The sequence below is a fragment of the Lentzea sp. NPDC051208 genome (assembly GCF_040682435.1).
In the GTDB taxonomy this organism is placed as follows: Bacteria; Actinomycetota; Actinomycetes; order Mycobacteriales; family Pseudonocardiaceae; genus Lentzea; species Lentzea kristufekii.
In genome coordinates, this window is sequence record NZ_JBFBAW010000034.1 from 1 (window position 1) to 56,120 (window position 56,120).

The 56,120-nt window shown below is 69.1% G+C and carries 57 protein-coding genes (1 of these 57 running past the window's edge); 32 read left to right on the forward strand and 25 right to left on the reverse strand.

The genetic code is table 11. The annotated features are described in order from the left end of the window. Positions 1–189 precede the first annotated feature (189 nt). Both AB0M48_RS43455 and AB0M48_RS43460 read right to left on the reverse strand, forming a co-directional pair. Complete coding sequence (locus tag AB0M48_RS43455) at positions 190–1,416, reverse strand: hypothetical protein (protein ID WP_363854568.1); 1,227 nt, start codon at positions 1,414–1,416, stop codon at positions 190–192. Then, positions 1,407–1,895, reverse strand: coding sequence for a SigE family RNA polymerase sigma factor (locus AB0M48_RS43460; protein WP_363854571.1), 489 nt, complete (start codon positions 1,893–1,895; stop codon positions 1,407–1,409). Before AB0M48_RS43460 ends, AB0M48_RS43455 begins: the two co-directional genes overlap by 10 nt. A 106-nt stretch (positions 1,896–2,001) precedes the next feature. Between AB0M48_RS43460 and AB0M48_RS43465 the strand changes: the two genes are divergently transcribed. Beyond that, positions 2,002–2,367: a F0F1 ATP synthase subunit epsilon gene (locus tag AB0M48_RS43465; protein WP_089921576.1), complete on the forward strand. Its 366-nt coding sequence runs from the start codon at positions 2,002–2,004 to the stop codon at positions 2,365–2,367. 22 nt (positions 2,368–2,389) lie between these two features. Next, the gene (locus AB0M48_RS43470; RefSeq protein WP_319987408.1) at positions 2,390–2,821 is read left to right on the forward strand and encodes a DUF2550 domain-containing protein; all 432 of its coding nucleotides are present in this window, start codon (positions 2,390–2,392) and stop codon (positions 2,819–2,821) included. A gap of 138 nt (positions 2,822–2,959) precedes the next feature. On the opposite strand, the gene AB0M48_RS43475 is transcribed toward AB0M48_RS43470, so the two are convergent. Further along, positions 2,960–3,532, reverse strand: a complete 573-nt coding sequence (locus tag AB0M48_RS43475; protein WP_266038104.1) for a cob(I)yrinic acid a,c-diamide adenosyltransferase — start codon at positions 3,530–3,532, stop codon at positions 2,960–2,962. Positions 3,533–3,567: 35 nt separating this feature from the next. Between AB0M48_RS43475 and murA the strand changes: the two genes are divergently transcribed. After that, entirely contained in the window at positions 3,568–4,833 is a 1,266-nt protein-coding gene (gene murA, locus AB0M48_RS43480; protein WP_363854575.1) for a UDP-N-acetylglucosamine 1-carboxyvinyltransferase, read from the forward strand. Here the strand turns inward: murA and AB0M48_RS43485 are convergent. Then, positions 4,823–5,110 carry a hypothetical protein gene (locus AB0M48_RS43485; RefSeq protein ID WP_363854578.1) on the reverse strand — a complete coding sequence of 96 codons (288 nt, stop codon included), beginning with the start codon at positions 5,108–5,110 and terminating at the stop codon, positions 4,823–4,825. The genes murA and AB0M48_RS43485 overlap by 11 nt on opposite strands. Before the next feature lie 103 nt (positions 5,111–5,213). Here AB0M48_RS43485 and AB0M48_RS43490 point away from each other — a divergent pair, with 103 nt between their 5' ends. Both AB0M48_RS43490 and AB0M48_RS43495 read left to right on the forward strand, forming a co-directional pair. Next, positions 5,214–7,208 (forward strand): protein meaA, encoded by a 1,995-nt coding sequence (locus AB0M48_RS43490; RefSeq protein WP_363854580.1) that lies wholly within the window; start codon positions 5,214–5,216, stop codon positions 7,206–7,208. Between the two features lie 17 nt (positions 7,209–7,225). Beyond that, on the forward strand, positions 7,226–7,984 hold the full coding sequence (locus AB0M48_RS43495; RefSeq protein WP_266038097.1) for an enoyl-CoA hydratase-related protein: 759 nt from the start codon (positions 7,226–7,228) through the stop codon (positions 7,982–7,984). Here AB0M48_RS43495 and AB0M48_RS43500 read toward each other — a convergent pair. Beyond that, the gene (locus AB0M48_RS43500; RefSeq protein ID WP_363854583.1) at positions 7,899–8,753 is read right to left on the reverse strand and encodes a helix-turn-helix transcriptional regulator; all 855 of its coding nucleotides are present in this window, start codon (positions 8,751–8,753) and stop codon (positions 7,899–7,901) included. The two genes, AB0M48_RS43495 and AB0M48_RS43500, sit on opposite strands and share 86 nt — an antisense overlap. 102 nt (positions 8,754–8,855) lie before the next feature. Here AB0M48_RS43500 and AB0M48_RS43505 point away from each other — a divergent pair, with 102 nt between their 5' ends. Beyond that, a complete protein-coding gene (locus tag AB0M48_RS43505) occupies positions 8,856–9,557 on the forward strand; it encodes an SDR family oxidoreductase (protein ID WP_363854585.1) in 702 nt (233 codons plus the stop codon). Here the strand turns inward: AB0M48_RS43505 and AB0M48_RS43510 are convergent. Next, positions 9,554–9,961 carry a hypothetical protein gene (locus tag AB0M48_RS43510; protein WP_363854588.1) on the reverse strand — a complete coding sequence of 136 codons (408 nt, stop codon included), beginning with the start codon at positions 9,959–9,961 and terminating at the stop codon, positions 9,554–9,556. The two genes, AB0M48_RS43505 and AB0M48_RS43510, sit on opposite strands and share 4 nt — an antisense overlap. Then, positions 9,958–10,536 (reverse strand): DJ-1/PfpI family protein, encoded by a 579-nt coding sequence (locus tag AB0M48_RS43515; protein ID WP_363854590.1) that lies wholly within the window; start codon positions 10,534–10,536, stop codon positions 9,958–9,960. The genes AB0M48_RS43510 and AB0M48_RS43515 overlap by 4 nt, the downstream gene beginning before the upstream one ends. Positions 10,537–10,642: 106 nt before the next feature. Here AB0M48_RS43515 and AB0M48_RS43520 point away from each other — a divergent pair, with 106 nt between their 5' ends. After that, positions 10,643–11,569, forward strand: coding sequence for a helix-turn-helix domain-containing protein (locus AB0M48_RS43520; RefSeq protein ID WP_363854593.1), 927 nt, complete (start codon positions 10,643–10,645; stop codon positions 11,567–11,569). Here the strand turns inward: AB0M48_RS43520 and AB0M48_RS43525 are convergent. Next, positions 11,566–12,102, reverse strand: a complete 537-nt coding sequence (locus tag AB0M48_RS43525; RefSeq protein ID WP_363854596.1) for an NUDIX hydrolase — start codon at positions 12,100–12,102, stop codon at positions 11,566–11,568. The genes AB0M48_RS43520 and AB0M48_RS43525 overlap by 4 nt on opposite strands. A 54-nt stretch (positions 12,103–12,156) precedes the next feature. Here AB0M48_RS43525 and nucS point away from each other — a divergent pair, with 54 nt between their 5' ends. The 5 genes from nucS to AB0M48_RS43550 all read left to right on the forward strand — a co-directional run bounded on the left by nucS (position 12,157) and on the right by AB0M48_RS43550 (position 17,805). Beyond that, positions 12,157–12,816 carry an endonuclease NucS gene (nucS, locus tag AB0M48_RS43530; RefSeq protein ID WP_363854599.1) on the forward strand — a complete coding sequence of 220 codons (660 nt, stop codon included), beginning with the start codon at positions 12,157–12,159 and terminating at the stop codon, positions 12,814–12,816. Positions 12,817–13,031: 215 nt separating this feature from the next. Further along, a complete protein-coding gene (locus tag AB0M48_RS43535; protein ID WP_363854727.1) occupies positions 13,032–14,723 on the forward strand; it encodes a sodium:solute symporter family protein in 1,692 nt (563 codons plus the stop codon). A gap of 11 nt (positions 14,724–14,734) precedes the next feature. Next, positions 14,735–14,971: a hypothetical protein gene (locus tag AB0M48_RS43540; protein WP_363854602.1), complete on the forward strand. Its 237-nt coding sequence runs from the start codon at positions 14,735–14,737 to the stop codon at positions 14,969–14,971. A 227-nt stretch (positions 14,972–15,198) separates the two neighbouring features. After that, complete coding sequence (locus AB0M48_RS43545; protein WP_363854605.1) at positions 15,199–16,212, forward strand: hypothetical protein; 1,014 nt, start codon at positions 15,199–15,201, stop codon at positions 16,210–16,212. Positions 16,213–16,299: 87 nt separating this feature from the next. Beyond that, positions 16,300–17,805, forward strand: coding sequence for an aldehyde dehydrogenase family protein (locus AB0M48_RS43550; protein WP_363854608.1), 1,506 nt, complete (start codon positions 16,300–16,302; stop codon positions 17,803–17,805). Between the two features lie 27 nt (positions 17,806–17,832). Here AB0M48_RS43550 and AB0M48_RS43555 read toward each other — a convergent pair whose 3' ends face one another. After that, positions 17,833–18,825, reverse strand: coding sequence for an iron-siderophore ABC transporter substrate-binding protein (locus AB0M48_RS43555; RefSeq protein WP_363854611.1), 993 nt, complete (start codon positions 18,823–18,825; stop codon positions 17,833–17,835). Positions 18,826–18,969: 144 nt separating this feature from the next. On the opposite strand from AB0M48_RS43555, the gene dhaK reads away from it, so the two are divergent. The 5 genes from dhaK to AB0M48_RS43580 all read left to right on the forward strand — a co-directional run bounded on the left by dhaK (position 18,970) and on the right by AB0M48_RS43580 (position 24,618). Beyond that, entirely contained in the window at positions 18,970–19,962 is a 993-nt protein-coding gene (gene dhaK, locus AB0M48_RS43560; RefSeq protein WP_363854614.1) for a dihydroxyacetone kinase subunit DhaK, read from the forward strand. A 1-nt stretch (position 19,963) separates the two neighbouring features. Further along, on the forward strand, positions 19,964–20,590 hold the full coding sequence (gene dhaL / locus AB0M48_RS43565) for a dihydroxyacetone kinase subunit DhaL (protein ID WP_363854618.1): 627 nt from the start codon (positions 19,964–19,966) through the stop codon (positions 20,588–20,590). Continuing rightward, entirely contained in the window at positions 20,587–21,294 is a 708-nt protein-coding gene (dhaM, locus tag AB0M48_RS43570; RefSeq protein WP_363854622.1) for a dihydroxyacetone kinase phosphoryl donor subunit DhaM, read from the forward strand. Before dhaL ends, dhaM begins: the two co-directional genes overlap by 4 nt. 910 nt (positions 21,295–22,204) lie before the next feature. Further along, entirely contained in the window at positions 22,205–23,980 is a 1,776-nt protein-coding gene (locus AB0M48_RS43575; protein ID WP_363854625.1) for a 3-hydroxybutyryl-CoA dehydrogenase, read from the forward strand. 44 nt (positions 23,981–24,024) lie between these two features. After that, a complete protein-coding gene (locus AB0M48_RS43580) occupies positions 24,025–24,618 on the forward strand; it encodes a DUF3558 family protein (protein ID WP_363854628.1) in 594 nt (197 codons plus the stop codon). On the opposite strand, the gene sigJ is transcribed toward AB0M48_RS43580, so the two are convergent. Next, positions 24,615–25,511 (reverse strand): RNA polymerase sigma factor SigJ, encoded by an 897-nt coding sequence (gene sigJ, locus AB0M48_RS43585; protein WP_363854631.1) that lies wholly within the window; start codon positions 25,509–25,511, stop codon positions 24,615–24,617. The two genes, AB0M48_RS43580 and sigJ, sit on opposite strands and share 4 nt — an antisense overlap. A 21-nt stretch (positions 25,512–25,532) precedes the next feature. Here sigJ and AB0M48_RS43590 point away from each other — a divergent pair, with 21 nt between their 5' ends. After that, positions 25,533–25,925: a hypothetical protein gene (locus AB0M48_RS43590; protein WP_363854633.1), complete on the forward strand. Its 393-nt coding sequence runs from the start codon at positions 25,533–25,535 to the stop codon at positions 25,923–25,925. Here the strand turns inward: AB0M48_RS43590 and AB0M48_RS43595 are convergent. Next, a complete protein-coding gene (locus AB0M48_RS43595; protein WP_363854636.1) occupies positions 25,922–26,128 on the reverse strand; it encodes a zinc ribbon domain-containing protein in 207 nt (68 codons plus the stop codon). The two genes, AB0M48_RS43590 and AB0M48_RS43595, sit on opposite strands and share 4 nt — an antisense overlap. A 32-nt stretch (positions 26,129–26,160) precedes the next feature. On the opposite strand from AB0M48_RS43595, the gene AB0M48_RS43600 reads away from it, so the two are divergent. Continuing rightward, positions 26,161–26,454, forward strand: a complete 294-nt coding sequence (locus AB0M48_RS43600) for a hypothetical protein (RefSeq protein WP_319987432.1) — start codon at positions 26,161–26,163, stop codon at positions 26,452–26,454. Positions 26,455–26,457: 3 nt separating this feature from the next. Here AB0M48_RS43600 and AB0M48_RS43605 read toward each other — a convergent pair whose 3' ends face one another. Together AB0M48_RS43605 and AB0M48_RS43610 are read right to left on the reverse strand one after the other, a co-directional pair. Next, a complete protein-coding gene (locus AB0M48_RS43605; protein ID WP_363854639.1) occupies positions 26,458–27,150 on the reverse strand; it encodes an alpha/beta fold hydrolase in 693 nt (230 codons plus the stop codon). Next, a complete protein-coding gene (locus AB0M48_RS43610) occupies positions 27,150–27,695 on the reverse strand; it encodes a GNAT family protein (RefSeq protein ID WP_363854642.1) in 546 nt (181 codons plus the stop codon). The genes AB0M48_RS43605 and AB0M48_RS43610 overlap by 1 nt, the downstream gene beginning before the upstream one ends. 24 nt (positions 27,696–27,719) lie before the next feature. On the opposite strand from AB0M48_RS43610, the gene AB0M48_RS43615 reads away from it, so the two are divergent. After that, positions 27,720–28,247, forward strand: a complete 528-nt coding sequence (locus AB0M48_RS43615; RefSeq protein ID WP_363854644.1) for a histidine phosphatase family protein — start codon at positions 27,720–27,722, stop codon at positions 28,245–28,247. Positions 28,248–28,700: 453 nt separating this feature from the next. Here AB0M48_RS43615 and AB0M48_RS43620 read toward each other — a convergent pair whose 3' ends face one another. Both AB0M48_RS43620 and ccrA read right to left on the reverse strand, forming a co-directional pair. Then, positions 28,701–30,080 carry a chromosome segregation protein gene (locus AB0M48_RS43620; RefSeq protein WP_363854647.1) on the reverse strand — a complete coding sequence of 460 codons (1,380 nt, stop codon included), beginning with the start codon at positions 30,078–30,080 and terminating at the stop codon, positions 28,701–28,703. Between the two features lie 36 nt (positions 30,081–30,116). Continuing rightward, complete coding sequence (ccrA, locus tag AB0M48_RS43625; RefSeq protein ID WP_266038074.1) at positions 30,117–31,430, reverse strand: crotonyl-CoA carboxylase/reductase; 1,314 nt, start codon at positions 31,428–31,430, stop codon at positions 30,117–30,119. A 165-nt stretch (positions 31,431–31,595) separates the two neighbouring features. On the opposite strand from ccrA, the gene AB0M48_RS43630 reads away from it, so the two are divergent. Both AB0M48_RS43630 and AB0M48_RS43635 read left to right on the forward strand, forming a co-directional pair. After that, positions 31,596–31,955: an SPW repeat protein gene (locus tag AB0M48_RS43630; RefSeq protein WP_363854730.1), complete on the forward strand. Its 360-nt coding sequence runs from the start codon at positions 31,596–31,598 to the stop codon at positions 31,953–31,955. A 48-nt stretch (positions 31,956–32,003) separates the two neighbouring features. Beyond that, positions 32,004–32,576: a helix-turn-helix domain-containing protein gene (locus AB0M48_RS43635; RefSeq protein ID WP_363854652.1), complete on the forward strand. Its 573-nt coding sequence runs from the start codon at positions 32,004–32,006 to the stop codon at positions 32,574–32,576. On the opposite strand, the gene mce is transcribed toward AB0M48_RS43635, so the two are convergent. After that, entirely contained in the window at positions 32,545–32,985 is a 441-nt protein-coding gene (mce, locus tag AB0M48_RS43640) for a methylmalonyl-CoA epimerase (RefSeq protein WP_363854655.1), read from the reverse strand. The genes AB0M48_RS43635 and mce overlap by 32 nt on opposite strands. Before the next feature lie 125 nt (positions 32,986–33,110). On the opposite strand from mce, the gene AB0M48_RS43645 reads away from it, so the two are divergent. From AB0M48_RS43645 to AB0M48_RS43665, 5 genes are all read left to right on the forward strand, one after another. After that, positions 33,111–34,301, forward strand: a complete 1,191-nt coding sequence (locus AB0M48_RS43645; protein WP_363854733.1) for an acetyl-CoA C-acetyltransferase — start codon at positions 33,111–33,113, stop codon at positions 34,299–34,301. 10 nt (positions 34,302–34,311) lie between these two features. Further along, positions 34,312–35,262, forward strand: coding sequence for a methylmalonyl Co-A mutase-associated GTPase MeaB (meaB, locus tag AB0M48_RS43650; RefSeq protein ID WP_363854658.1), 951 nt, complete (start codon positions 34,312–34,314; stop codon positions 35,260–35,262). Then, on the forward strand, positions 35,259–35,867 hold the full coding sequence (locus AB0M48_RS43655) for a hypothetical protein (protein ID WP_363854660.1): 609 nt from the start codon (positions 35,259–35,261) through the stop codon (positions 35,865–35,867). The genes meaB and AB0M48_RS43655 overlap by 4 nt, the downstream gene beginning before the upstream one ends. Positions 35,868–36,071: 204 nt before the next feature. Beyond that, on the forward strand, positions 36,072–37,577 hold the full coding sequence (locus AB0M48_RS43660; protein ID WP_363854663.1) for a GAF domain-containing protein: 1,506 nt from the start codon (positions 36,072–36,074) through the stop codon (positions 37,575–37,577). Then, entirely contained in the window at positions 37,574–38,227 is a 654-nt protein-coding gene (locus tag AB0M48_RS43665; protein WP_363854666.1) for a response regulator transcription factor, read from the forward strand. Before AB0M48_RS43660 ends, AB0M48_RS43665 begins: the two co-directional genes overlap by 4 nt. Here the strand turns inward: AB0M48_RS43665 and AB0M48_RS43670 are convergent. Next, positions 38,224–39,546 (reverse strand): glycosyltransferase family 2 protein, encoded by a 1,323-nt coding sequence (locus AB0M48_RS43670; RefSeq protein WP_363854669.1) that lies wholly within the window; start codon positions 39,544–39,546, stop codon positions 38,224–38,226. The genes AB0M48_RS43665 and AB0M48_RS43670 overlap by 4 nt on opposite strands. A gap of 342 nt (positions 39,547–39,888) precedes the next feature. Between AB0M48_RS43670 and wecB the strand changes: the two genes are divergently transcribed. Genes wecB through AB0M48_RS43685 form a run of 3 tightly spaced genes read left to right on the forward strand, consistent with a single transcriptional unit; the run spans position 39,889 to position 43,549 of the window. Next, the gene (wecB, locus tag AB0M48_RS43675; protein WP_363854672.1) at positions 39,889–41,145 is read left to right on the forward strand and encodes a UDP-N-acetylglucosamine 2-epimerase (non-hydrolyzing); all 1,257 of its coding nucleotides are present in this window, start codon (positions 39,889–39,891) and stop codon (positions 41,143–41,145) included. Beyond that, on the forward strand, positions 41,142–42,923 hold the full coding sequence (locus tag AB0M48_RS43680) for a polysaccharide deacetylase family protein (RefSeq protein ID WP_363854675.1): 1,782 nt from the start codon (positions 41,142–41,144) through the stop codon (positions 42,921–42,923). Before wecB ends, AB0M48_RS43680 begins: the two co-directional genes overlap by 4 nt. Before the next feature lie 11 nt (positions 42,924–42,934). After that, positions 42,935–43,549: a hypothetical protein gene (locus tag AB0M48_RS43685; RefSeq protein ID WP_363854678.1), complete on the forward strand. Its 615-nt coding sequence runs from the start codon at positions 42,935–42,937 to the stop codon at positions 43,547–43,549. On the opposite strand, the gene AB0M48_RS43690 is transcribed toward AB0M48_RS43685, so the two are convergent. The 7 genes from AB0M48_RS43690 to AB0M48_RS43720 all read right to left on the reverse strand — a co-directional run bounded on the left by AB0M48_RS43690 (position 43,534) and on the right by AB0M48_RS43720 (position 51,577). Continuing rightward, positions 43,534–45,051 (reverse strand): alpha/beta hydrolase, encoded by a 1,518-nt coding sequence (locus AB0M48_RS43690; protein WP_363854681.1) that lies wholly within the window; start codon positions 45,049–45,051, stop codon positions 43,534–43,536. The genes AB0M48_RS43685 and AB0M48_RS43690 overlap by 16 nt on opposite strands. Positions 45,052–45,064: 13 nt before the next feature. Further along, a complete protein-coding gene (locus AB0M48_RS43695) occupies positions 45,065–46,555 on the reverse strand; it encodes an alpha/beta hydrolase (protein ID WP_363854684.1) in 1,491 nt (496 codons plus the stop codon). Between the two features lie 222 nt (positions 46,556–46,777). Further along, complete coding sequence (locus AB0M48_RS43700) at positions 46,778–47,752, reverse strand: ABC transporter substrate-binding protein (RefSeq protein WP_363854687.1); 975 nt, start codon at positions 47,750–47,752, stop codon at positions 46,778–46,780. Between the two features lie 15 nt (positions 47,753–47,767). Beyond that, the gene (locus tag AB0M48_RS43705) at positions 47,768–48,805 is read right to left on the reverse strand and encodes an ABC transporter permease (protein ID WP_363854690.1); all 1,038 of its coding nucleotides are present in this window, start codon (positions 48,803–48,805) and stop codon (positions 47,768–47,770) included. Further along, positions 48,805–49,569 carry an ATP-binding cassette domain-containing protein gene (locus AB0M48_RS43710; protein ID WP_363854693.1) on the reverse strand — a complete coding sequence of 255 codons (765 nt, stop codon included), beginning with the start codon at positions 49,567–49,569 and terminating at the stop codon, positions 48,805–48,807. The genes AB0M48_RS43705 and AB0M48_RS43710 overlap by 1 nt, the downstream gene beginning before the upstream one ends. Further along, positions 49,566–50,564, reverse strand: coding sequence for a mannose-6-phosphate isomerase (locus AB0M48_RS43715; protein ID WP_363854696.1), 999 nt, complete (start codon positions 50,562–50,564; stop codon positions 49,566–49,568). The genes AB0M48_RS43710 and AB0M48_RS43715 overlap by 4 nt, the downstream gene beginning before the upstream one ends. A gap of 29 nt (positions 50,565–50,593) precedes the next feature. After that, positions 50,594–51,577: a LacI family DNA-binding transcriptional regulator gene (locus AB0M48_RS43720; RefSeq protein WP_319987454.1), complete on the reverse strand. Its 984-nt coding sequence runs from the start codon at positions 51,575–51,577 to the stop codon at positions 50,594–50,596. Between the two features lie 372 nt (positions 51,578–51,949). Here AB0M48_RS43720 and AB0M48_RS43725 point away from each other — a divergent pair, with 372 nt between their 5' ends. Then, positions 51,950–54,157 carry a GH92 family glycosyl hydrolase gene (locus AB0M48_RS43725; RefSeq protein ID WP_363854700.1) on the forward strand — a complete coding sequence of 736 codons (2,208 nt, stop codon included), beginning with the start codon at positions 51,950–51,952 and terminating at the stop codon, positions 54,155–54,157. Positions 54,158–54,322: 165 nt separating this feature from the next. Here AB0M48_RS43725 and AB0M48_RS43730 read toward each other — a convergent pair whose 3' ends face one another. Then, complete coding sequence (locus AB0M48_RS43730) at positions 54,323–54,745, reverse strand: AAA family ATPase (protein WP_363854703.1); 423 nt, start codon at positions 54,743–54,745, stop codon at positions 54,323–54,325. A 3-nt stretch (positions 54,746–54,748) separates the two neighbouring features. Here AB0M48_RS43730 and AB0M48_RS43735 point away from each other — a divergent pair, with 3 nt between their 5' ends. Next, on the forward strand, positions 54,749–56,120 hold the 5' portion of the coding sequence (locus tag AB0M48_RS43735; RefSeq protein ID WP_363854706.1) for a LuxR C-terminal-related transcriptional regulator. 215 nt of this gene lie beyond the right edge of the window; the window shows 1,372 of its 1,587 coding nt (coding positions 1–1,372); it begins with the start codon at positions 54,749–54,751; the stop codon falls past the right edge of the window.

Below are 56,120 nucleotides of genomic sequence, written 5' to 3' on the forward strand. Positions count from 1 at the left end.
CCATCACCAGCACCAACAAACAAAAACCCCAGCACGGCAACAAGAAGAAGTCCACCAACCCGAGACCCCGCCGAACAGGTTAAAACTCAAGCTAGGGCGTGTCCCGTAAGTCCGTTCGATGAGAGTCACGGTCGAGAGTTCCGGGGCCCTCGGCCGCGACTATCGCGGACGAGACTTACGGGACACGCCCTAGGGGAGCTGAACCACCTTGGGAACTCCGCGCTGCACCACGGTGACCTCCTTGGTGCCGGCGGGCGCCAGCCAGGCGTGGTCGCGCTCCTCAGGGCCGATGGTGGCGTTGAAGTCGGCGACGATCGTGCCCTGGCCGTCCGGCAACGCCAGCACCGCCGGCTCGCCCTTGACCGCCCTGCCACCGAGCACGGGAGCGCTGAACGTGCCGTCCGGCTGGTAAAGCGCGCCGTACAGGTCGCCGTACGCCTCGAACATCAACGCGTAACGGCCGTCCGGCAGCCACGCGCAGACGCTCCAATCGCCGGTCGCGTCCCAGCCGACCAGGTAGTCGAGCAGTGCCCGCTTCTGCAGCTCGCGCTGCGGGTGCTCCCTCTTCATGTCCGGCCACGCCCGCCTCTCCTCGGGCGCGGCCGTCGCACAGTTCTGCCCGCTCCAGCCCAGACCGGGATGGGGCACGAACGCGCGGTCCGGGTGGTAGTCGTACCTGCTGAGGACCGGCGGCTGGGTGAAGTCGTCGGGCTTCGGCACGGAGTCGCCGCGCACGAACACGGGCCGGTCGGACAGCGGAGCCACCGTGAACACGACGCCGTCCTCGTCGTGCGGGGCAGACGCCCAGACGCGGGTGAGACGGTTGTCCGGACCGCGCACCGGTTTCATCGACCAGGAGACCGTCTTGCCCAGCGTGAGCACCACGTAGTGGTCACCGAGAGGGCCGAAGCGGTACAGCCCTACCTCATGGTCTCTGGATTCCGCTTGCACGACCTCGCGGCCCGCCACCGCGCCGTCGGCGACCAGGCCCACCAGGGCCGCGGGCTTCTCGGAGTCGCGCACACGGACCTCCTGCGCGACCAGGGCGACCGGGCCCGACGGGGTCTGTCCCGTCCAGAACACGTTCGCCCGCTTTGAGACTTCCGTCACGGGCTCGTGCAGCTTCCACGGCTGCTTCTGCGCGTCGTTCCACAGGTGCAGCGCGGTCTCGATGAGTTCGGAGTCGCCTGCGAGCGGACCGGTCGTCGCCGCAGTGAGCCGTGGGTCCGCCGGCGGCTCGGGCGAGCGCGTCAGCACCACCCCGGTCGTCACGCCTGCCAGCAGTGCCACCACCGCGGTCACCGCCACCAGCTTGCGCGTGTGCCTGCGCCGTCCCCCGGCCATCACGTCCCCCACGAATCCCGGCCGCACGTCGAGTTCGGCCGTCGCGGCCTCCATCGCCTGCTTCAACTCCACGTCAGCACCTGCTCACCCATCAGTTCCCGCATGCGGGCGAGGCCGCGCGAGGTCTGGCTCTTCACCGTGCCGACGCCGCAACCGAGTGCGCGTGCGGTCTCGGACTCGCTGAGGTCGTCGAAGAACCGCAGCACCAGAACGGCGCGCATCTTCTTCGGCAGTTGTGCCAGTGCACGCACCACGCTGTCCGCGTCCACGACCTGCTGCTCGTGCCCGTGCGCCGTAGGTACCGCCCCCAGTTCCAGCGGTGCCTCCGGCTTGCGGGAACGCCGTCGCCAGCGGTTCGCGGCCGCGTTGGCCAGCGCGGCGCGTGCGTAGGCCTCCGGAGAGGTCCTGATCCGGCGCCACTTGCCGTACATGCTCATGAGAACGTCCTGCAGAATGTCCTCAGCGGCGCCGATGTCGCCGCCGCACAGCAGGTAGGCGGTGCGCAACAGTGCCTGCGAGCGCAACGCCACGAAGTCTTCGAAGTCCTGCATGTCCCCCCTCCGGCGGTCGTCGAACGTACTGACACCGGGCGGGGCGGCAAGGTTGTCAGGCGACCGTTTAGACTCAGTTCGACTCCAGACGACGAGGGAGATACGCGTGGCCGAGATGACCGTTGAACTGGTCGCCGTTGAACGCCGTTTGTGGTCCGGTAAGGCCACCTCTGTTTCGGCGCAGACCACCGAGGGCGAGATCGGCATCCTGCCCGGTCACGAGCCCGTGCTCGGCCAGCTGGTCGAGGGTGGCGTGGTGCGCGTGCGCACGACTGACGGTGGCCTTGTCACCGCCGCCGTGCACGGTGGCTTCCTGTCCGTGACCGGCACCGGCGTATCGATTCTCGCCGAGGACGCCGAACTGGCGGGCGAGATCGACGTGGACGCGGCGCGCACAGCGCTGCAGGACGCGGACGACGCAGAGCGCGCACGTGCGGCAGCGCGCGTGCGGGCCGTGGAACAGTCGGCCTGAGACCGGGCACGAGGCCGCAGCCGTGGGGATCACCGAGATTGCCGGCCTGATCCTTCTTGGGGTGGCGATCGTCATCACCTGCTTCGCCTGGCGCCGCATCCGGCTGCTGCGTGAGGGTGGCGTGCACGTCGCCCTGCGCAGCAAGTTCGATGATCGCGGGCGTGGCTGGCACCTGGGCGTGGGGCACTACCGGGGCGACTCGTTCGCCTGGTTCCGGGTGCTGTCGCTCGGATCAGGGCCGAACGAGCTGATCTCGCGGGACGGGCTCGAGATCGACGCCCGGCGGGAGCCGACCGGGCCCGAGGCCTACGCCATGCCCGTGGGGGCGACCGTGCTGCGATGCCGGTCCGCCTCGGGTGAGGTCGAGATCGCCATGGGGCCGGATGCTCTGACCGGGTTCTTGTCCTGGTTGGAGTCTTCGCCGCCCGGGCGGTCCATTCCCTGGGCTTCTTGAGGTCGTGCGAACGACCCGCCGGGTTCCCGGCGGGTCGTTTCGCGTGCGGGGCCGTTTGCGTGCGAGGGCGAGCGGTGGCAGGTCCCTGTTCCAGCTGAGGAGTTGCGTGCGGCGCCTCGCGCGGGTGGTCGGCGTGCGTCAGGCGTTCTCGCCCGGCTGCCACAGGACGTCGCCGTCCGGGTTCGCCACGCGGGCCAGGATGAACAGCAGGTCCGAGAGCCGGTTCAGGTACTTGGCCGTCAGGACGTTCGTGTGCTCGGCGTCCTCTTCGATCAGCGACCACGTGCGCCGTTCCGCGCGGCGGGCGATGGTGCGTGCCTGGTGCAGCAGGGCCGCTCCGGGGGTGCCTCCGTTCAGGATGAACGAGTCGAGCTTGCCCAGGCGTTCGTTGAACGTGTCGCAGTAGCCCTCCAGGCGGTCCACGTAGGCCTGGGTCACGCGCAGGGGCGGGTACTTCGGGTCCGGTGTGATCGGGGTGCAGAGGTCCGCTCCGACGTCGAAGAGGTCGTTCTGCACCTTGCGCACCACCTCGAAGACGTCCGGGGCCAGCTGGCCCAGCGCCAGGGCCACGCCGAGGGACGCGTTGGTTTCGTCCACGTCCGCGTAGGCCTCGATGCGTGCCGAGGTCTTGGGGACGCGTGAGAAGTCGCCGAGTCCGGTCGTGCCGTCGTCGCCGACTCGTGTGTAGATCTTGGTGAGATGCACCGCCATGGCTGGCACTTTAGAGCCGTACGTAGGATTGCCGCGTGAGCGAGCATTTCCGGGTACACGGTGGCGCAAGGCTCGTCGGCGACGTTGACGTCGTCGGCGCCAAGAACAGCGTGCTGAAGCTGATGGCCGCGGCCCTGCTGGCCGAGGGCACCACGACCATCACCAACTGCCCGGACATCCTCGACGTGCCGCTGATGGCGGACGCGCTGCGGAGTCTCGGGTGCGAGGTCGAGCTCGAAGGCGACGTGGCGAGGATCACGACGCCCGCCGAGCTGAGCCATCGGGCCGACTCCGAGGCCATGGGCAAGCTGCGCGCGAGCATCTGCGTGCTCGGGCCGCTGGTCGGGCGGTGCAAGCGCGCGGTCGTGGCGTTGCCCGGCGGTGACGCGATCGGCTCGCGGCCGTTGGACATGCACCAGAGCGGGCTCGAGAAGCTCGGTGCGAGGACGTGGATCGAGCACGGCTGCATCGTCGCCGAGGCCGAGGGGCTGCAGGGCACGCAGATCTGGCTCGACTTCCCCAGCATGGGCGCCACCGAGAACATCCTGATGGCGGCCGTGCTCGCCACCGGGACGACGGTCATCGACAACGCCGCTCGTGAGCCCGAGATCGTCGACCTCTGCCTGATGCTCAACCAGATGGGCGCGAAGGTCGAGGGCGCCGGCACGTCCACCCTCACCGTCCACGGCGTCACCGAGCTCAAGCCGACCGAGCACCGCGTCATCGGTGACCGGATCGTAGGTGCCACCTGGGGCTTCGCCGCCGTCATGACGCGCGGCGACGTGCGGGTGCGCGGCGTGAACCCGCACCACCTCGACCTGGTGCTGGAGAAGCTGCGCATGGCGGGCGCCGAGGTCACCGTCTACGAGGGCGAGGACGAGGGGTTCCGCGTCGTCATGGAGGGGCGGCCCAAGGCCGTCGACTTCGTGACGCTGCCGTATCCCGGGTTCGCCACGGACAACCAGCCGTTCGCGATCGCGCTGTCCACGGTCTCCGAGGGCACCGCGATGATCACCGAGAACCTGTTCGAGTCACGGTTCCGGTTCATCGACGAGATGATCAGGCTCGGAGCCGACGCGCGCACGGACGGCCACCACGCCGTGATCCGCGGGATCGAGAAGCTGTCCAGCGCGCCGGTGTGGGCGTCGGACATCCGCGCTGGGGCGGGGCTCGTTCTCGCCGGCCTGTGCGCAGACGGGGCCACCGAGGTCTACGAGATCTTCCACATCGAGCGCGGTTACCCCGGTTTCGTGGAGAACCTCCGCAAGCTGGGTGCGAACGTGGAGCGCGTTAGCTCCTGAGCACCAGCCGCGCGTTCGGGACGTCTGCCGGGAACACCATCACCTGGTAAGGCGCGTGTCGCGAGCGCGTGGCACGCACCCCGTTCTGCTTCAGCTTCTGCACCAGGACGTTCGCGGCTTCCTCGGTCGGGACGACCGCGACCTCGCTCAGCAACCCGAAGTCCGTGCCGTCCAGATCCGGCACGGGCCGTCTGTCGTTCCCCGCGAAGTACCTCAGCACCAGAGCCAGCAAGCCGAGGACCGCGAAGACGATCCCGGTCTGGTAGAAGCCCGTCACCTCTCCATCATGCTCCCAGCGGTCACGATTCAGTGAGCAATCGCACGCGCGGCGACTGTTACCGGCCAGTACGCTCCGGTCAACGACGATGTGGGAGGTTGCTGTGCCGTACCCAGCTGACCGTGAGCGCGACCGGCCCTGGGTGATGCGCACGTACGCGGGTCACTCGTCGGCCACCGCCTCCAACGCGCTCTACCGCCGCAACCTGTCGAAGGGCCAGACCGGGCTGTCGGTGGCGTTCGACCTGCCGACGCAGACCGGCTACGACCCCGACGACGAACTCGCGAAGGGCGAGGTCGGCAAGGTCGGCGTGCCCATCAGCCACATCGGCGACATGCGGCAGCTCTTCGACCAGATCCCGCTCGCCGGCGCCAACACGTCGATGACGATCAACGCGACGGCCATGTGGCTGCTCGCCCTGTACGTCACCGTGGCCGAGGAACAGGGCGCGGACCCGTCGGCGCTCGCCGGCACGACGCAGAACGACATCATCAAGGAGTACCTGTCCCGCGGCACCTACGTGTTCCCGCCCGGGCCGTCGCTGCGGCTGATCACCGACATGGTCGCGTGGACCGTGTCGAACGTGCCGAAGTGGAACCCGATCAACATCTGCAGCTACCACCTCCAGGAGGTCGGCGCGACGCCGGCGCAGGAGGTCGCGTACGCGATGTGCACGGCGATCGCCGTCCTCGACTCGGTGCGCGACTCCGGCCAGGTGCCGCAGGAGAAGTTCGGTGAGGTCGTCGCCCGCATCTCCTTCTTCGTGAACGCCGGTGTGCGGTTCATCGAGGAAATGTGCAAGATGCGCGCGTTCGCCCAGCTGTGGGACGAGATCACGCTGGAGCGCTACGGCGTCGAGAACCCGAAGCACCGCCGGTTTCGCTACGGCGTGCAGGTCAACTCCCTCGGTCTCACCGAGGCGCAGCCGGAGAACAACGTCCAGCGCATCGTGCTGGAGATGCTCGCGGTCTCGTTGTCCCGCAACGCCCGTGCGCGCGCCATCCAGCTCCCCGCGTGGAACGAGGCACTTGGTCTGCCGCGCCCGTGGGACCAGCAGTGGGCGTTGCGCATGCAGCAGGTGCTCGCCTACGAGACGGACCTGCTGGAGTACGAGGACATCTTCGACGGCTCGCCGGTCGTCGAGGCGAAGGTCAACGACATCCTGGCCGGTGCCCGCGAGGAGATCGACCGCGTGCAGGCGATGGGCGGCGCCGTCGCGGCCGTCGAGTCCGGCTACATGAAGTCGAACCTGGTGTCCTCGCTGGCGGATCGCCGCCGCCGCGTCGAGGCGGGCGAGGACGTCGTGGTGGGCGTCAACAAGTTCGACACCACCGAGCCGTCGCCGCTGCAGGCCGAGGGCGCGAACTCGATCGAGACCATCGACCCGGTCGTCGAGGCGCAGGCCGTCGAGGCGATCAGGCAGTGGCGCGCCAACCGCGACAACGCTGCTGTGGAAGCATCTTTGGACGCCTTGCGCGAGGCCGCGAAGACCGATCAGAACCTCGTCGAGGTGACGCTGGCGTGCGCGCGTGCCGGCGTGACGACCGGTGAGTGGTCGCAGGCGCTGCGGGAGACGTTCGGCGAATACCGTGCGCCCACGGGCGTTTCCGGTGCGTCGGCTTCCGGCGAGGCGGGCTCCGAGATCGCGCGTGTGCGCGAGCGGGTGCGGTCGACCGGCGAGGAGATGGGTGAACGCCTGCGCATGCTCGTCGGCAAGCCGGGCCTCGACGGCCACTCCAACGGCGCCGAGCAGGTCGCCGTGCGTGCCCGCGACGTCGGTTTCGAGGTCGTCTACCAGGGCATCCGCCTCACGCCGTCGCAGATCGTCTCGGCCGCCGTGCAGGAGGACGTGCACGTCGTAGGTCTCTCGATCCTCTCCGGCTCACACCTGGAGGTCGTGCCCGCGGTCGTCGACGGCCTGCGCGAGGCGGGCGCCGGGGACATCCCGGTGATCGTCGGCGGCATCATCCCGCCGGACGACGCCGCCAAGCTGCGCGAGCGCGGTGTGGCGCGGGTGTTCACGCCCAAGGACTACGAGCTGACCGAGATCATGGACGAGATCGTCACCGTGATCCGAGAGGTGCGCTCCCTCTCGTAGGGCCTTACTGTCGCGGAATGGTTGACGTTTCGCGGGACGGGTCGGTCGTCCGGATCACGATGAACCGCGCGGCCAAGCGCAACGCGCTGTCCGCCGAGCACCTCACGGAGCTGCTGGACGCGTTCCGCGAGGCACGCACGTCGGACGCGGCCGGGATCGTGCTGGCCGCCGAAGGGCCCGTCTTCTCCGCCGGGCACGACTTCGCGGACGTGCACGCCCGTGACGAGGAAGGCGTGCGGCTGCTGCTGGAGCTGTGCACCGTGCTGATGAAGACGATCCAGTCCGCGCCGCAGGTCGTGATCGCGCGCGTGCAGGGGCTGGCGACGGCGGCGGGGTGCCAGCTCGTGGCTTCGTGCGACCTCGCGGTGGCGGCGGACACGGCCGGGTTCTCGTTGCCGGGCGGCAAGGCCGGGTGGTTCTGCCACACGCCCGCGGTGCCGGTGGCGCGGTCGATCGGGCGCAAGCGGTTGATGGAGCTCGTGCTCACCGGCGACGTGATCGACGCGGCGACGGCGGTGGAGTGGGGACTGATCAACCGCGCGGTGCCGGCGGACGAGCTGGACGCCGCCACGGACGACCTGCTGGCGCGTGCCACGCGGGGGAGCCGGGCGTCGAAGGCGATCGGCAAGCGGACGATCTACGCGCAGCTGGACCGGCCCGAGATCGACGGGTACGAGATCGCCTTGTCCGTCATGGCCGAGACTTCGCAGTCCCCGTCAGCCAAAGAGGGACGGGCGTCGTTCCTGGAGAAGCGGCCTCCCGTGTGGCCCGACTAGTCGCGAGGAGCCGCAGCGCGTCGGCGTTCGGGCCCGGTTCCGCCTGGTAGATCACCAGGAACTGGCCGGGCGCCTCGCGGACGTCGAACGAGTGGTAGTTCAGCTTCAGCGCGCCGACCGCCGGGTGCACGAACTCCTTGGCGTCCTGGGTCTTCCCGCGCACCTCGTGCTGCTCCCAGAGCCCGCGGAACGCCGAACTCTCGCTGAGCGCCTCCACCATCTGCCGCAGGCGCGGGGACTTCGGGTCGGCGGTCTGCCGCAGGTGCCCGACGGTGCTCTGCGCGACCCAGTTCCAGCGCGGGTAGAAACTCGCGGCGGCGGGGTCGAGGAACGTCATCCTGGCCGCGTTGTCGGCGGGTGTGAACGGCTCGTAGAGGGCCTCTGCCAGCGGGTTCACCGCGAGGATGTCGAGCAGCGAGTTCATCACGAACGCGGGCATGTCGTGCATGCCGCCGATGAGCCGCATCAGTTCCGGGCTGACCTTGTCGGTCGAATGACCTTCGTCCGCGACGACCCCGGCCAGGCGGTGCAGGTGCGCCCGCGCGTCGGTGTCGAGCTGGAGCGCGCGGCTCAGCGCGTCGAGGACCTGCGCGGACGGGTTGGTCTCGCGGCCCTGTTCGAGGCGGGCGTAGTAGTCCGCGCTCACCCCGGCGAGCACCGCGACCTCCTCCCTGCGCAGGCCCTTGACCTTGCGCTGGGTGTGGCTCGGCAGGCCCGCGTCCCGGGGGTCGACGCGGGCGCGGTGGGCTTTCAGGAACTCTCCGAGCACGGTGCCGAGGTTATTACCCGGCTGGGACTTCTGCCTGGGTGTGCCACACCTAGGCAGAAGGTGTCCTGGTAGAGGTCGCGCCACGCGCCGATCGTTGGTGCCATGAGCGAAAAAGTTGTGGTGATCAGCGGAGCCTCCAGCGGCATCGGCGAGGCGACGGCCCGAGTCCTCGCCAAGGCCGGGCACAAGGTGTTCCTCGGGGCCCGGCGGGAGGACCGGCTGGCGGCGCTGGCCGACGAGATCGGTGGTGCGTACGCGCCGCTGGACGTGACCTCCCGCGAGTCCTTCCAGTCCTTTGTGGATGCCGCCGTGGAGCGGTACGGGCGGGTCGACGTGCTGGTGAACAACGCGGGCGTGATGCCGTTGTCCCTCATGGACTCGCTGAAGGTCGACGAGTGGGACCGCATGGTGGACGTCAACATCAAGGGCGTGCTGAACGGCATCGCCGCCGTGCTGCCGCGCTTCACGGGCGGCGGGCACGTCGTGAACGTCGCCTCGATCGGCGCGCACATGGTCATGCCGACCGCCGCCGTGTACTGCGCGACGAAGTACGCGGTGTGGGCGTTGTCCGAGGGGTTGCGGCAGGAACGTGACGACCTGCGCGTCACCGTGATCTCGCCCGGTGTCACGGAGTCCGAGCTGGCGGACACCATCACCGAGGACTTCGCGGCGTCGCTGATGGAGGACTTCCGCAAGCTCGCGCTGCCGGCGTCCGCCATCGGTGACGCCATCGCGTACGCGATCTCGCAGCCCGCGGAGGTCGACGTCAACGAGATCGTCGTGCGGCCGGTGTCGCAGCGCTAGGCACCCGTCGTCGAGCCCGGCCGGAGGATCATCAGCACGGTCACGGTCGCCCACAGCAGGTTGAAGATCCCCGTGTACATGGCCAGGTGCTTGACGTCCTTGGTCTTGAGGGCCTTCTCCTGGCCGGGCAGGATCTTCAGGGCGAGCACGAACGCGGCGGCGGTGGTGAGCGCGATCGACACGATCACCCAGGGGTGGCCGGTCACGCCCATCACGCCCGCCGTCGCGAACCCGAAGACCGGTACCGAGATGCCGACGAGCGCGTAGACGCGGCAGATCCGGTGCAGGAGTTCGGGATTGCCGGCCGTGGCCACGGCCTTCGGGAACATGCTGGCGGCCACGGTGACCGGGCCGATCGCGACGATGGCGGCCAGGACGTGCAGCGAGAGGAAGAACTTGCTCACGCCGCGCTCCACACCGTGCCGCGGCGTTCGTGGGCGAACAGCGTCTCGACCTCGAGGGCCTGCTGGGCGCCGACCTCGCGTTCGAGGAGGTAGAGACCCAGGTCGACGCCGGAGGTGACACCGGCGGCGGAGACCAGGTCGCCGTCGTCGACGATGCGGGCGCGGACGGCGTTCACCCCCATCGACTCCAGCGCGTGCAGGCCGAGGTGGTTCGTGGTGGCGTTCCGGCCCTTGATCAGGCCGGCGATGGCCAGCACGAGCGATCCTCCGCAGACGGTGGCGATGATGGCCTTCGAGTCCGCGAGCACGGGCCCGAGTGTGGCGGCTGCCGCGCTGAGCAGGGCGAACACCTCCTCGTCCTGCATCGACGCCGCACCGGGTACGACGATGATGCCGGTACCGGGGTCGAGCCGGGCGGTGGCGTCGAGGGACAGCAGGTTCATCCCGCCGGGGACCCGGCGTGGTCCCTCCGCCGTCACCAGTTCGGTCCGGATTCCGCCCGCCATCAGCGTCTCGTACGGGCCGATCACGTCCAACGGGTCGAAGCCGTCGAACAACACCACTTGAGCTCTCACTGCGTCTCCTCACGTCGGTGATCAAAACCGTAGGAGCGGACGCGGCTGCGCAGAACTGGCTGGAATGCCATGTTCCAACGGATTCTCGCCAGCTACGGTGGTGGACGTGCACGAGGTGGCGGTGGTGGCGATGGACAGCGTTGTGCCGTTCGACTTCGCGACGCCGGTCGACGCGTTCAACTGGGTCGGGCGGTACCGCGTACGGGTCTGCGGTCCGAAGAGGACTGTCGACGCGGGCTGTTTCGAGATGAAAGTTCCGCACGGCCTGGAGTTGCTGTCCGAAGTGGACACGATCGTTCTTCCAGGCCACGATCCGGCCATGGTCGTCCCGAAGCCGTTGATCGACGCGCTGCGGCAGGCGGCGGCGAGGGGTGCGCGGATCGCGTCGATCTGCACGGGCGCGTTCGTGTTCGCGGCGACCGGTCTGCTCGACGGGTTGAGGGTGACCACGCACTGGCTGGGAGCCGAGGAGCTGGCGGCGCGGTTCCCGGCGCTGGAAGTCGATCCGGACGTGCTCTACGTCGACAACGGCCAGTTCCTCACGTCCGCGGGCGCCGCGGCGGGGCTGGACCTGTGCCTGCACATGATCCGGCGCGATCACGGCTCGGCGGTGGCGGCCGATGCGGCGCGGTTCGCCGTGATGCCCCTTGAGAGAGAAGGCGGGCAGGCGCAGTTCATCGTGACACCGCCCGTGACGCCTCAGGGCGCCGAGCTGGAACCGGTGCTGCGGTGGATGGAGGCCAACGCGGCGCTCGAGCTGACGCTGGAGGACGTGGCGAAGCAGGCGGGCATGAGCACGCGAACGTTGAACCGGCGCTTTCGCGAGCAGACGGGCACGACGCCGCTCCAGTGGCTGCACCGCGCGCGGGTCCGCCAGGCGCAGCACCTGCTGGAGACGACCAGGGACCCGGTGGAGCTGATCGCGAGCCGCGTGGGCTTCGGATCGGCCACGGCGTTCCGCGACAGGTTCAAGCGGATCGCCGGAACCTCACCGCAGAGCTACCGGGCGGCGTTCCAGGGCTGCCGGAACTAGGGCTGGGCGTGTTCGTGCAGCAGGAGGAGCGTGTAAGCGGCGATCGACTGGGCGTCGGTGATCTCGCCCTTGGAGATCATCGACTCGAAGTCGGCGCGCGGGAACCACGCCGACCGCATGTCCTGCTCCTCGTGCTCCCGCTCGTGGAAGCCCTCGGAGAGGTCGGTCGCGAGGAACACGCGGCCGCGCTGCGACGACATGCCGGGCGCGACGTCGAGCACGCCGAGTTCGATCATCCGGCCGGCGCGCAGCCCCGTCTCCTCGCGGAGCTCGCGGCGGGCGAGTTCCAGCGGGTCGGAGTCGGCGCGGTCCGGCGCGGTGCCCTGGGGGAACTCCCAGCGGCGCAGACCGATCGGGTACCGGAACTGCTCGACGAGCCGCACGCGTTCGCCGTCGAGCGGGATGATCAGCGCGAAGTCGGGCTTGTCGACCACGCCGTAGATGCCACTCGAGCCGTCCGCGCGTTTGATCTCGTCCTCGCGAACGGTCATCCACGGGTTTGCGTACACCTCACGGGTGCCGAGGCTTTCCACGGCACGGACCGTACCTAACGCCCGGTTGCCGGACGCACCCCGTAGCCTGTCGCGGTGCGTCTCGTCATCGCTCGCTGCAAGGTCGACTACGTAGGCCGGCTCACCGCCCATCTGCCCATGGCTCAGCGACTACTGCTGATCAAGGCCGACGGCTCGGTGTCGATCCACTCCGACGACCGCGCGTACAAGCCGTTGAACTGGATGAGCCCGCCCTGCTGGCTGATCGAGGACCCGGACATCTGGACGGTGCAGAACAAGGCGGGGGAGAAGCTGATCATCACCCTCGAAGAGGTCCTGCACGACTCCAAGCACGAGCTCGGCCCGGAGCCCGGCCTGCAGAAGGACGGCGTCGAAGCCGACCTGCAGAAGCTCCTCGCCGAGCACGTCACAACGCTGGGCGACGGCTGGTCCTTGGTGCGGCGCGAGTTCCCGACCCCGATCGGCCCGGTCGACCTGATGTGCCGCGACTCCGGTGGCAAGTCGGTGGCCGTGGAGATCAAGCGGCGCGGTGACATCGACGGCGTCGAGCAGCTGACCAGGTACCTGGAGCTGCTCAACCGCGATCCGCTGCTGGCGCCGGTCAAGGGCGTGTTCGCGGCGCAGCAGATCAAGCCGCAGGCGCGGGTGCTGGCCGAGGACCGCGGGATCCGGTGCGTGGTGCTGGACTACGACGCGTTGCGCGGGATCGAGCCGGACGAGTTCCGGCTGTTCTGAGCAGTCAGCTCACGAGCCTGGCACCCGCGCGGTGCCAGGCTCGTCGTGCTTCGTCCCGTCCGGTCCACCAGCCGCCCAGCTTCAGCGAGCGACTCCGGCCACCTCGTGGTTTGGTGATCATCCACACGGGGTAGGAACTCGCTCACCTGGAGTACTGTCCTCTCCTGGTCGTTTCTGTTCGACTTTGTTGAAAGGCTTGGAGGTGGGCAGTGTCGATGTCGGTGCTGGCCGAGGCGGACCTGCGGCTTGACGCGGGACCGATCGACTACGCGTTGCTCCTCATCTACTTCGTGGTGGTTCTCGGCATCGGCGTGATGGCACGACGATCCGTCTCCTCCAGCCTCGACTTCCTGCTGTCCGGGCGGTCGCTGCCGGCGTGGGTCACCGGGCTCGCGTTCATCTCCGCGAACCTCGGCGCGCTCGAGCTCATGGGCATGACGGCGAACGGCGCGCAGTACGGCATGGCGACCGTGCACTACTACTGGATCGGCGCCATCCCCGCGATGGTGTTCCTCGGTCTGGTGATGATGCCGTTCTACTACGGCTCGAAAGTGCGCAGCGTCCCCGAGTTCATGCGCCGCCGGTTCGGCAAGCCGGCCCACCTGGTCAACGCCATCAGCTTCGCCGTCGCGCAGATCCTGATCGCGGGCATCAACCTGTTCGCGCTCGCGGTGATCATCGACGCGCTGCTCGGGTGGCCGCTGCCGGTGTCCATCTGCGTCGCGGCGCTGGTGGTGCTCGCGTACACGACGCTCGGCGGTCTGAGCGCGGCCATCTACAACGAGGTGCTGCAGTTCTTCGTCATCGTGGCCGCGCTGGCGCCGTTGACGATCGTCGGCCTGATCAAGGTCGGCGGCTGGCAGGGCATCGTCGAGAAGGTCACGGACCAGGAGCAGCTGTCCGCCTGGCCCGCGACAGAACTCACCGGCATCAACAGCCCGGTGTGGAGTGTCGTCGGTTTGGTGTTCGGTCTCGGCTTCGTGCTGTCGTTCGGTTACTGGACGACGAACTTCGCCGAGGTGCAGCGCGCGATGAGCGCGAAGTCGATGTCCGCGGCCAAGCGCACGCCGATCATCGGCGCGTACCCGAAGGCGTTGATCCCGGCGATCATCATCATCCCCGGCATCATCGCCGCGGTGATCGTGCCGGAGATGGCCCAGCTCAAGGCCGGTGACACGAGCGGTGGCGTGGCCTACAACGACGTGCTGCCGCTGCTGATGCGCGACCTGCTGCCCAACGGCATCCTCGGCATCGCGATCACGGGTCTGCTGGCGAGCTTCATGGCCGGTGTGGCGGCGAACGTCAGCTCGTTCAACACCGTCTTCACGTACGACCTGTGGCAGGACTACATCAAGAAGGACAAGCCGGACGAGTACTACCTGCGCATCGGCCGTCTCGCCACGGTCGGCGCGTGCGTCCTGGCGATCGGCACGGCGTTCATCGCGGCGGCGCTCGGCGGGTCCAACATCATGGACTACATCCAGGCGCTGTTCTCGTTCTTCAACGCGCCGCTGTTCGCGACGTTCATCCTCGGCATGTTCTGGAAGCGGATGACGCCGACCGCGGGGTGGGTCGGTCTGCTCGCGGGCACGTTCACCGCGATCTTCATCTACGCGATCTCGGAGCCGTCGTTCGGCATCAACCTGCTGGAACTGCCCGGTCAGGGCGCGAGCTTCCTCGGTGCCGGTCTCGCGTTCGTGGTCGACATCGTCGTGAGCGCCGCGGTCACCATGGTCACGAGGCCCAAGCCGGACAGCGAGCTCGTCGGGCTGGTCTACAGCCTCACGCCCAAGGCGGACAGGGCGCACTCCACCACCGGTGAGGACGCGGGCTGGTACCGCTCGCCCGCCCTGCTGGGCGGCGGAGTGCTGGCCCTGACCACCGTTCTCTACTTCATCTTCGGCTGAGGGAGGCTGTCATGAGGTTGTTCGACCTGCGACTGATCATCGCTTTCCTCTTCGGCCTGTACGGCGTTGTACTGGTCGTCATCGGGTTCGGGTTCACGACCGACGAGGACCTGAAGAAGGCCGAAGGGGTCAACATCAACCTGTGGGCCGGCATCGCGATGGTGGTGCTGTCGGCGGTGTTCGCCGTGTGGGCGATGCTGCGCCCTCAGTTCGCGGACACGGACAAGCAGCCGCTCAAGGAGCTATGACTGGGGACGACCGGGGTAAACAGGGTTGAAGGCCTCGATCGTCCACGCGTCGAGCCAGTTGAATGCGCGGCGGATTCGGTTGCGCACGTCTCTCCTTCTGTCGGGGTCTTCACCTGGTACAGCGCGTTGATGTTCTGAATCGTTCCCGTAGCTGAGGGTGACATGTGCCACGGCGTAACTCGGGGTACCGCCCACGAAGGCGCGCGAAGGTCGCTACCGTGCACGTCGTGCCTCGTTTTCGTGCCACCGCTGTGGTCGCCGCCGCCGCGTTGCTGATGGCCGGTTGTGCGACCGGGCCGGGTCTTGCCAAGACCAACTCGCCGCGCCGCACCGTGCAGGCGGGTGCGGACACGTCGACGTCGACCGACCCGTCGGTCAAGCAGTCCGCGCAGCCGGGCAAACCGGTCGATCCGGCGTTCGCGCCCGAGCGCCTGCGCCTGATCAACCCGTGCGCGTTGATCGAGAAGGAACTGCTGCAGACGGTCGGCACGCCGTCGAAGTACTCGAGCAGCTCCTACACGCGCTGCTCGAACTACATGAAGGACAAGGCCGGCAAGACGCTCAACTTCACGCTGGACATCGGCTACTCGCTGACGTCCAGCGAGCTGAAGAAGGCGACCAAGCAGATCGCGGGCCTCAAGAGCGGTGAGCAGAAGCTCAACAGCACGTCGTGCTTCATCTCGGCCGTGACGCAGGAGAACCCGGCGCAGGCCGTGCGCCTGCAGGTCAACACCGGCACCGACGGCGGCGAGGCGTGCGAGCCGGGGCGCAAGGTGCTCGAAGGTGCCGTGCGCAAGCTCAAGGGCAACCCGCAGAAGTACAGCCCGCCGAAGGGCTCACCGGTCGAGGTCGACCCGTGCGCGATCGTGGAGAAGTCGACACTCGCGCCTGTGCTCGGTGCGTCGCCGCGGGCGCTGCCGTACGGTCTGCACCAGTGCTCGTGGACGGGGCAGAGCGCGCAGATGCAGATCGAGTTCAAGACGGCGCGCATCCCGAAGGACGGCAAGTTCGACTCCAAGTCCGTCGAGACCGACCTCGGTGGCGGGCTGAAGGGCTACCAGTCGTTCAGGGACGGGGCTTTCCCGACGTGCGAGCTGGTGCTGATCCGGACGAGGGACCAGGCCGACGCGGGTGAGATCGTGGAGTTCATCGTCGCGGCCTCGAAGGAGAAGGAGCTGGATCGCTGCCAGGCGGCGCAGACGTTCGCCAAGGCGGTTCTTCCTTCACTGCCCCAGGCCTGACCGCTCCGCGCGGGACCAGGCGGGGGCTGAAAGTTCCCCGAGTACGCGTTAGTGTCGAGGTTACTGGCGAGTACCAGAGGAGCTCTCATGACGCAGACCGCTTCGGACAGCGCGCTGTCGGCCGATGGCGAGCAGCGGCGGTTCGCATCACTGGACCCGCGCACGGGTGAGGTCGTCGCACACCACCCGATTCACACGGCCGCCGAGGTCGAGGACGCCGTGTCCTCGGCGCGCGAGGCCGCAGCGTGGTGGGCGGGCCTCGGCTTCGAGGGCCGCAAGACCAAGCTCGACGCGTGGCGCAAGATCCTCTCGCAGCGCTCGGACGAGCTCATCGCGTTGATCAGCTCGGAGACGGGCAAGCCCGCGGACGACTCCCGCGTCGAGGTCGCGCTGGTGATGGACCACCTGCACTGGGCCTCGCGGCACGCCGGTCGCGTGCTGGGCAAGCGCCGGGTGTCGGCGGGCATGCTGATGTTCAACCACGGCGCGACGCTGGAGTACCGCCCGTTGGGCGTCATCGGCGTCATCGGGCCGTGGAACTACCCGGCGCACACTCCGATGGGGTCGATCTCGTACGCGCTCTCCGCGGGCAACGCCGTGGTGTTCAAGCCGTCGGAGTTCACGCCGGGCGTCGGCACGTTCCTCGCGTCGACGTTCACCGAGGCGGTACCGGAGTACCCGGTGTTCCAGGTGGTCACGGGCTTCGGCGAGACGGGTGCGGCGCTGGTCGCCTCGGGTGTCGACAAGATCGCGTTCACGGGTTCCACCCGGACCGGCAAGAAGGTCATGGCCGCCGCCGCGACGTCGCTGACGCCGGTGCTGGTCGAGTGCGGTGGCAAGGACGCGCTGATCGTCGACTCGGACGCCGACCTGGCCGCTGCCGCCGAGGCCGCGATCTGGGGCGCGGTGTCCAACGCCGGCCAGACGTGCGCGGGCGTGGAACGGATCTACGTGGCCGAGGCCGTCGCCGACGAGTTCACCGAGATCGTGGTGAAGCGGGCGAAGAAGCTCAAGCCGGGCGGCGAGCCGAACGCGAACCTGGGGCCGATCACGATGCCGTCGCAGGTGGAGATCATCCGCGAGCACGTGCAGGACGCGCTGGACCGCGGTGGCAAGGCCCTGGTGGGCGGGCCGGACTCGATCAGGCCGCCGTACGTCGAGCCGGTGGTGCTCGTGGACGTGCCGGAGGACTCGCTGGCGGTCACGGAGGAGACCTTCGGGCCGACCGTGGTGATCAACCGGGTGCCGAACGCGCTGGAGGGCGTGCGGCTCGCGAACCAGTCGAAGTACGGGCTGGGTGCCGCCGTGTTCTCGAAGTCGCGTGGCGAGGAGCTGGCCGCCGAGCTGCGGGTCGGAATGGTCTCGGTCAACTCCGTGCTGACCTACGCGGCGATTCCCGGGCTGCCCTTCGGCGGTGTCGGCGACTCCGGGTTCGGGCGCATCCACGGTGAGGACGGGCTGCGCGAGTTCGCCTACGCCAAGGCCGTGACGAAGCTGAAGTTCAAGTCGCTGATCGACATGGCGACGTTCGACAGGCCGTCCATGGCGGGCAAGCAGATGCTGCGCCTCGCGCGGATGCTCTTCGGTCGCTGAGCCGCCGAAGAGCATCCGCGTCAGGTCTCAGACGCCGAGCTGCTTCTTCATGTCGTCCAGGACGACGTCCGCGGCGAGCACGCCGAGACCGAGGAAGTAGGTCTCGTCGAGGACCGGCTTGGCCTTGCCCGCCTTGACGGCGTTCAGGCCGCTCCACAGCGGGCCGCCGACGACGGCGCCCGTCGCGGTCTTGGCCGGGTCGCCGTAGGTGGAGTAGAGGATGAAGTCGCCGTCGGCCTTGCTGATCTGCTCCGCGCTGACCTCGGCGGCCAGGTCGTCCACCTGGGACGAGGTCGGCTGGCCGATCTTGGCGTCGATCAGGATCGTGCCGATGAACGACTTCTTGGCGTAGAGGCGGATGCGGCCGGGCATGAAGCGCAGGGCCGTCACCGTCGGGCGCACGCCGAGCTTCTTCTCGATGGCGTTGCCGGTCTCGGTGGCCTTGTTCGTGTAGTCCTCGAGCATCTTCGCGGCGTCGGCCTGGCGGTCGAGCGCGGCGGCGTTGAGCAGGAAGTTCTCCTTCCACACGTAGCCGGGGCGCACGCTGAACACCGTCGGTGCGATCGCCGAGAGCTTCGGGTAGAGGGCCTCCGCGCGCAGCTGCGAGCCCAGGATGAGGTCCGGGTTCAGCTTGGTGATCGCTTCGAGGTTGAGGTTGTTGGTCGTGCCGACGTTCTCCGGCGTGCCGCCCTTGTCGCCGATGTAGGACGGCATGGTCGGCGAGCCGTCGGTGTAGGCGATGCCGACCGGCTTGATGCCGAGCGCCACGACGTTGTCGAGTTCGCCGGTGTCGAGCACGATCACCCGTTCGGGTTTCTTCTCGAGCTTGGTCTCACCCATCGCGTGCTTGATCGTGCGGGGGAACTCGCCGGGCTTCTGCGTCGTGCCGAAACCGTTGCTCAGTTCGTACGCCTTGCCGAAGTCCTCGCCGCCTTGGGCGACGGTGGGCTTGTCCGGCGTGCTGGAGCAGGCGGTCAGGGTCAGGGCGACTGCTACGAGCAGCGCTGCTCTCTTCGACACGACGTTGTTCCTCCACTACGGAACGTGATGTTGACCTGCATTTCTTAGGGCGGCCTAACGGTACGCGGGTCGTTTGCCAGTTCCGAGTGTCAGACCCCCGGAGTAAGAAGGAACACGGCACCGACTTCTCGGGAGGGCTGTTCGATGAAGAAGATCATCAATGATCCGGACACCGTGGTGCAGGACGCGCTGCGGGGCATGCAGGCAGCCCATTCCGACCTGCTGACCGTGCACTACGACCCGGCCGTCGTCGTGCGCGCGGATACGCCGGTGCGGGGCAAGGTCGCGATCATCTCGGGTGGAGGGTCGGGCCACGAACCGTTGCACGGCGGGTTCGTCGGGCGCGGCATGCTCGACGCGGCCTGTCCGGGCCCGGTGTTCACGTCGCCCACGTCGGACCAGGTGGTCGACGCCGTGTCGCGGACGGACGGTGGCGCGGGCGCGTTGCTGATCGTGAAGAACTACACCGGCGACGTGCTGAACTTCGAGATGGCCGCCGAGCTCGCGGAGTCGGAGGTCCGGTCCGTCGTGATCGACGACGACGTGGCGGTGAAGGACTCCCTGTTCACGGCCGGGCGTCGCGGCGTCGGCGGCACGGTGCTGCTGGAGAAGATCGTGGGCGCGGCGGCCGAGCGCGGTGCCGATCTGGCCGCCTGCGAGGCGCTGGCGTTACGGGTGATCGCGTCGGTGCGGTCGATGGGCCTCGCGCTGACCGCGTGCACGGTGCCGCACGTGGGTTCGCCGTCGTTCGAGCTGGCCGACGACGAGATGGAGATCGGCATCGGCATCCACGGCGAGCCGGGCCGGCAGAAGGTGAAGGCCGGTACCGCCGCGGAGATGGTTTCGGCGTTGCTCGACCCGATCCTGGAAGACCTGCCGTTCGCGTCAGGCGATCGGGTGCTGCTCTTCACGAACGGGATGGGCGGGACACCGCTGCTGGAGCTGTACCTGGCGCACGGCATCGCGGAGCAGTTGCTGGCTGATCGGGGGATCACGGTGGAACGAAGGCTGGTCGGCCCGTACATCACGAGCCTGGAGATGCAGGGGATGAGCCTCACGCTGCTTCGCCTCGACGAGGAGATGGTCGGGCTGTGGGACGCGCCGGTCCACACGCCCGCGCTGCGGTGGGGAGTCTGAGGTGGGCTGCACGGCAGCGGACGTCGTGGCGGCCCTGCGAGCCGCCGGGGCCGTCGTCCAGGAGCACCGCGACGAACTGGTGCGCCTGGACCAGGCGATCGGCGACGCCGACCACGGCGAGAACATGAAGCGCGGCTTCACCGCGCTGCTGTCCCGTTTGGACACCGAGCCACCCGACACGCCCGGCAAGGTGCTGAAGCTGGCCGCCACGACGTTGATCTCGACGGTCGGCGGCGCGGCGGGCCCGTTGTACGGCACCGCCTTCCTGCGCGCGTCAGCCGCGGTGGGCGACGCGGCCGAACTGGACCCCGACACGGTGGCCCGAGCCCTGCAGGCCGCGCTCGAGGGCGTGGTCGCGCGCGGCAAGGCGGTGGTGGGCGACAAGACGATGGTCGACGCCCTGACCCCGGCCGTGACCGCCGCGGCGTGCGCCGAGGGCACGGTGGCCGCGACCCTCTCCGCAGCGGCCGACGCGGCAGCGGAGGGCGCTTCCTCGACCGTGCCGATGGTGGCGCGCAAGGGCCGCGCCTCCTACCTCGGCGAGCGCAGCGCCGGCCACATGGATCCGGGCGCGAGGTCCACGGCGTTGCTGTTGCGCGCCTTCGCGGACGCGGCGGCCAAGGCATGACGGCGGCGGTACCTGCGAGCCGGGTGGGCCTGGTGGTCGTCTCGCACAGCGACATGCTGGCCAACGGCGTGGCGGAACTGGCCGTCCAGATGGCCCCGGACGTCACAGTGCTCCCCGTGGGCGGCACCGAGGAAGGCGGCCTGGGCACCGATTACGGCGCCGTGGTCGAGGCCCTGGCCGACGCGGACTCGGGCGCGGGCGTGGTCGTGCTCTACGACCTGGGCAGCGCCAAGATGACGGCCGAGATGGCCGTCGAGTCAGCGGACGACCCCTCCCGTTACTCGGTGGTGGACGCCCCCTTGGTGGAAGGTGCCGTGGCGGCAGCCGTGACAGCCCAGGGAGGCGCCCCGTTACCCGACGTGGCGAGCGCCGCCGAAGGCGCCTCAGGAGAGGCCCCGGTGGCCGCGCCCACCCGCCCGGCACTGCACCTGGTGCCGGACAGCGTGTCGGCAGAAGTGTTGCTGACCAACGAGGTGGGCCTCCATGCCCGCCCAGCAGCCCTGCTCGCCCGCACAGTCGCGGAACTCGACGCCGACGTAGTGGTCCGCTACGGCGACGAGGAGGCGAACGCGGCAAGCGTGCTGGCCCTGATGGGCCTGAGCGCGCCCGGCGGCAAGCCGATCACCGTGGTGGCCACGGGCAAGGACGCGGGGGAGGCGGTGCGGCGCATCGAGGAGCTGGCGGAGAGGGGTTTCGACGACTGACGACTGACGACTGACGACTGACGACCGACGGCTGGCGGCTGACGGCTGACGGCTGACGGCTGACGCCGATCGTTGGCGTGGCGATCGGGCCGCGCGGTAGTCCTTCGCTGGCGACGATCGGTGGGCGGTGATCGGCGGCGAGGTGATCAGCTGCGAGGTGATCAGCTGCGCGGTGATCGGCTGCGAGGTGATCGGCTGCGCGGTGGGGAGGCTGCGGGGCGGGGAGGCTGCGGGGCGGGGAGGCTGCGGGGCAGCAGTCTGCGCGGCGCGAGGCTGTCGGGTGGTGAGTTGCTGTCGCGTGGCTGCAGTGGCGCGATGAAGCCGCGGGTCGCCACCTGCCGTTCCGGATGCGCAGTGCGCTCTTGCGGTGTGCTCCCTGGCGTCGTGACCTGCCCTGGTCGCGACCCGCTGCCACTGCTGTCCACCCCGCCTGCTGTCCACCTACCGCAGCCGACTACCGCTGCCCGGCCGGTGCGGCTTGCTCGCGCCATCCGGCACCGTGATCCAGCTCGGCCGCCTCGACCCGTTCCGATCCACCCTTACCGGGCCCCACCTTTACCGGGCCCCACCCGCGCCGGGCCCCACCCCGCCACCCGGCTCGCGCCCCGCGCCGGTGGAGTCCAACCCCGCTGCGGTCCCGTTCCCCCCGCGGCCCCGCCCTTCCCTCCACCCGCCGGTCCTCTGCCCCGACACGGCCCCGACCAAACCGTCACTCGACCTCAGATGGCGGAACCCTCAATTCCCCCACAAGGGTTCATCAGGCAAAAGGCCGGTTCCAGGCGTTTGCTAGACCGATAACTGTTTCGATCCCGATGGCGAAGCTCACGACGCCCGCCGGCGCTGGGAGTGGCATAGTCGCCCGCAAGTTACTCCTTGGTAGCCCACGCTTTACCCCGCAGGGAGGTCTGCAGTGGCGCGCGAAATCAACACCGTCGGAGTCGTCGGCTTCGGAACCATGGGCGCGGGCATCGTGGAGGTACTCGCGCGCACCGGGCTCACCGTGAAGGTGGTGGAAGTCGACGCGGCCGGCGTCGAGCGCGGTCTCGGGCACCTCGAGCACTCGACGCAGCGGGCCGTGAAGCGGGAGAAGCTGACCGCGGACGAGAGCGCCGCGCTGCACGGCCGGGTCAGCACGAGCCTCGACCTGGGCACCCTCGCGGACTGCGACCTGGTCATCGAGGCGGTGCCGGAGAGCATCGAGCTCAAGGCGCGGATCTTCAAGGACCTCGACGAGGTCCTGAAGCCCGAGGCGATCATCGCGTCCAACACGTCGTCGTTGTCGATCACCGAGATCGGTGTCGTCACGAAGAGGCCCGGCAAGGTCGTCGGCCTGCACTTCTTCAACCCCACGCAGGTCCTCAAGCTGGTCGAGGTCGTGCGCACGGTCGTCACGGAGCCGGACGTGATCACCGACGTGGTCGCGTTCACCGAGCGGCTGGGCAAGTCGCCGGTCGTGATCGGGGACAGGGCGGGCTTCATCGCGAACGCCCTCCTCTTCCCCTACCTCAACCACGCCGTGAAGATGCTGGAGTCCAAGTACGCGACGCGCGAGGACCTCGACGCGGCCATGCGGTACGGGTGCGGTTACCCGATGGGACCGTTGGCGCTGCTGGACCTCATCGGTCTCGACACCGCCTACGAGATCCTCGACACGATGTACCACCAGTCGCGCAACCGGTTGCACTCGCCGGCACCGCTGCTGAAGCAGATGATCACGGCCGGCCTGCTCGGCAGGAAGACCGGGCGCGGTTTCTACACCTACGACGGGCCTGATTCGCCGGTCGTCGTCGAGGACGTGCACACGCCGTCCGAAGTGGACAGTGCTACGCAGGCGCGTGAGGTCCAGCGGGTCGGTGTCATCGGCACCGGCACGATGGCCACGGGCATCGCCGAGGTGTTCGCCAAGCGCGGGTACGACGTGGTGCTGCGGGCGCGCGGTCTGGACAAGGCGGAGAAGGCGATCGGCGCGGTCCGCAAGTCGCTCGACCGCGCGGTCAGCAAGGGCAAGCTCTCCGAGGCGGACCGCGACGCGACGCTCGCCCGCATCTCGCCCGCCGTGGAGTTCGTGGAACTGGCGGACTGCGACCTGGTCGTCGAGGCGGTGGCCGAGGAGATCGGGATCAAGAAGGAGGTCTTCGCGGCGCTCGACGAGGTGTGCAAGCCCGGTGCGGTGCTCGCGACGACCACGTCCTCGCTGCCGGTCATCGAGATTGCGGCGGCCACCAGCAGGCCGGCGGACGTCGTGGGCCTGCACTTCTTCAACCCCGCGCAGGTCATGAAGCTGGTGGAGATCGTGGAGACGATCTCCACGGGCGCCGACGTGGTCGCGACGGCCCGCAGGATCTGCCTCGACCTCGGCAAGCACCCGGTGCACTGCGGCGACGTGGCCGGCTTCATCGTCAACGCGCTGCTCTTCCCGTACCTGAACGACGCGGTGAAGATGCTGGAGGCCCACTACGCCGAGGCCGACGACATCGACAACGCGATGAAGGTCGGCTGTGGTCTGCCGATGGGACCGTTCGCGCTGCTCGACGTCGTGGGTCTGGACGTGTCGCTGGCGATCCAGCGCACGCTCTACAACGAGTTCCGCGAGCCCGGCTTCGCGCCGGCGCCGTTGCTGGAGCACCTGGTCACGGCCGGTCGTCTCGGCCGCAAGACCGGCAAGGGGTTCCGCGACTACTCGTGAGGCACTCACAGGGGCACCATGTCGCGTCTGGCATGGTGGGAGCCATGCGGCGACTGGTGCTCCTGTTGGCTGTCCTCGTGCTCGCGTCCGGATGTGCGCGTGCGATCGTCGAGGGCAGTCCGGTCGCGCAGGCCCCTCTCGACGTGGCCTCTCCGTTCGACAAGGAGGGGTCCGCGGACCCGAGTGCCGAGCCCGGTGAGTCCGAGGACCCGGAGTCCGCGCCGATCGACGGCGAGATCACGCCCCACTGCGCCAAGCTGAAGTGGACGGACCTGCCCTACCCCGGTGCCAAGGCCGAAACGCCGCCCACGCAGATCAACTACGACTCGACGTTCGAGGAGTCGTGCCGCTGGACGACGAAGATCGACGGCGTCGAAGTCGGTGTCTCCCTGCGCTTCCGCGAGGGCACGCCGATCAAGATCGAGCGCACCACCGGCGACTGGGACGTGAAGGGCCACAAGGTCTCGTACCTGGACCGGACGGGCGAGCAGGAGGTCGAACCGTCGTGCGTGCTCGCCCTGCCCTACAGCGGTGGCGGGCTCGGCATCATCGTCATCGACTCGAGCGGCAAGTTCGGCGACGTCTGCGAGCAGGGCCGCAAGGTAGCCGAGGTCATGATCGACCGCGAGACGTCCTAGTCCTGTCCCGCGGTTCGCCAGGGCTTCAGCTTCTCCGGGTTCCGCACCGCCCAGATCCTGGTGATCCGGTCGTTCTCCACCTCGACGGCCGCCACCGTCACCGCGACGCCGTCCCAGGTCGCCACCAGGCCCGGCCTGCCGTTGACCGTCCTGGCGAGGATCGTCAGACCCGGCGCGATCTTCCCGATGCCGATGAGGTAGCGGGCGATCTGCTCGCGGCCTTCCACCGGCTTCAGCACCGTGCCGACCTGTCCGCCGCCGTCGGCGATCATGACGGCGGCCGGGTCCAGCAAGGCGATCAGGGCCTGGATGTCCTGCGCTTCCCAGGCCTGTTTGAAATCCCGCACCACGTCCGCCTGCCGCGCGGCCGGGATCTCGTCGCGCTGCGCTGCGCGAACCCGCCGTCGCGCGGACGTGGCCAGTTGCCGGCACGCCGCAGGGCTCCTGCCGACGATGTGCGCGACCTCCGCGAACGGGAACCGGTAGACGTCGTGCAGCACGAAGCTCACCCGTTCCGCCGGGGTCATCTGCTCCAGCACCACCAGGAACGCCATGGTGACCGACTCGTCGAGGGTGACGCGGTCCGCAGGGTCGGGCCCGCCGCCCCATTCCTCCCGGTCCGGGAGAGGCTCCGGGATCCACTCACCGACGTAGCGCTCCCGCCTGACCCTGGCCGACCCCAGCACGTCCAGGCAGATGCGGCCGGCCACCCTCGTCAGCCACGCTCCCGGGGACTCGATGGTGTCCCGCTGGTCCGGTGACAGCGCGTACCACCGCGCGTAGGTCTCCTGCAGCGCGTCCTCGGCGTCGGCCAGTGACCCCAGCAGGCGGTAGGCGAGGTTCAGCAGTTGCCGCTGTTCGCTCACGATCGCGTGCACACCAGCGTCAGCCAAGGCCCCGCCTCACATTTCCGGATGCTGCGTCGTCGGACTGTCATGGCCACGCACACCACGGCGGAACCCGCCAACCGCAAGCTCCTGCACGCCACCGTCGCGCTGCAGACCGCAGCCGTCTTCCTCCAGTCCGTCACCGCGGGGTTGATGATGACCCTCCCGTACGGGCACGTCCTGCACAGCGCCGGCTCGTACACGTTGTGGGTCGTCGCGGTCGTCCACGTCGTGGTCGCGCTTCTCGCGTGGCGGCCGGGCGGCGGGCCACCTCAGCCCATCGGGTATGCAGCAGGCTTTCTGGCGCTGATCACCGCTCAGGTCTTCAGCGGCCTCTTCCACCTCACGGCGCTGCACGTCCCCCTCGCCGCGGCACTGCTCGCCGCCAGCGTGGTCTACCTCTTCAAGATCCGGCGCTAGCCGCAGCACCCTCCACCGCAACAACCTCCGCCACCACCACCGGGCGCGGCCTGCTGCGTGCCGCCGATACCGGCCATGGACAGCAGCTTCACCGTGTCGGGATGGCCCTCGGGGCAGTTCGCGGGCGCGGACGACTCGCTCATCGGGCGCTGCACGTCGAAGGTGTCGTCGCAGGTTCGGCAACGGAACTCGTAGGTCGGCACGCCCCGATTCTACGAGCGGTTAACGTGTTGTCGTGCCACGCCGCAACAGCCCCAAGCCAGACGACTCCCGTCCCCTCGGCGGGGGTGTGGGCTGGGCGCGCACCGAGTCGGGCCCGGACGGCGACTGGCTGGTCCGCGCCATCTCGGGCGCGCAGGCGCAGAAGACCTACCGCTGTCCCGGCTGCGACCACGAGATCCGCCCCGGCGTCGCACACGTCGTGGCGTGGCCCGCCCGGGAGACGGGCTCGGTGGAGGAACGCCGGCACTGGCACCAGGCGTGCTGGAACTCGCGCGGCCGGCGATGGCCGGCCGCGCGCCGCTGGTAAGCCCTAGATCCCTGTCTGCGCACGCCACCGTTCGAGCCGGAAGCGGAACTCGTCCGGCTGCTCGACGGGCGGCAGGTGGCCCGAGCCCTCGATGCGTTCGCTCGTGGAGTGCATCAGCGTCACGGCGAGCTTCGCGGCCACGTCGGGCGGCGTGAGCTTGTCGTGTTCGCCTACGAGCACCAGGGACGGCACGTTCAGCGACTCCAGCACGTCCGTCGAGTCCGGCCGCTTCGCCATCGCGCGCTGCCACCACGCCACGTCCTCGGCCTGCTGGTCGAGGATCATGGTGCGCACCGACGCCCGCGCCGTGTCCGACGCGTCCGGGCCGAGCAGGTTCGGCAGCATCGCGTCCGCCAGCCACTCGCCGACGCCCTCGCGTTCGACGCGGTCCGCCATCGCGTGGCGGTTCGCGGCCGCTTCCGGCGTGTCCGCGGTGTGCTTGGTGTCGACGAAGACCAGGCCCTTGACGCGGTCCGGCGCACGCCTGAGCAACGCCATCGCCACGTAGCCGCCCATCGAGCAGCCGCCGAGCACGACGCGGTCCAGCTTCCGTTCGTCGAGCACGCCGAGCACCTGTTCGGCGACGGTGTCGAGATCGGGTTCACCGCTGCCGCGCAGCGACGGCGTCAGCGCGCCCGGCACGTCCCACATGCGCGCGTCGAGCGGAAAGGCGTGCAGCAGCACCAGGTCGTCCATCAGCTCTCCCACTCCGGCGCCAGCACCGACCACACCTCGAGGTCCTGACGAACCCCGCGGTGCAGGAAGTACGAGCGCAGCACCCCGTCCCTGCTCATCCCGAGCCGCCGCGCGACCGCGATGCTGGGCGCGTTCGCCGACGACACCAGCCACTCAACCCGATGCACGCCGCGCTCGCGAATCACCCAGTCGATGAGGACCTTCGACGCCCGCGTGACCAGTCCCTTGCCGGTGGCGGCCGGCTCCAGCCAGCACCCGACCTCGGCGCGGCCCTGCGGGACGTCCATCACGCGCAGCAGCACGCCGCCGACCAGCTTGTCGTCCAGCCAGATCCCGAAGATCCGCCCGGTGTCGGCCGCCGCCTTGTCCGCGTAGCTCTGCAGGAGCTCGCGCGTGCTCTCCAGGTCCTTCGCCTTGTCCGCGAACCCGATGTGCCGCCCGATGAACTCCCGGCCGCGCTCCATGTGCGCGAAGAACTCCTCGGCGTGCCACGGTTCCAGCGGCCTGAGCTCGGCGCCCTCTGTGCCCAGCGATTTCACGAACATCCTGTTCCCCCAAGATGGTGTGTTGTGACGACGCGAATCGTATTGGTGCGCCACGCGCAGTCCGTGCCGCCGCCCTTCGGCGTGCCCGACGACGACCAGCGCCCGCTGACGCCCGCAGGTGTGGAGGCGGCGAGGTCGTTGGCCGAGCGCCTCGTCGCCTACGAGCCGGCCGCGGTGCTGTCGAGCCCGCAGTTGCGCGCGGTGCAGACCGTCACGCCTGCCGCCGACGCGCTGGGTCTTGCGGTGACGACGTGGCCGGAGCTGCGGGAGTGGGAGTCGGGACTGCTGCCGAGCGCGGACTGGGAGGCGCGGTACGCCCACAGCTGGGCTCATCCGGGATCCGCGCACGGGGTGGGGGAAAGTCTCGACGCGCTGACCTCGCGGGCAGGGAAAGCGTTGGCGCGCATGGCTGCGGAGTATCCGGACGTGACGGTGCTGGTGGGGTCGCACGGGACGTTTCTGACGCGTGCGCTGATCGCGGCCGGGCACCGTGCGGATTGGGCGTTCTGTCGTGCGCTGCCGATGCCGGCGGTCTACGAAGTTGTGCGCTGACCTGCGCGGACGCGAAATTGTCGGTGCTGGCTGGGATAGTTGAAATCAGGGGTCCCCCTGGGCGGGGGACCCCTGCGTGAGCTTGCGGTGGCCGGGATTCGGCCGGCTGTGCGCGGGTGAGCTTGCGACGGGCAGGGACTCTGGGGTGCCTGCGGCCACGTGAGCTTGGAGGGCAGGGGCCTTCGGCTGCCCGCGTGAGCTTGGCGGGAGCCTTCGACTGCCTGCGGCCACGTGAGGTTGCGAAGGCAGGGGTCTCGGGCTGCCTGCGGCGGCGTGAGCTTGGACGGCAGGAGACTCGGGCTGCCTACCGCGGCGTGAGCTTGCCGCGTCAGGAATTCCTAGCTGCCTGTGCCCGCGTGAGCTTGGGCGGCAGGAGTCTTGGGCTTCCTGCCACCTGCGTGCGCTCGGACGGCAGGAGACTTGGGCTGCCTGCCGTCATGTGAGCTTTTGGGGTCAGGACTTCTTGGCGGTCTGCGGACGCGCGAGCTGTGCCGTGGGGCCGTCGACCTGAGATGCCTGCCCCTGGGGAGCCGGTGCCTTCGGAGCCGGTACCGGCTTGCTCGGCGCGGCGGGCGTGGCCTGCTGAACCGGAGACGGCTGCTTCGCAGGAGCCGGCGCCTGAGCTGGCTTGGCCCGGGCCGGAGCACCCGGACCCTGCGCCGGAGCAGCCTGTGCCTGGCCACCCGACCCCTGGGCCGGAGCACTCGGACCCTGCGCCGGAGCAGCCTGTGCCTGGCCACCCGAACCCTGCGCGGGAGCGGTCTTCGCCTGACCACTCGGAGCCTGGGCCGGAGTGCCCGGCCCCTGCGGCGCGGCGGCGGGTGCCGCCGGCTTCTCCTCGTCCACCGGGTCGAGCAGCGGCACGACCTCCTGCAGCGCCGTCCGCACGTTGTGGAGCTGGTGCGACAGGCGGTTGCGGAGGTTGCGGAGCTGTTCGACGCGCTGCGTGGCGGCGGTGGTGCGGCGGTTGGCTTCCTCGGTGGCCTCGCGCACGCGGCGGTTCGACTCGTCGGTCGCTTCCTGGATGCGCGCGGTGGCCTCGGTGATCGCGTCGTGGCGGCGGCGGTTCGCCTCTTCGGTGGCCTCGCGGACTCGGCGTTCCGCGTCGGCCTTCGAGGTGGTCTGCTCCTGGGCGATCGCGGCGCGGACTCGGGCGGCTTCCTCGGCGGCCTCGCGCATGCGGCGGTCGGCCTCGTTCTTGGAGGCGGCTTCCTGGGCGGCCAGCGTCGCCATCGCCTCGGAGCGGCGGGCGGCCATCGCGATCTCGAAGTCCTCTTCGACGGTCACGCGGCGCTGCTCGGACTCGTCGGCGATCTTGCGGGCGGCGCTCTCGGCCTCGGAGACGATCTTCTCGGCCTCGTTGCGCGCCGTCTCCAGCACGCCCTTGTGCTCGGCCTCCATGGCCGCGCGGCGCTCGTCGAGTTCGGCGATCAGCGTCTCGTAGCGCTGGCGCAGCACACCCGCGTCGGCTTCCGCCTTGGCGCGGATGTGCCCGCCCTCTGCTTCGGCACGGGCCTTGATCTCGTTGGCCTCGTCCTGGGCCAGCCGCAGCATGCGCTGGAGGCGCTCGGAGAGCCCCTCCAGCGTCGTCGGCGGCAGTGACAGGCGCTCTACCTGGTTGCGCATCTCGGAGATCTCCGAGCGTGCGGCTTCCAGCTGGCGCGCCAGGTCGGACGTCTGGGACACGGCGGCATCGCGGTCCGCGGCGAGCAGCCGCAGGTCCGAGTCGAGGCGTTCGAGATGATCCTCGACCTGAGCGCGGTCGTAACCGCGCTTGACGATGTCGAAGCCGGATCCCAGTGGGACGAGGTCACGGTCGTCGGCGAGGCCCATGCCCCTCACGCTACCCGTTCGGGTAACCCCGGAAGGTCATACACCCCGGAATCGATTGATAGCTGTGAGGTGCTTCGCGCGCAGTTCGTGATCCAGCACACCAAGACCTTCTTCCGGCGCAAGGCAGAGCACGCCGACCTTGCCCTGGTGCACGTTGCGGTGCACGTCGTGCGCGGCCTGGCCCGTTTCGTCCATTGAGTACACCTTGGACACCGTCGGGTGGATCTTTCCCTTTGCGATCAACCGGTTCGCCTCCCACGCCTCGCGGTAGTTCGCGAAGTGCGAGGAGATGATGCTCTTCAGGTTCATCCACAGGTAGCGGTTGTCGTACTGGTGCATGTACCCGGAGGTCGAGGCGCACGTCACGATCTTGCCGCCCTTGCGCGCCACGAACACCGACGCGCCGAACGTCTCGCGGCCGGGGTGCTCGAACACGATGTCCGGGTCCTCGCCGCCCGTCAGCTCACGGATGCGCGCGCCGAACCGCTTCCACTCGCGCGGGTCCTGCTCGTGCTCGTTCTTCCAGAACTTGTAGCCCTCGGCGGAACGATCGATGATCAGTTCGGCACCCATGGAGCGGACGATCTCCGCCTTCTCCGGCGAGGAGACGACGCAGATGGGCGTGGCGCCACCGTTCAGCGCGAACTGCGTGGCGTACGAACCGAGGCCGCCCGAGGCGCCCCAGATCAGCACGGTGTCGCCCTGCTTCATGTTCGCGCCGTTGGTCGACACGAGCTGCCGGTACGCGGTGGAGTTCACCAGGCCCGGCGACGCGGCCTCTTCCCACGTGAGGTGCTTCGGCATCGGCATCAGCTGGTTCGACTTCACCAGCGCGAGGTCCGCGAGACCACCGAAGTTCGTCTCGAAGCCCCAGATCCGCTGCTGCGGGTCGAGCATCGTGTCGTTGTGGCCGTCCGGCGCCTCCAGCGGCACGTCCAGGCAGTGCGCCACGACGCGGTCGCCCGGCTTCCACGCGGTGACGCCGGGACCGGTGCGCACGACGACGCCGGCCAGGTCCGACCCCACGACGTGGTACGGCAGGTTGTGACGGCCGCCCAGCTTCTTGAGGAAGCCGAACGTGGACACCGGCTCGAAGATCGAGGTCCACACGGTGTTGTAGTTGATCGCGGACGCCATGACGGCGACCAGCGCCTCACCCGGACCGAGCTCCGGCGTGGCGACCTCGTCGACGTGCAGCGACTTGCGCGGGTCTTTGTCCCGCGTCTCGAGGCCCGAGAACATGTCGGCCTCGTCCGCGTGCACTGTCACGCCCCGATAGCTCTCCGGAACGTCCAAGGAGCCGATCGCGTCCAGCTCGTCGGCCAGGATCGCGTCAAGGATCTTCTGCACGGCGGCATTCCTTCCCGAGTGAGGGATAGTCGCAGGTTGCCGGAGGTTACTCAGCAGTAACCGATTCAGATGCACGCCTGTGAGGGATTCCACTCAGAAGTGTTGACCGGGCGGCCAACCAAAGAGGAGCATCGACGGTGATCGGAGAAGGAGGAGGTGGTGGAGATGACCAAGGCGTGGACCAGGTGGCAGGACTGGGCCGAGGTGGCGATCGGCGTTCTGGTGCTGCTGTCTCCGCTCGTCGTGGACACCTCGAACGCGGCCATGTGGACGATGATCGTGCTCGGCGCGCTCATCGCGATCGACGGACTCGTCGACCTCGCCAGGCCCGCGATGATCTACGGGGAGTACGTGCAGATGGTGCTCGGAGCACTGCTGTTCATCTCTCCGTGGGTGATGGGCTACACCGGCCTGATGGCGGCCTCGTGGGTCTCCTGGGTCGGTGGCGTGCTCACCGTGGCCGCGGGGGCGCTGGCGATGCCCTCCGCGAACGCCGCGCACTCGGCCGCGGCCCAGCCGCACTGATCAGCCGGAAAACCTGTGGGCCCAGGAGGTTCTTGGGCCCACACACCCATGGAGGAACGCGTGGAGGACTCGGCCAAGGAACGCATCCTGGCCGCGGCTGAGGAGCTGTTCGCCGACGGAGGCTTCGACGCCACCCCGACCTCGCGGATCGCTGAACGCGCCGGCGTGCCCAAGGGCCTGGTGCACTACTACTTCAACCGCAAGAAGGACCTGCTCGCCGCGCTGGTCGCGCGGTTGCCGGACAGCACGGTCGACCACCGCAGGGTCGTCGTCGCGGGAGACGTCGCGGAGTCGCTCAGAAGGCTCGTGGCCGCGCTCGACGCGCGCCTGAACGCCTCGCCGCTGCTGTCACACCTGTTGTGGCGTGAAGCGGATACGCATTCAGCCGTGCGCGACGCGATGCGGGAGCGCTACGACAACGTTGCGGCGCAGATCAAGCAGGTCATCCTGGCCGCGGGCGGCGCCGCCGTCGCGATCAAGGACGTCGAGGCCGCCGCGGCGCTCCTCGCGCTGGCCGTCAGCTACCGGCATTCGGTGGCGAGGCACAGCGACGAGGAGGACCCGATCGACCGCGAACTGGCTTTCGTCGCTAGTGCTTTGCAGGCTCGACCAGCTCGATGAGCACGCCGCCCGCGTCCTTCGGGTGCACGAAGTTGACCCGGCTGTCGGACGTGCCGCGCTTGGCCGCGTCGTAGAGCAGGCGCAGGCCCTTCGCCCGCAGCGCGTCGGCCGCGACGTCCACATCGGACACCCGGTAGGCGAGCTGCTGCAGGCCGGGGCCGGAGCGGCCGATGAACTTCGCGATCGTCGAGTCCTCGTTCAACGGCGCCAGCAGCTGGATCGCGGTGCCCGCGTGGTCGCCGGGCGCGTGCAGCATCGCCTCGCGCACGCCCTGCTCCTCGTTCACCTCTTCGTGAGCGACTTCCAGGCCGAAGTTGTCGCGGTAGAACGCGATGGCGGCGTCGAGGTCGGGCACGGCGATGCCCACGTGGTCGATCGCGGTCACGAATCGAGCGAGGTCTGCGTTCATAGCGGGCAAGGGTATCTACCTGATCGGTGCAGGTGCTCCTGTGCGGGGTCTCACACGATTACTGAGCAGTAGCCCCAGGTATGGTGCCTAGTTAACGACCGTTCGCTCTTCCAATGGAGGCAGTTGTGTCCGGTTCCGTGATCGTCGCCGGGGCGCGTACCCCGATGGGCCGACTGCTGGGGTCGCTCAAGGACTTCTCGGGTGCCCAGCTGGGTGGCGTCGCGATCAAGGCGGCACTGGAACGCGCCGGCGTGGCCCCCGAGCAGGTGCAGTACGTGATCATGGGTCAGGTGCTCACCGCCGGAGCGGGCCAGATTCCCGCCCGCCAGGCCGCGGTCGCCGCGGGCATCCCGATGAGCGTGCCCGCGCTGACCATCAACAAGGTGTGCCTGTCCGGCATCGACGCGATCGCGCTGGCCGACCAGCTGATCCGCGCCGGCGAGTTCGACGTCGTCGTGGCCGGCGGCCAGGAGTCGATGACCCAGGCGCCGCACCTGCTGCCGAAGTCGCGCGGCGGGTTCAAGTACGGCGACGTGACGATGGTCGACCACATGGCGCACGACGGCCTGTTCTGCGCGTTCGACCAGGTCGCGATGGGCGTCTCGACCGAGAAGTACAACGGCCGCTACGGCGTCACCCGCGAGGAGCAGGACGCGTTCTCCGCGCGGTCGCACCAGCTCGCCGCCAAGGCCGCGGAGAACGGCGTGTTCGAGGCCGAGATCGCGCCGGTCGCGATCCCGCAGCGCAAGGGCGACCCGATCCTGTTCAGCACGGACGAGGGCGTCCGCGCGGACACGACCGCCGACTCGCTCGGCAAGCTGCGCCCGGCGTTCGCCGCGGACGGCACCATCACCGCGGGCTCGGCGTCGCAGATCTCCGACGGCGCGGCCGCCGTGGTCGTGATGAGCAAGGCCAAGGCCGAGGAACTGGGTCTGGAGTGGATCGCGGAGATCGGCGCCCACGGCGTCGTCGCGGGTCCCGACGCCTCGCTGCACGAGCAGCCGTCCAACGCCATCAAGGCCGCGTGCGCCAAGGAGGGCATCGACCCCGCCGACCTCGACCTGATCGAGATCAACGAGGCGTTCGCGGCGGTCGGCATCGTCTCGTCCCGTGAGCTCGGAATCTCCGAGGACAAGGTCAACGTCAACGGCGGCGCCATCGCGCTGGGCCACCCGATCGGCATGTCCGGTGCCCGCATCGCCCTGCACCTCGCGCTCGAGCTGCAGCGCCGAGGCGGCGGCGTGGGTGCCGCGGCGCTGTGCGGTGGTGGTGGTCAGGGCGACGCTCTGATCATCCGCGTGCCCGCCAAGGCCTAGTGTCCCGGCTGTGGCCACAGCTGTTGACGTAGCAGGACTGGTCGACCGCGCGCGTGACGGCGAACCGCGCGCGGTCGCCAGGTTGATCTCGCTGGTGGAACAGGCGAGCTCGGCCCTTCCGGAGGTGGCCGCGGCGCTCGCCCCGCACACCGGCAACGCCCAGGTCATCGGCCTGACCGGCGCTCCCGGCGTCGGCAAGTCGACCTCGACCAACGCCCTCGTGCGCGCCTTCCGCGCCGAGGGCAAGCGTGTCGCCGTGATCGCCGTCGACCCGTCCAGCCCGTTCTCCGGCGGTGCCCTGCTGGGCGACCGCGTGCGCATGGGCGACCACGCCACCGATCCCGGCGTCTTCATCCGCTCGATGGCCACCCGAGGCCACCTCGGCGGCCTCTCCTGGGCCACCCCGCAGGCGTTGCGCGTGCTCGACGCCGCCGGTTTCGACGTGATCCTCGTGGAGACGGTCGGCGTCGGTCAGTCCGAGGTGGAGATCGTCGCCCTCGCCGACACGACCATCGTCCTGCTGGCACCGGGCATGGGCGACGGCATCCAGGCCGCGAAGGCCGGCATCCTGGAGATCGCCGACGTCTTCGTGGTCAACAAGGCCGACCGCGACGGTGCTGACCAGACCGCGCGCGACCTCAAGTACATGATCTCCCTGGGCCGCCGCGACCGCTCCGGCCCGGTCTGGCGCCCGCCCGTGGTCAAGACGGTGGCCGCCCGCATGGAGGGCCTCGACCGCGTGGTCGAGGCGATCGCCGGGCACCAGTCGTGGATGGCCTCGCACGGCGAACTCCTGGAACGCCGCCTCCGCAGGGCAGGCGCCGAGATCGAGGCGATCGCCGTCGACCGCGTCCGCACCCGCTTCGGCCCGGTGGACCAGCTGGCGAAGCGCGTGGTCTCCGGCGAACTCGACCCGTTCGCCGCGGCGGACCTGTTGATCAGCGGTAACCTGCGGCCATGACCGCTTGGGGAGCACCTCCACCTGTCATCGTCGACCTCGGCAAGAGCGACACCCGCAAGGTGCTGATCGGCGGCTCGGTCGCCGGAATCCTGGGCATCCTCGCCCTGGTGGGTGCCGTCACCGCCTTCATGGACGGCGAACCGGTGGGCGGCAGCATCGCGGCCGTCATCGGCGTCGCGTTCACCGGCATCGGCGTCATGGCCGTCGTCAAGTGGAAGACCATCTCCCGCCCCCGCAAGCTCGTCATCGAGCAGCAGGGCATCCGCCTGGACGACCCGCAGGGCATGCCGTGGGCGGTGGCGTGGCAGGAGCTGGGCGCGATCTCGATCTCCCGCACGCAGGAACGCGCAGTTCAGCTGGCAGACGCCCTGGTGCCCCGAACGCTGGTGCGCGTCGACCTGCACCCGCGCGACCCGCGGCAGTTCCGGCCCGCGCACCCGACGATGGAGCCCCTGTGGGAGTTCCACCGGGTGCAGAACGGGTACCGGCTGCCGCTCGGGGACTCGGCCGGGTTCATCGGGCCGATCGACCACGGGCTGCGGGCGTTCGCTCCGCAGATCTACCGCGGAGTGATCGACGAGGGCTTCACCGTCGGCCTGCACTGAGCGACCCCTGCGGCTGGCGCCGGCTCTGTGTTGCCCCCAGAACGCCCCGCAAGGTGACCGCCTGTACCAAACAAGACGTCTCTCTACGCTCAGTAGCCCCAAAGTTCACTGTTTGCAGTGATGGTCTCCCCCTTGACTACGCTGGGGAGTTACCCTCGGTCGTTCATGCGGTGGTCACTTCTATCCCCCCAAAGGGGTGAAGCCGTGGGCGTCAAGGTGAGCACGGAACAGCGGGTGCTGGACGTCGTGCTGTCGTTCGCCGAGGACGACACCCTGCCTGAGCTGCTTCGCCACGTGGTCGAGTCCGCCTGCGAGCTGATCGAGGCCCCTTACGGCGCGCTGGCGGTGATCAACGGCCACAAGGAGCTCACCGAGTTCGGCGCCCACCACGACGGCCAGGTCCAGATCACGTCCGGTGATCCGCGCTCGATCGGCGTAGCGGACTTCCTGGGTGCGCCGATCAAGGTCCACGACGAGACGTTCGGCAACCTCTTCCTCTCGGGCAAGCCGGAGTTCACCGCCCAGGACCGCGACATCCTCGCCGCGTTGTCCACGGCGGCGGGCAGCGCCGTCGGCCACCTGGACCGCTACGAACAGGCGCGCAAGCGTGAGGTGTGGCTCAGGGCCGCCGCCGAGGTGACCACCGACATGCTGATGGGCACGGACGGCCGTGAGGCGCTCTACCTCGTGGCGAAGACCGCGCGTAAGACGGCGAACGCCGACTTCGCGGCAGTGGTGCTGCCCGATCAGAACGGTGAGCTCGTCATCGAGGTGACCGACGGCGGCGCGTACGACGCCGAGGGCATGCGGGTGCCGAAGGAGGGCACCGCCACCTACCGGGTCTACGAGTCGGGCCACGGCGAGTGCCACGACGAGGGCAGGCTGGCCGCGGTGCCGGGGGCGTCCGCGTTCGTGCCGCTCACGGTGGGGGAACGGACGATCGGCGTCCTCATCGTCGCGAGGCCGCCGGGCGAGCCCAGCTTCGACGACCCCGACCTGATCGAGGCCTTCGCCGCTCAGGCCGCGCTGGTGCTGGAGTTCACGCGGGCGAGAGGCGACACCGAGCGGCTCGCGGTGCTCGAGGACCGCGACCGCATCGCGCGGGATCTGCACGACCTGGTCATCCAGCGGCTGTTCGGGCTCGGGCTCGGGCTGCAGGGGCTGACCGGCATGAACGACAAACCCCAGCTCGTCGAGCGGATCAGCGGGTTCGTGGAGGAGGTCGACCACACGATCCGCGAGATCCGCCGCACCATATTTTCCCTGCAGGAACCGCCGTCCGGGGGCACGAGCCTGCGCGGCCAGTTGCTCAACGCGGTGCACGAGTCCGCGAGCCTTCTCGGCTTCGAGCCGGACGTGTCGCTCGAGGGGCCGCTGGACAGCGTCGTGCCGGACCAGGTTCGGCCCGATCTGCTCGCCACTCTTCGGGAGGCGCTAACGAATGTAGTGCGCCACGCGAGAGCAAAGCATGTCGCTGTTGCCGTGAGCGTGGATCGCACCGTGACGAGTCTTGAGCTCATGGTCAAGGACGACGGCCAGGGCTTGCCGTTGGCTGACGATTCCGGCGGTGTGCCTCACCACGCCGGCGGACTGGCGAACATGGCGGCTCGGGCGCGACGTCACCACGGCGCCTGCGCGGTCGACTCGATCCCCGGTGCGGGAGTGAGCATCACCTGGTTCGTTCCACTGGTGCTGCAGGAGGCGAGATGACGATAGCGGTACTGCTCGTGGACGACCACGAGATCGTGCGGCGCGGGCTCGTGCAGTTGCTGGCGCAGGCGGAGGACGTCAACGTCGTCGGCCAGGCGGACAGCGCCACGGCCGCGGTCGCGCAGGCGACCCGGCTCAGACCGGATGTCGCGATCATCGACGTGCGGTTGCCCGACGGTGACGGCGTCACGGTGTGCCGGGAGATCAGGAGCCTGGTGCAGCCGCCGCCCGCGTGCCTGATGCTCACGTCCTATTCGGACGACGAGGCGCTGTTCGGCGCGATCATGGCCGGTGCGTCCGGCTACATGCTGAAAGAGGTGTCCGGCAACGATCTCGTGGCCGCCGTCCGCACCCTCGCCGCGGGCGGATCGCTCCTGCACGCCGGCGTCACGGCCACCGTCCTGCAACGACTCCGCGGCGGGCCCGAGGAGGATCCGCGCTATGCCGCGCTGAGTCCCCAAGAACGCCGCATCCTCGACCTCATCGCCGAGGGCATGACGAACCGGCAGATCGCGAACCGGCTGTTCCTCGCCGAGAAGACCGTCAAGAACTACGTGTCGTCACTGCTGCACAAGCTCGGCTTCGACCGCCGCACCGAGGCGGGCGTCTACGCGGCCAGGCGCAGACGCGCGCACCCCGGCACTTTCTAAGCGATCTTCGGCAGCGGGTTCATCGCCACCGCGGGATTTTCCTTCTCCGCCAGGCGTTCCGTCTTCGCCCACGTGTTGCGCCCGGCGAAGTGCCGGTACAGCGCGCGCAACGTCGACACCGCGCCCAGGATCAGGAACAGCGGATAGGCCAGGCTGACGAGCAGGCATCTCCACAACGGTTCGTCGCCGTGCCTGAGCCGGTGCACCAGGCCCCAGATCAGACCGGGCAGCAGCAGGGCCACCAGCCAGATCCCCAGCGCCAGCAGGGTGTTCGAGCCGCTCGCGGTGTACCCGGCGATCTCCAGCCCGGTGGACTGCGCGTAGAAGTTGACGCCCACCAACGCCGTGACGAGCAACGTCATCGGCGCGACCAGCCACGGTGTCAGCAAGTACTGCAGGAACTCCATCAGCGCGACGGAACCCACGTGCTTGGCCCTGATCAGCTTCGGCACGTACCCGAGGCATTGCAGGTTGCCCTGCCCCCACCGGGTGCGCTGCCGCAGCAGCCGTTGCACGTCGACCAGGCCCTGCTGGGTGATCGTCGCGTGCGTGGCGTACCGGATGCGCTGACCGGTCAGGTGCACGCGCAGACCCAGTTCCAGATCCTCCACCAGACACGCCGACCACGGCGCCTCGCCCAGGTCCATCAACGTCCTGAGGCGCACGAACTGGCCGTTGCCGCCGAGCCCGACCGTGCCGACGGCGTCGCGCAACGACTGCGAGGCGTCCACGACGCAGCTGAACTCCAGGTCCTGCAGGAACGCCAAGAGGTTGGTGCGGTTGTGGATCCGGACCCGGCACTGCACGGCGCCGACGGCGCGTTGCGCGAAGTACGCGGAGATCTCGGACAGCATGCCGGGTTCACCACGGCCGTCGCCGTCGATCACGCCGACGATCGTGCGGTGGACCGTGCCGGCCTCCTCCGCGATGGCGCGGATGTAGCCGAAGGCGTGGTTCAGCGCTTCGCCCTTGCCCTTCCGGGCTTCCGGCAGGGTGCGTCTGAGCACGTGCAGCCGGTGGTCGTCGATCTCGGCGAGCACCTGCGGGGTGCCGTCGTCCGAGCCGTCGTCGACGACGACGACCTGAACCGGTGTGCGCGCTCCGTCCAAAGCGAGTGCGGCACGCACGGTGTTTGCTACGACACGTTCCTCGTTCAACGCCGGAATGATGATCCAGTACTGCAACGGATGCCGCGACGGAACTTCCGGTCCGCCTGGTTTCGGGCGCCACCAGACAAAGAGTGCGAGCACCAGGTTGTAGCAGGGCCAAAAGACCAGCAGGACGAGCATGAACGTCGCGAATTGTGTCGTGTCCGTCATGACACAAACCTGTCTACAAAATCGGTTGCAGGAACAACAACAGCGAACCGGGTGTGAAGTTGATTCATTCTGGCTCCTGGTAACGAAGCGCTGGGCCGGTGCGAGATACCAGACTGCAGGGCCAGGAGCAGCTGTTAGAGGCGAAGACCAAGGCTAGCTGAGTAGAGCGTCAACCGGCCATATCGGGGATGAATAGACCTTCGTTACACGGTTCGGGAAGTCGATCACCGATATGGCGGTACCCTCCGCGAGACGGGTACCAATTGATTGTCAGCGGTGCTCGACCACCGCGATGATGGCGCACGTTCGCCGCGCGTGCCTGGACGTACAAAGAGGTAGAAGATGGGACTAAGTGCCCTGGTGCCCGGCCCTCGGCAGTTCTACCGGGGCGAGGTTCCCGAGGTTTTCCTGGTCGCGGGAACGCGCCCGGAAGCAGTGAAGATGGCACCCGTGGCCGCCGCTATGTTCGCGTGCGGTCGCCTCCGGCCCGTGCTCGTGAATACCGGGCAGCACCCGGAGATGGTCGACCAGGCGCTGGAGTCGTTCGGCTTCACGGCCGACGTCAGACTCAAGCTGAACCGCGTCACGGGCGGCCAGGCCGAGCTGACCGGCCAGCTGATCGAGGAACTCGACCGGCTCTTCACCGAACGCGCGCCGGGCGCGGTGCTCGTGCAGGGCGACACGACGACGACGCTGGCGGGCGCACTCGCCGCGTTCTGGCAGCAGATTCCCGTCGTGCACCTGGAAGCCGGGCTGCGCTCGCACGACCTCACCTCGCCGTTCCCCGAGGAGGGGAACCGCAAGATGGTCGGGCAGCTCGCGTCACTGCACCTCACGCCGACCGCGGACTCGGCCGCGCACCTCGCCGCGGAGTCGTTGCAGGGCAACAACGTCCTGACCATCGGCAACACCGTGGTGGACGCCGTGCTCGACGTCGCGGCCCGCCGCGCGCCCTACGGCGACGGCAGGTTGCAGGAGATCGAGAACCGGGTCCACGCCGGACAGTCGCGGCTCGTGCTGGTCACCGCGCACCGCCGCGAGTCGTGGGGCGAGCCGCTCGACCACGTGCTGCACGCCGTCGCGGACATCGTGCGGGAACGGCCCGACGTCGAGGTCGTGCTCCCCGCGCACCCGAATCCCGACGTGCGTCGGCAGGTGGTGGACGTGCTGGGCGGCGTCGCCCGCGTCACGATCACCGACCCGCTGCCGTACGCACAGATGGCCCGGCTGCTCGCGCAGTGCACGCTGGTGCTGTCCGACTCGGGCGGCATCCAGGAGGAGGCGCCGTCGTTCGGCGTCCCGGCGCTGGTGCTGCGCGACGTGACCGAACGCATGGAGGCGGTCAACTCGGGCTGTGCCGTGCTCGTCGGCACCGACCGCGAGCGCATCACGGCGCTCACCCTCCACCTGCTCGACAGCCCTTCCGCACGCGAGGCGATGACCGCCGACGGCAACCCGTTCGGCGACGGTCTCGCGTCCGTGCGCACCGAACAGGCCCTGGCCTGGCTGCTGGGCCTGCAACAGCAGCGACCCGCCGAGTTCGCTCCTTACGCGGGCAGCGCGACCGTGCGCATGTCCGGAGAGGTTGATGTCGCATGAGAAGCCGACTGCTCAAGGTCGCTGCCGGGGTTGCGCTCGCGGTCGCGATGATTCCCGCGCCCGCCGCCCAGGCCGCGCCCACGCTCAACCTGGACGCCGTCGGCGAGCTCGCGGAGAACGTGCTGCCCGCGCCGCCGCTGACGACGACGAAGCCGTCCGCGACCAGCTCGCGCATCACCAAGCGCACCACGCAGCCCGGCATCATCTCGACCGCTCTGGGGACGCTCGGACTGGCCTCCACGCAGGCCGCCGCGGCCGGGACGAACGGCGGCGGCGCGCCCGGTGCGAAGGCGTCGCAGAAGACGTTGATCCTGTACGACAGCACGGGTCCCTGGGCGTGGCTGGGTGAGGCCTACGCGGTGCAGGCGGGCAACCTCGCGTCGCACGGCAGCGCGTACGTCATGCATCCCGTCGGCTCGTACACCGCCGGCGAGATGTCCGGCTACACCGGCGTGATCTACGTCGGCTCGACCTACGACGAGCCGATCCCGGTGGCGTTCCTCGACGACGTGCTCGCGGGCAGCAAGCCGGTGCTGTGGATGGCGCACAACATCTGGCAGCTCACCGCCCGTGCGCCGAGCTTCCAGGCCACGTACGGCTGGAACTGGGTGCAGTACGACACCGGTGCCGCGACCACCGTCCGGTACGAGAACACCGACCTCGGCCGCAACCCGCTCGCGACCCCGTCCGGTCTGATGATCACCTCGATCACCGACCCGGCGATCGCGTCGGCACCGGCCGTCGCGACCGGTTCGGCCGTGGGCCCGATCAACTGGGCGACCAAGGCCAAGAACCTGACCTACATCGGCGAGGTCCCGTTCAGCTACGTCGACCACGGCGACCGCTACCTGGCCGCGGCGGACCTGATCAGCAAGGTCTCGAACCCGGCGATGGCCGACCGCAAGCGGGCGCTGGTGCGCATCGAGGACGTCGGCCCCGACGCCGACCCGAACGAGCTGCGCGCGGTCGCCGACTACCTGAAGTCGCAGAACGTCCCGTTCACCATCGCGGTCTACCCGCGCTTCGAGAACCCGCTGGGCGCCGACAACAACGGCGTGCCGGAGGCGGCGAACCTGGCGCAGAAGCCGCAGGTCATCAAGGCACTGCAGTACATGACGCAGCGCGGCGGCACGATCCTGATGCACGGCTACACGCACCAGTTCGGCAAGGTGATCAACCCGTACGACGGCCGCAGTGGCAACGACTTCGAGTTCTACCTGGCCCACGTCAACGAGAACGACAGCGTGATCTACGACGGCCCGGTCCCCGGTGACTCGGCGGCGTGGATGCAGGGCCGCATCAACTCGGCGACGACCGCGCTCGCGCAGGCCGGTTTCCCGAAGCCCGCCATCTTCGAGCCGCCGCACTACGCCGCGTCAGCCGTGGACTACCAGGTCATCCAGCAGAACTTCGGCAAGCGCTACGACCGCGGCCTGTACTTCGCCGGGTACTGCCCCGGTGGCGCGTGCGGCACCGGCACGCCGCAGTACGACAAGATCTACGGCCAGTACTTCCCGTACCTGGTCCGCGACGTCTACGGCTCGATCGTGGCGCCGGAGGCGGTGGGCAACGTCGAGCCCGAGCCGTTCAACAACCACCCGGCCCGCCTGCCGTCCGACCTGGTCAAGACGGCGAACCAGCTCAAGGTGGTCGATGATGGTGTCGCGAGCTTCTTCTACCACCCGTACCTCGGTACCGGGTACCTGCAGCAGACCGTCTCGGGGCTGAAGAACGCGGGCTACCAGTTCGTGTCCGTCGGCACCGTGATGGCGGGGTGACAGGAGGTCCGGTGCGCTGGGTGTGGGCGGTGCTGGTGCTGGCCGGGTGCTCTCCCGGTCAGGTCGCGCCGTCCCAGTCCGGCGCCACCGACGAGGGCTGGCAGGTCACCGTCTACTACACGGCCGTCGAGTCGTTCCACAGCGGACCGGCGGTGCCCGTGCGGGGCTGTCCGAGCATCGACTGCGAGAACGGTAGTGATCTGCTCGGCACGTTCCCGCGGTCGTTCGCGCAGGCGGTCGAGGACGAAGGTACCGGCCGGACCATCTCCGGCCGGTACCTCAACTGGTCCTACGACAAGGGCTACTGGCTGGACGACGAGCCGCGCGACTCGTTCGGCAAGCCCCTCAAGCCCTTCGTCTCCGCCGCCGCCGACGGGATCAGGACAGGCTCACGGATCAAGCTGGTCTCGTGTGGACAGACTCCCGAGGGCGGCAACGTCGACTCGGCGGTGTGCCGCAAGCTCGCGTCCTCCTCCTGGGAGATCACCGACGAGTTCACGCCGGGGCTCGGCGGCGAGCGGCACATCGACCTCTACCTGGGCGAGGAGACCGGACCGGGGTTCACCGAAAGCCCCTGGTACACGACGTTCGCCCAGGCCGTGCTGGAGATTCACCAGCCGAGCTGAACCGCCAGTTCCCGCGCCTTGGTGAGCGGGTTGCCCGTGCTCTCACCGGGTGCCGGCAGCGGCACGCCGGGGCAGCTCAGGTCCTTCGCCGGTACCACGCCGTCGACGAGGTAGCTCTCCACCACGTCGCCGACGCAGTCGTTGCCGAACCCGTAGATGCCGTGGTCACCCTCGTCCCGCACGGTGAGCATGCGCGAGTTGGCGAACTTGGCGTGCGCTCGTTGCGCGCCCGCGAGTGGCGTCGCGGGGTCGCGCACCGACTGCACCATCAGCGAGTGATCCACGCCCTTGCCGGTGGGGCGCTTGAGGTGCACGTCCGGGCGGTCCCACCACGCGCACGGGCCGGTCACCTGGTAACCGCCGACGAGCGAGTACTTCCGGACGCTCCTGTTGCCCTCGCGCTCCAGCGACTTCCGGTCACCGCGGAACGGGGTGTCGTTGCACATGATCGACACCTGAGTGCCCATCAGCGAGTCCGGATACTGCTTCGGCGCGGACTTGGCCAGCGCGGCGGGCTGCGCGATGTACGCGAACAGCTCCGCCGTGCCCTCGAACGAGTCCTTGCTGTACAGACCACCGAAGATCAGGGCGTCCAGCAGGACCGGCGTGACGACGGTGCCGTCCGGCAGCGTGAAGGGCTGCTCGGCCAGCCGTGCGCGCGTGGTCTCGTACTTCTGGCGCACCTCCTCCGCGGTCTTGCCGAGCTGGAACACGGTGTCGTACTTGGCCACCCACGGCAGGAAGTCGACGCGGAACCGGAGTTCGGCGCCCGCCGGGAGGTTGTCGAAGACCTCCTGCCACGACTCGGTGAACTCGGTGTTGGAGTCGAGCACGATCCTGTCGAGCGTCTTGGGGAAGTAGGTCGCGTAGTAGGCGCCCATCCAGCTGCCGGCGGAGTAGCCGAGCCAGCTGACCTTCTTCCTGCCCAGGATCTGCCGGAGCAGGTCGAGGTCGCGCACCGTCTGCTCGGTGGTGATGTACTTGCCGAGCTCGCCGGACTTGGTCTGGCAGAACTTCGCCTGCAGCTCCATGCCGCCGTAGATCAGGTCGAGGCCCGCCTTGCTGCGGTCGCGCCAGTCGCTGGCGAGGCGGTGCTGGTAGCCGCCGCACGTGACGTTGTCGCTGGCGCCGGTGCCGCGCGGGTCGATGCCGACGATCTCGGCGTTCTCGCTGAGCTTCGGCCGGTTCAGGTAGACCATCGGCAGCGTGCGCCCTGCGCCGCCCGGTCCGCCGGGGTTGGTGAAGACCGTCGTCTTCGCCGTGCCGTTTAACGGAACGGTGCGGCTGACCGCGATGGTGATGGTCTTGCCGTTGCGCGGGTCGTTCCAGTCCATCGGCGCGGTGAAGCTGCCGCACTCCAGCCGTTCGAACCCCGGCTCGTCGGTGCACTTCTGCCACGTGATCCGCTGGTCGGCCAGTCCGGCGGCCTGGGCCGGCGGCGCGATCAGGAGCGATGTCGCCGTGACGGCGGCGAGTGCCGCCGCGATCTTCCTGCGGTGCATGCGTTTCCCCCTTCTACTTGCCGAGATGGGTGGCGAGCCGGCGTGCGTTCGCGAGCGGGTTCTGCTGGGTCTCGCCCGGCGCGGGGAGCGGAACTCCCTGGCACGTCAGGTCCTTCCTGGGTGTGACGTCGTCGATGAAGTAGCGCTCGACGATGTCGTTCACGCAGTCGTTGCCCATGCCGTAGATGCCGTGGTCACCCTCGTCTTCAACGGTCAGCAGCACCGAGTTGTCGAAGTTGCGATGGGCTCGCTGCGCGCCTTCGAGCGGCGTCGCCGCGTCGCGCACCGACTGCACCATCAACGTCGTCGGCACGCCGATCCCGGTGGGCTTCTTGAGGTTCACGTCCGGCCGGTTCCAGAACGCGCACGGGCCGGCGATCTGGTAGTAGCCGACGAGCGGCCACGTCGCGCCGTTCACCGCGGCCTCGCGTTCGAGGAACTTCCGGTCGCCGCGGAACTTCGTGTCGTTGCACAGGATCGAGTAGGCCGTGGCGTTCTGCGCGTCCGGGTAGGTGGCCAGCGCCTGCGGCTGCGCGGGAACGGTGCCGGCGAGCTCCGCGAAGATCTGCGTGCCCTGCGCGAAGGTGTCCTTCACGTAGAGCGTGCCGCGCAACAGGAAGTCGAGCTGCACGCCGTTGTACACGCCTTCCGGCCGCGTCACGGGCTGCTCGTTGAGCTTGGCGCGGGTGCGTTCGTAGGACTGGCGCACCTCTTCGGCGGTCTTGCCGAGGTGGTAGACGCTGTCGTACTTGGCCACCCACGGCAGGAAGTCGACGCGGAAGCGCCGCTCGAAGCCCATGCCCCAGTCGTCGAACGCGTCCTGCCACGGCGCGGTGAAGTCGACGTTGGAGTCGAGCACGATCTTGTCCAGCGTCTTGGGGAAGTACGTGGCGTAGTAGGCGCCGAGCCAGCTGCCGCCGGAGTAACCGAGCCAGCTGACCTTCTTCTTGCCCAGCACCTGCCGCAGCAGGTCCAGGTCCTTCACCGTCTGGTCGGTGGTGACGTACCTGCCCAGCTCGCCCGACCGGGCCTGGCAGAACTCGGCGTGCAGCTTCATGGCGCCGTAGACCAGGTCGAGGTTGGCCTGGCTGCGGTCACGCGGATCGGTCAGCCCCGTCGCGTCGAAGCTGCCGCAGGTGACGTTGCTGCTGGCCCCCGTGCCGCGCACGTCGATGCCGATGATCTCGGCGTTGTCGCTCAGCTTGGGCCGGTCGAGGTAGACCAGCGGGAGGGTGAGACCGGGTCCGCCCGGCCCGCCGGGGTTGGTGAAGATGGTCTGCTTCGCCTTGCCGCTCTTCGGCGCGAGGCGGCTGACCGCGATGGTGATCGTCTTGCCGTTGCGCGGGTTGTTCCAGTCCATCGGCGCGGTGAAGTGGCCGCACTCCAGCCGTTCGCCGCCCGGCGGAAGTCCCGGTGGCGGTGTGTCGAAACACTGCTGCCACTGGATCTTCTGCGCCGGTGCCGCCATCGCCTGTGGTGCGATGAGCAGGGATGTCGCGGTCACGACGGCCAGTGCCGCCGCAATTTTCCTTCGTAGCATTCGAGCCCCCTCAATGTGCCTCAAGCTCATCGGTTCCGGGGACGCTGGACATCGGCTGAAGGATGACGGGTTCGTACGACTTGGGTCTTAGCCCAACGCGGCCAAGCGGCCATGACATGCGTCATCGAGCCCGGACAGGCCGAAGGGCCGTCCCCTGAGCGGGAACGGCCCTTCGGGAGGCAGAACTCAGCAGGACTGCTTGTAGAAGTACTTCGAGTTGGCCGACGCGTCGTCCTTCGTGATGGCGACGAGGTCCGTCTCGATGTTGCGCTTGTTCTCCTTGCCGTCGATCGCGGCCAGGGCCTGCTCGACGCCCTGCCTGCCGATCGTGGCGGGGTCCTGGGCGATCAGGGCCTGCACGGTGCCCGCCTGCAAATCCTTCACCTGGTTCGGCGAGGCGTCGAAACCGACCAGGTTCACCGTGCCGGTCTTGCCCGCGTTGCGCAGGCCGGTCGCCGCGCCCTCGCCGGTGTTGAGGTTGGTCGCGAACACGCCGATCAGGTCCGGGTTCGCGGCCAGGGTCGCGGTCACCTTCGAGGCCGCGGTGGCGGGCTCGTTGTCGGTGTACTGCTGGCCGATGTACTTGAGGTTCGGGAAGGCCTTGACGGCCTCCTCGAAGCCCTTGGCGCGGGCGTCCGTGGTGGACGTGCCGGCCTTGGTGTTGAGCACCAGCACCGAGCCGGACTTGCCGGCGGCGAGCTTGTTCAGCGTCTCTGCCGCGAGCTTGCCGCCCTGCTCGTTGTCGGAGGAGATCGAGGAGACGCCGATCGAGGTGTCCTGCAGCTTGGTGTCGACCTCGACGACCTTGATGCCCGCGTCCTTGAGCTGCTTCATCGGGCCCGCCATGGCCTTGTCGTCGGTCGGCGCGATCAGGACCGCGGCCGGCTTGGACGCGAGGACGCCCGTGACGATGGGGGTCTGCTGAGCCGCGTCGAACTTCGCGGGGGCCTGCGTGTCGAACTCGTAGCCCGCGGCCTTCGCCGCCTCCTCGAAACCGCACTGCATCGAGATGTAGAACGGTTCCGCCGTGATGCCGGGGATCAGCACCAGCTTCTTGTTCGCGGGCGAGTTGCCCGAACCCGAGTCGCCGATCTGCCCGCCACCGCCACAGGCGGCGAGGAGGAACGCGGCTGAGACGACCACTGCGGAGCGGATCTTCATTGGTCCAGCACCTTCCTAACGTCGGTTGCGCGCCCGCCGCCGTGTCTGGTCCAGCCACACGGCGGCCACCAGCACGATCGCCACGGCGATCGGCTGCCAGAACTCCTTGACCCCGATGATCACGAGGCCCTTCTCCAACACCGCCGGGATGAACACGCCGAAGACCGTGCCCAGCACGGAGCCCATGCCGCCGAAGATGCTCGTCCCACCCAGGACGACGGCGGCGATCGCGTTCAGGTTGTCCGTCTCGTGGCCGGTGACGACCGCGACGCGGAAGAACGCGTTGCCCATGAACCCCGCGAGACCCGCCAGGGTGCCCGCGAGCAGGTACACCTTCGTCAGGTGGCCGCGCACCGAGATGCCGACGCGCCGCGCCGCCTCCTCGTTCGAGCCGACCGCGTACGTGTAGCGGCCGAACCGCGTGGTCGACAGCAGCAGCGCGCCGAGAGCGGTGACGATCGCGGCCACGATCACGATGTTCGGGATGCCGAGGTACGTGCCGGAGCCGAAGGTGCGGTTCAGCCGGTCCGGGATGCCGGACACGTTGGAACCGTTGTTCAGCAACAGGGCCGCGCCCTGCGCCGCGCCGAACGACCCCAGCGTCACGATCAGCGCCGGGATCTTCGCGCGCGAGATCAGCAGGCCGTTGAGCAGGCCCCAGGCCGCGCCGCTGACCACCGCGACGAGCAGTCCGAACGCGATCACGCCCCAGCCGGCGTTCGTCGCGTCACCGCCGGACACGGCGTTCATCGCCATGGCGGAGGACACCGACGCGAACACCAGCACCGAACCCACGGACAGGTCGATGCCGGACGTGATGATCACGAACGTCATGCCGACCGAGAGCACCAGCAGCACGGCCGTCTCCGCCAGCAGGAACTGAAGGGTGGTCACCTGGAAGACCGCGTCCGGCCGGATCGCGCCGAACGTGGCGACCAGGACGATCAGCACCAGGCCGATCCAGAGCGTGTTCGCGCCGGTCAGCCGCTTGAGCAACGGCAGGCGCTGCTGGTCTGGCAGAGATGACATCGTTGTCTTCTCGTCGGTGGTCATCAGGCCGCGTCCTCCTGGGTCAGCGCGCCGGTCATCGCGCCGACGAGCTCTTCCACGCTGGTGTCCGCGGCCTTGAACCGAGCCACGCGACGGCCGAGGCGCAGCACCTCGACGCGGTCGGAGACCGACAGCACCTCGGGCATGTTGTGCGAGATCAGCACGACGGCGATGCCCTCGTCGCGCACGCGCTTGATCACGTCGAGCACGCGTTCCCGTTGCACCACACCGAGTGCGGCCGTCGGTTCGTCCATGAACACGAGCTTCGACGCCCACGCCACCGACCGCGCGACCGCGACGGATTGGCGCTGGCCACCGGAGAGCGCCGCGATCGGCACGTCGACGCTCTGCAGCGTCGCGCCGAACCGGGTGAAGTGCTCCAAGGCCTGCTTGCGCATCGCCTTCTTGTCGAGCACGCCCAGGAGACCGAGGATGCCGGGCTTGAGGATCTCCCTGCCCAGGAACATGTTCGCGGCCGGGTCGAGGTCCGGCGCGACCGCGAGGTCCTGGAACACCGTCTCGATGCCGAGGCCGCGGGCGTCGTTGGGGGAGTTGAGCACGAGTGGCGCGCCGTCGAACGTCAGCGTGCCGCCGGTCGGCTGCTCCACCCCGGACAGGCACTTCACCAGGGTGGACTTGCCCGCGCCGTTGTCGCCGATCAGCGACACGACCTCACCGGGGTAGGCGGTGAACGAGGCACCGCGGAGAGCTTCCACGGTGCCGTAGCTCTTCTTGAGATCACGAGCCTCCAGCAACGGCTGGCTCACGGCATCACATCCTCCACTGTGGATAGAACGGGTGGGCGGCAGCGGATCGCCACCAGGTCACCGGTCAGCCCGAGCTCGCCCGCCGCGTGCGGCACGACGAGCGTGCTGCCCTTGTGCACTTCCAGCTCACCGAGCCGGCCGGCACCCTCCAGCACCACCAGCACGGCGAACGACGGCTCCAGCGTGAAGGAACCCTCGACGTGCAGGCGGTCGGCCTGGAAGAACGGGTCCGCGTCGTGGCCGAGGAGATCGACCGACGGCGCCCACTTCTCGGACGTCTGGCGCACGAGTTCCTCGAGCTTCCCGCTCCAGCCCCGCCGGTCGACGCAGCCGAGCGCGACGTCGTAGCCGAGGCCGAGGTGGCCGATGTCGGCGTTGTCCAGGAAACCCTGCCACTCCAGCGTGACCGAGAAGTCCGTGGGCTGCTGCAGTTCGACGATGAACACGCCTTCGCCGATGGCGTGCGGCACGCCGGCGGGCACGAACACCGTGTCGCCGGGCCGGACGCAGACCGGGTTCAGCGCGTCGAGCATCGCCTTGGTGTCCTGCGTGGCGACCCAGCCGGCGACGGTGCCCGCGGGCACGTCCTCGCGGAATCCGATGTAGACGGTCGGGTTCGCGCCGGTCGTGCCGACGACGATCCACGCCTCCGTCTTGCCGTGGCGGCAGTTCAGGTGCGAGGACGCGAAAGCGTTCGACGGGTGGCAGTGCACCGGCAGGCGCTGGCCCGCGTCGAGCAGCTTCACCAGCAACGCGGTGTCGCCGCCGAACTTCGCCGCGTGGTCGGCGCCGAGCCAGCCGGTCGGGTCCGCCTGCACCGCGTCGCGCAGGAGGACGCCGTTCGGCAACATTGTCAACCCGGCGTCGCTGCGTCCGTAGAGCGTCGTCGTCGACGCCACCCAGTCCTCGGGGCCGAAGTCACCGCTAGTCCCGCCGCGCAACGCGGCGATCGCCTCACCGCCGCGGTAGAACTGCTTCGGCTGGTTGGCGGGCAAGTTGACAGGCTGGTGGAGAACACCAGAACTCACGCGTGGACCTCCCCGGATCCTCGTGGCACCAAACGCACCGGCAGCACGACGCGGCGCGGTGGTGAGTTGTCGCCATCCAGTCGGGCGAACAACAAATCGGTGGCCGCCTTGCCGAGCGCGCTCGCGTCGTGCGCGATCACGGTCACCGGCGGCGACAACAGGTCAGCGAGTTCGAAGTCGTCGAAGCCCACCAGGGCGGGCCTTTCGGCGACTCCCGCGAGCGCGCGCAGGACGTAGACGGTGATGCGGTTGTTGCCGGCCACGATCGCCGTCGCGGGCTCCCGCATGGTGTGCAGGCGCTGCAACGTGGTCCTGACGCTGCTTTCGTCGTGCGGTCCCATCGCCACGAGTTCCTCGTGGTACCCGATGCCCGCCCGCACGCACCCTTCGCGGTAACCGCGCAGGCGCTCGTTGGCCGTGAAGATGTCCGGCGCGTCGCCGAGGAACGCGATGCGGCGATGCCCGTGCGAGGCCAGGTGGGTGACCGCCTCGATCGTGCCGCCGATGTTGTCCACCAGCACGGTGTCGGCCACGACGTCACCCGCGGGCCGGTCCAGGAACACCACGGGCGTCCCGGCGCGCATCTCCGGCACCAGGTAGCTGTGCTGCAGGCCCGCGGGCACGATCAGCAGCCCGTCCACGCGCCTGCTGCAGAACTCCAGCGCCAGCTCGCGTTCCCGCCCGGGATCCTCGTCGGACGACCCCGAGATCACCTGTCTGCCGCGCAGCCGGGCGATTTCCTCGACAGCGCGGGTCACGCCGGAGTAGAACGGGTTGCCGACGTCCTCCAGCACCAGCCCGATCGTGCCGGTGGACGAGCCCCGGCGCAGGTTGCGGGCACTCAGGTTCCGCCGGAACCCGAGCTGGTCGATGGCCGCGAGCACGCGCTCGGCGGTGGACGGGTGCACGCCCGGCTCGTCGTTGACCACGCGCGAGACGGTCTTGATGCTCACGCCCGCGAGCCGTGCGACGTCGTTCATCGTCGCACGACGTACCTTGCGCTGACCGGCTACGGGCCCGCTGGGGGACAACGTTGTCATAGTGGGCGTATCTCACCCCGGCTTTACGGCCTTGTCAACAGTTCCGGACCGTTCGGGCGGGCCCCCATCACGTTGTCGAATGTCCGGAACAGGACAGGTGATCGCAGCGGTCTTGACCTTGACCGTGTGCGCTCAGCAATGATCTGGTGACGGACAGCGCCGACAGGTCGCGGTCCGGCGAGAAGGCCCCCGGGCCGGGGTGCGTGCGGCGGCGATCGCACCCCGGCCCGGTCCCTCACCCGCTCCCGGACCACCCGACCGGACCACTCGGCCGTCCCGCCAGGCCCCGGAATCACAACTAGGGTGAATCTCGTGGACGCACTGGATCCCATCGAGTCGGTCAACACCTTCATCGGCACGAAGGACGAGGGAAACACGTTCCCCGGCGCGTCCATGCCGTTCGGCAAGGCCCACTCCAGCCCGATCGGCTCCCACTACGCCGGCTACCGCTACGACGACCAGCAGATCCGCGGCTTCGGGCACTTCTTCCTGTCCGGCGCGGGGTGCTGGGAGCAGGGCGGTCTGGTGCCGATCCTCCCGGTCACGCAGCTGCCGCAGACCTTCGACCACAAGCGGTACGCCAGCGCGTACACGCACGACGGTGAGATCGGCAAACCCGGTTACTACAAGGTGAAGCTGGACCGGGACATCACCGTCGAGTGTACCGCCACCACGAGGGCCGGCGTCGAGCGGTACACGTTCCCCGGTGGTGTCAGGGGCACGCTGCTCGTCAACGTCGGGCAGGCCAACGACAAGGAACCCGTCAGCGCCAGCTCCGTCAGGGTCTTGGACGACCGCACGATCACCGGAACCGTGGAGACGCAGGCCTTCTGCGGTGGCCGTCCGTACGTCACCTACTTCACCACCAGGTTCGACCGCCCCTTCCGGGAGTTCGGCACCTGGGGCCCGTCCGGAGCCAGGCCCGGCCAGCGGGAGTCCGCGGGAGGCGCCGGACTCCGGGGCGCCTGGGTCACGTTCGAACCGGGCCCGGTCACGGCCACGACCGCACTGTCCCAAGTGGACGTACAGGGTGCCGTGAACAACCTGGAGACCGAGACCGCCGGCAAGACCTTCGACGACGTCCGCAACGAGGCGCAGGACGCCTGGCGCGCGGAGCTCTGCTGCATCGAGATCGAGACAGAGGACTGGGACGAGCGCGCGGTCTTCTACACCGCGCTCTACCACGTGCTGCTCCAGCCGCTGACCGGCAGCGACGCGGACGGCCGGTACCGCGGCTTCGACAACGAGATCCACCAGGCCGACGGCTGGACCTACTACGAGTACTACTCGCTGTGGGACACCTACCGCGCCCACAACCAGCTCCTCGCGCTGATCCGCACGACCAGGAGCAAGGACATCGCGCGGAGCATCCTGGCGATCCACGAGCAGGGCGGCTGGCTGCCGCGCTGGGCGTACGCGAACCAGGAGACCAACTGCATGACCGGCGACCCGGTCACGCCGTTCCTGGTCGACCTGTGGCGCTTCGGTCACCTCGCGGGCTTCGAGGAGCAGGCCTACCAGGCGTTGCTGCAGAACGCCGACGGCGTCCCGCCGCAGAGCTCCCGCTTCCAGGGCAGGTCCGGCAACCCGAACTACCTCGCCAAGGGCTTCGTCCAGTACGACAAGCGCTTCCCGAAGAAGGGGCAGGACACCGATCCGCACCACGGCGCGTCGGCGACCCTGGAGTACGCGCTGGCCGACGCCACGCTCGCGATCATGGCCGAGGCACTGGGCCACACCGAGGACGCGGAACGACTGCGCGCGCGGGGCCTCAACCACCGCGCCCTCTGGGACAACAGCGTCACGGACCGGGGCTTCACCGGGTTCCCGCGACCCAAGCTGCAGAACGGCGCCTGGCTCACCCCGTTCACGCCACAGGGGCCGGAGGGGTTCCACGAGGGCACCGCGTGGCAGTACCAGTGGCTGTGCCAGCACGACATCACCGGACTGATCACGGCGCTCGGCGGCAAGGCGGCGGCCGAGGCGCGGCTGGACGACTTCTTCGCCTACCCCGACCTGCTCGTCGACCCGAAGCGGACGGTCCGCGAGAAGTGGGTCGTCGGGCCGTACGACTACTACAACCAGTTCAGGTACAACCCGAACAACGAACCCGATCTGCACGCGCCGTGGATGTACGCGCTCATCGGCAGGCCGGAGAAGACGTCGGTGGTCGTGCGGGCCGCGCAGACGTTGTTCGTCAACGGCCCGGCGGGCGTCACGGGCAACGACGACCTCGGCACCATGTCGGCCTGGTACGTGTTCAGCGCGCTCGGGATGTATCCGGCGGTGCCGGGAACCGGTGAGTTCGTGCCCCACGCCCCGAGGTTCACGAAGGCCGTGATCCACCTGGAGAACGGCAGGGACGTCGTGATCGAGGCGGAGGCGGCCGACGTCACGAAGACGCAGGTGGTGCAGCGCATCGGAAGCGGCTGGCGCTCGAAGGCGAAGGATCGGGTCGAACTCGCGGAACTGGTCTCGGGCACCACGCTGGTGGTCGAGCTCCGCACACCTTCCAACTGAGACGCCGAGACGGTCGTACGCTCGTGTGATGGGTGTTTGCCCGAGCTGTGGCGCGGAGTTCGCGTCCCTGCCGTCGCGGGCGCGGTACTGCTCGAACGCGTGCCGTCAGCGTGCTTACCGCCGGCGTTCCGCTGGGACGTCCACTGTGGTGGCTGAGTTACCCGGTCACGACGACGCGTTCGTCGGCGGGGAACGCGAGCTGGCGGAGTCGGGTAGACGACCTCGCCGATCGACCGCAACGCCTCCCTGCTGGTCGCGAGAAACCTGCACGTTCGGACATCGCGACAACAGCGCGTCCACGACGGCACAACACTCCTCGACGAGATGCTCGCAGTTGTCGACGAGCAGCAGGATTCGCCGGTTGCCCAGTTCCTGGAGCAACGTCGTCCGCAACGCGACACCGGCGCGCTGGTACACGCCAACGGCTTCCGCGAACGCTTCCACCACCTGCTCCGGCCGGCTCAGCCTGCCCAGCTCGACCGTACGGACCTCGGCGCGTCCGGCCCGCCTGGCGAGCTCGACCGCGAGCCGGGTCTTCCCGATCCCGGCCGACCCCACGAGCGTGAGCATCCTGTGCTTGCGCAGCAACGAATGATCGCGGCGATCTGCGCAGGGCTGGACGGCGTGCCGCTGGCCGTCGAACTGGCGGCGAAGCTCTCCGCCTCCGTGCCGCTGCACGAACTCGCGGACCGCCTCGACCACCGGCTCGACCTGCTCGGCGGCCTGCGTGCGGCCATCGCCTGGAGCCACGACCTGCTGACCGCGGCCGAGCAACAGCTGTTCCGGCGGCTCGCGCTGCTGCCCGGCGGGTTCGGGCTGGACATCGCCCAGGTCGTCCACGACGGCGAGGTGATCGGCCTGCTCATCGCGTTGCTGGCGAAGTCGTTGGTGGTGCGGGAGAACGACGGCCGCTTCCGGATGCTCGAGTCCGTTCGCCTCTACGCCGGGGAACGGCTGGCGGACCACGGCGAGCACGCGGTGACGGCGGAACGGATCATCGCGTGGCTGTGCCAAAAAAGTGAACCCGGCGTCTCGTCGTCGATCCTCACGCCGGAGCAGGTGAAGGCGCAGCACCAGGAGTACGACAACGCGGCGTACGCGTTCGCTCACCTGGTGGAGCCGCAGGACGATCGGCGGCTGGTGCTCGCCACGATGCTGCTCAGGGTGCGCTTCGACCGCGGGTGCTTCGCCCAGGCCGGCGCGGTGCTGATGCAGGTGCTGCACCGATCACCCGCCGACGCCCGCTACCGCATCCTCGCGTTGGAGTACGCGTCTCTGCTGGCAAGTCACGAGGAACGGCACGAGGAGGCGGTGAGGTACGCCACCGAGGCGATCGAGACGGCAGAGTCCGGTGGGCAGGAGGTGATCATGTGCCGTCTGTTCCGGACGTTAGCGGGCGCTCACGACGGCATGGGCGACGTGTCGAACGCCGCGAAGGCGTTGCGCCGATCGATCCAGTACGGCGTACGCAACGGCAACGACGTGAGTGTCGCTGTGTCGAGCCAGAACCTCGGCTGGCGGCTGCTCGCCGACGGTGCCGTCGATGCCGCGGCCACGTTGATCGACGGCGCGTTGCCGGTGCTCAGAGCTCATGCACGCCAGGACGTCGTGGCCATCGTGGTGCACACGGCGGGCTGCATCGCGTTGGAGCGCGGGGACTTGGTGGAGGCAGGGGCCCGATTCGCGGAGAGCGCGCGGATGACGGCGGGCACACTGCGGGCCGCGCTGGAGTCGGTCGAGGGCCGCGGCCTGGTCGCGATCGCGTCCGGACGGCACGAGCTCGGTGTGCGGCTTCTGGTCGCCTGTCAGCAGATGCGCACGACGTGGGTCGTTCCGCCGGAAGAGTGGTGGCGGCGGAAGACTGCCGCCGCCACGCTGGACCTCGCGCGGGAATCCCTTTCGCGGTCGGCATTTCAGCGAGCGCTCGGCGCGGGCAGGGCGATGGACGCGCGGCACGCCCTGG

Excerpts from the sequence above, each read along its gene's own strand:
- AB0M48_RS43460 (WP_363854571.1), bottom strand. The coding sequence starts at position 1,895 with ATGCAGGACTTCGAAGACTTCGTGGCGTTGCGCTCGCAGGCACTGTTG.
- AB0M48_RS43475 (WP_266038104.1), bottom strand. The coding sequence starts at position 3,532 with ATGGCGGTGCATCTCACCAAGATCTACACACGAGTCGGCGACGACGGC.
- AB0M48_RS43495 (WP_266038097.1), top strand. The coding sequence starts at position 7,226 with ATGGTTGACGTTTCGCGGGACGGGTCGGTCGTCCGGATCACGATGAAC.
- AB0M48_RS43505 (WP_363854585.1), top strand. The coding sequence starts at position 8,856 with ATGAGCGAAAAAGTTGTGGTGATCAGCGGAGCCTCCAGCGGCATCGGC.
- AB0M48_RS43535 (WP_363854727.1), top strand. The coding sequence starts at position 13,032 with ATGTCGGTGCTGGCCGAGGCGGACCTGCGGCTTGACGCGGGACCGATC.
- AB0M48_RS43540 (WP_363854602.1), top strand. The coding sequence starts at position 14,735 with ATGAGGTTGTTCGACCTGCGACTGATCATCGCTTTCCTCTTCGGCCTG.
- AB0M48_RS43550 (WP_363854608.1), top strand. The coding sequence starts at position 16,300 with ATGACGCAGACCGCTTCGGACAGCGCGCTGTCGGCCGATGGCGAGCAG.
- dhaK (WP_363854614.1), top strand. The coding sequence starts at position 18,970 with ATGAAGAAGATCATCAATGATCCGGACACCGTGGTGCAGGACGCGCTG.
- dhaM (WP_363854622.1), top strand. The coding sequence starts at position 20,587 with ATGACGGCGGCGGTACCTGCGAGCCGGGTGGGCCTGGTGGTCGTCTCG.
- AB0M48_RS43580 (WP_363854628.1), top strand. The coding sequence starts at position 24,025 with ATGCGGCGACTGGTGCTCCTGTTGGCTGTCCTCGTGCTCGCGTCCGGA.
- AB0M48_RS43590 (WP_363854633.1), top strand. The coding sequence starts at position 25,533 with ATGCTGCGTCGTCGGACTGTCATGGCCACGCACACCACGGCGGAACCC.
- AB0M48_RS43605 (WP_363854639.1), bottom strand. The coding sequence starts at position 27,150 with ATGGACGACCTGGTGCTGCTGCACGCCTTTCCGCTCGACGCGCGCATG.
- AB0M48_RS43610 (WP_363854642.1), bottom strand. The coding sequence starts at position 27,695 with ATGTTCGTGAAATCGCTGGGCACAGAGGGCGCCGAGCTCAGGCCGCTG.
- AB0M48_RS43620 (WP_363854647.1), bottom strand. The coding sequence starts at position 30,080 with ATGGGCCTCGCCGACGACCGTGACCTCGTCCCACTGGGATCCGGCTTC.
- AB0M48_RS43630 (WP_363854730.1), top strand. The coding sequence starts at position 31,596 with ATGACCAAGGCGTGGACCAGGTGGCAGGACTGGGCCGAGGTGGCGATC.
- AB0M48_RS43635 (WP_363854652.1), top strand. The coding sequence starts at position 32,004 with ATGGAGGAACGCGTGGAGGACTCGGCCAAGGAACGCATCCTGGCCGCG.
- mce (WP_363854655.1), bottom strand. The coding sequence starts at position 32,985 with ATGAACGCAGACCTCGCTCGATTCGTGACCGCGATCGACCACGTGGGC.
- AB0M48_RS43655 (WP_363854660.1), top strand. The coding sequence starts at position 35,259 with ATGACCGCTTGGGGAGCACCTCCACCTGTCATCGTCGACCTCGGCAAG.
- AB0M48_RS43665 (WP_363854666.1), top strand. The coding sequence starts at position 37,574 with ATGACGATAGCGGTACTGCTCGTGGACGACCACGAGATCGTGCGGCGC.
- AB0M48_RS43670 (WP_363854669.1), bottom strand. The coding sequence starts at position 39,546 with ATGACGGACACGACACAATTCGCGACGTTCATGCTCGTCCTGCTGGTC.
- wecB (WP_363854672.1), top strand. The coding sequence starts at position 39,889 with ATGGGACTAAGTGCCCTGGTGCCCGGCCCTCGGCAGTTCTACCGGGGC.
- AB0M48_RS43680 (WP_363854675.1), top strand. The coding sequence starts at position 41,142 with ATGAGAAGCCGACTGCTCAAGGTCGCTGCCGGGGTTGCGCTCGCGGTC.
- AB0M48_RS43690 (WP_363854681.1), bottom strand. The coding sequence starts at position 45,051 with ATGCACCGCAGGAAGATCGCGGCGGCACTCGCCGCCGTCACGGCGACA.
- AB0M48_RS43700 (WP_363854687.1), bottom strand. The coding sequence starts at position 47,752 with ATGAAGATCCGCTCCGCAGTGGTCGTCTCAGCCGCGTTCCTCCTCGCC.
- AB0M48_RS43705 (WP_363854690.1), bottom strand. The coding sequence starts at position 48,805 with ATGACCACCGACGAGAAGACAACGATGTCATCTCTGCCAGACCAGCAG.
- AB0M48_RS43720 (WP_319987454.1), bottom strand. The coding sequence starts at position 51,577 with ATGAACGACGTCGCACGGCTCGCGGGCGTGAGCATCAAGACCGTCTCG.